The organism is Bacillus sp. CECT 9360 (assembly GCF_918741275.1).
GTDB lineage: Bacteria > Bacillota > Bacilli > Bacillales > DSM-1321 > Peribacillus.
This window is the reverse complement of record NZ_CAKKNA010000005.1, coordinates 230,686-288,356: the sequence shown is the minus strand read 5'-3', so window position 1 is coordinate 288,356 and position 57,671 is coordinate 230,686. Positions and strand designations below refer to the sequence as shown.

53 protein-coding genes and 1 pseudogene (1 of these 54 running past the window's edge) are annotated in these 57,671 nt (G+C 42.2%); 38 read left to right on the top strand and 16 right to left on the bottom strand.

The features are described 5' to 3' along the window. The 10 genes from LQ216_RS08320 to LQ216_RS08275 all read left to right on the top strand — a co-directional run. On the top strand, positions 1 to 206 hold the 3' portion of the coding sequence (locus tag LQ216_RS08320; RefSeq protein ID WP_230128751.1) for a hypothetical protein. It extends 169 nt beyond the left edge of the window; 206 of the gene's 375 nt are visible here — the last part of the coding sequence; its start codon lies beyond the left edge, outside the window; it ends in the stop codon at positions 204 to 206. A gap of 45 nt (positions 207 to 251) precedes the next feature. Next, complete coding sequence (locus LQ216_RS08315) at positions 252 to 1,235, top strand: hypothetical protein (protein ID WP_230128749.1); 984 nt, start codon at positions 252 to 254, stop codon at positions 1,233 to 1,235. Between the two features lie 641 nt (positions 1,236 to 1,876). Next, entirely contained in the window at positions 1,877 to 3,832 is a 1,956-nt protein-coding gene (locus LQ216_RS08310; RefSeq protein WP_230128747.1) for an SEC-C metal-binding domain-containing protein, read from the top strand. Positions 3,833 to 4,098: 266 nt separating this feature from the next. Next, entirely contained in the window at positions 4,099 to 4,524 is a 426-nt protein-coding gene (locus tag LQ216_RS08305; protein ID WP_230128745.1) for an ASCH domain-containing protein, read from the top strand. Between the two features lie 164 nt (positions 4,525 to 4,688). Next, entirely contained in the window at positions 4,689 to 5,921 is a 1,233-nt protein-coding gene (locus LQ216_RS08300; protein WP_230128744.1) for an OFA family MFS transporter, read from the top strand. Between the two features lie 306 nt (positions 5,922 to 6,227). Further along, the gene (locus tag LQ216_RS08295) at positions 6,228 to 6,905 is read left to right on the top strand and encodes a DUF975 family protein (RefSeq protein WP_230128742.1); all 678 of its coding nucleotides are present in this window, start codon (positions 6,228 to 6,230) and stop codon (positions 6,903 to 6,905) included. Between the two features lie 234 nt (positions 6,906 to 7,139). Beyond that, positions 7,140 to 7,874 carry a YitT family protein gene (locus LQ216_RS08290; protein ID WP_230128740.1) on the top strand — a complete coding sequence of 245 codons (735 nt, stop codon included), beginning with the start codon at positions 7,140 to 7,142 and terminating at the stop codon, positions 7,872 to 7,874. Positions 7,875 to 8,246: 372 nt separating this feature from the next. Beyond that, positions 8,247 to 9,437: a hypothetical protein gene (locus tag LQ216_RS08285; RefSeq protein ID WP_230128738.1), complete on the top strand. Its 1,191-nt coding sequence runs from the start codon at positions 8,247 to 8,249 to the stop codon at positions 9,435 to 9,437. Between the two features lie 16 nt (positions 9,438 to 9,453). After that, entirely contained in the window at positions 9,454 to 10,683 is a 1,230-nt protein-coding gene (locus LQ216_RS08280) for a Zn-dependent hydrolase (protein ID WP_230128736.1), read from the top strand. A gap of 1 nt (position 10,684) precedes the next feature. After that, positions 10,685 to 11,860, top strand: coding sequence for a M20 family metallopeptidase (locus LQ216_RS08275; protein WP_230128734.1), 1,176 nt, complete (start codon positions 10,685 to 10,687; stop codon positions 11,858 to 11,860). A gap of 233 nt (positions 11,861 to 12,093) precedes the next feature. Here the strand turns inward: LQ216_RS08275 and LQ216_RS08270 are convergent. The 3 genes and pseudogenes from LQ216_RS08270 to LQ216_RS08260 all read right to left on the bottom strand — a co-directional run bounded on the left by LQ216_RS08270 (position 12,094) and on the right by LQ216_RS08260 (position 13,961). Beyond that, positions 12,094 to 12,491, bottom strand: a pseudogene (locus LQ216_RS08270) (VOC family protein). Next, entirely contained in the window at positions 12,448 to 13,269 is an 822-nt protein-coding gene (locus LQ216_RS08265; protein ID WP_230128732.1) for a phosphosulfolactate synthase, read from the bottom strand. Before LQ216_RS08265 ends, LQ216_RS08270 begins: the two are co-directional and overlap by 44 nt. Beyond that, positions 13,266 to 13,961: a 2-phosphosulfolactate phosphatase gene (locus LQ216_RS08260; RefSeq protein WP_230128730.1), complete on the bottom strand. Its 696-nt coding sequence runs from the start codon at positions 13,959 to 13,961 to the stop codon at positions 13,266 to 13,268. The genes LQ216_RS08265 and LQ216_RS08260 overlap by 4 nt, the downstream gene beginning before the upstream one ends. A 321-nt stretch (positions 13,962 to 14,282) precedes the next feature. On the opposite strand from LQ216_RS08260, the gene LQ216_RS08255 reads away from it, so the two are divergent. Then, entirely contained in the window at positions 14,283 to 15,260 is a 978-nt protein-coding gene (locus LQ216_RS08255) for a ring-cleaving dioxygenase (protein ID WP_230128728.1), read from the top strand. Positions 15,261 to 15,497: 237 nt separating this feature from the next. Here LQ216_RS08255 and LQ216_RS08250 read toward each other — a convergent pair whose 3' ends face one another. Both LQ216_RS08250 and LQ216_RS08245 read right to left on the bottom strand, forming a co-directional pair. Further along, positions 15,498 to 15,644 (bottom strand): hypothetical protein, encoded by a 147-nt coding sequence (locus LQ216_RS08250; RefSeq protein ID WP_230128726.1) that lies wholly within the window; start codon positions 15,642 to 15,644, stop codon positions 15,498 to 15,500. 36 nt (positions 15,645 to 15,680) lie between these two features. Then, positions 15,681 to 16,580: a TetR/AcrR family transcriptional regulator gene (locus LQ216_RS08245; RefSeq protein ID WP_230128725.1), complete on the bottom strand. Its 900-nt coding sequence runs from the start codon at positions 16,578 to 16,580 to the stop codon at positions 15,681 to 15,683. A gap of 186 nt (positions 16,581 to 16,766) precedes the next feature. Here LQ216_RS08245 and LQ216_RS08240 point away from each other — a divergent pair, with 186 nt between their 5' ends. Continuing rightward, complete coding sequence (locus tag LQ216_RS08240) at positions 16,767 to 18,275, top strand: DHA2 family efflux MFS transporter permease subunit (protein WP_230128723.1); 1,509 nt, start codon at positions 16,767 to 16,769, stop codon at positions 18,273 to 18,275. Between the two features lie 118 nt (positions 18,276 to 18,393). Continuing rightward, complete coding sequence (locus LQ216_RS08235) at positions 18,394 to 19,011, top strand: methyltransferase (protein ID WP_230128721.1); 618 nt, start codon at positions 18,394 to 18,396, stop codon at positions 19,009 to 19,011. A 425-nt stretch (positions 19,012 to 19,436) separates the two neighbouring features. On the opposite strand, the gene LQ216_RS08230 is transcribed toward LQ216_RS08235, so the two are convergent. The 4 genes from LQ216_RS08230 to LQ216_RS08215 all read right to left on the bottom strand — a co-directional run bounded on the left by LQ216_RS08230 (position 19,437) and on the right by LQ216_RS08215 (position 23,260). After that, the gene (locus LQ216_RS08230; RefSeq protein ID WP_290369249.1) at positions 19,437 to 20,153 is read right to left on the bottom strand and encodes a lactate utilization protein C; all 717 of its coding nucleotides are present in this window, start codon (positions 20,151 to 20,153) and stop codon (positions 19,437 to 19,439) included. After that, on the bottom strand, positions 20,153 to 21,577 hold the full coding sequence (locus LQ216_RS08225; protein ID WP_230128717.1) for a LutB/LldF family L-lactate oxidation iron-sulfur protein: 1,425 nt from the start codon (positions 21,575 to 21,577) through the stop codon (positions 20,153 to 20,155). The genes LQ216_RS08230 and LQ216_RS08225 overlap by 1 nt, the downstream gene beginning before the upstream one ends. Before the next feature lie 50 nt (positions 21,578 to 21,627). Continuing rightward, a complete protein-coding gene (locus LQ216_RS08220; RefSeq protein WP_230128715.1) occupies positions 21,628 to 22,344 on the bottom strand; it encodes a (Fe-S)-binding protein in 717 nt (238 codons plus the stop codon). Between the two features lie 187 nt (positions 22,345 to 22,531). Continuing rightward, positions 22,532 to 23,260 (bottom strand): FadR/GntR family transcriptional regulator, encoded by a 729-nt coding sequence (locus LQ216_RS08215; RefSeq protein WP_290369247.1) that lies wholly within the window; start codon positions 23,258 to 23,260, stop codon positions 22,532 to 22,534. 308 nt (positions 23,261 to 23,568) lie between these two features. Here LQ216_RS08215 and LQ216_RS08210 point away from each other — a divergent pair, with 308 nt between their 5' ends. The 4 genes from LQ216_RS08210 to LQ216_RS08195 all read left to right on the top strand — a co-directional run bounded on the left by LQ216_RS08210 (position 23,569) and on the right by LQ216_RS08195 (position 29,364). Then, positions 23,569 to 25,260, top strand: a complete 1,692-nt coding sequence (locus tag LQ216_RS08210; protein WP_230128713.1) for an L-lactate permease — start codon at positions 23,569 to 23,571, stop codon at positions 25,258 to 25,260. A 277-nt stretch (positions 25,261 to 25,537) separates the two neighbouring features. After that, positions 25,538 to 26,950 carry a glycolate oxidase subunit GlcD gene (glcD, locus tag LQ216_RS08205; protein WP_230128711.1) on the top strand — a complete coding sequence of 471 codons (1,413 nt, stop codon included), beginning with the start codon at positions 25,538 to 25,540 and terminating at the stop codon, positions 26,948 to 26,950. Beyond that, entirely contained in the window at positions 26,947 to 28,284 is a 1,338-nt protein-coding gene (locus LQ216_RS08200) for a (Fe-S)-binding protein (RefSeq protein WP_230128709.1), read from the top strand. The genes glcD and LQ216_RS08200 overlap by 4 nt, the downstream gene beginning before the upstream one ends. An 84-nt stretch (positions 28,285 to 28,368) precedes the next feature. Continuing rightward, positions 28,369 to 29,364, top strand: a complete 996-nt coding sequence (locus tag LQ216_RS08195; RefSeq protein WP_230128708.1) for a zinc-dependent alcohol dehydrogenase family protein — start codon at positions 28,369 to 28,371, stop codon at positions 29,362 to 29,364. An 81-nt stretch (positions 29,365 to 29,445) separates the two neighbouring features. On the opposite strand, the gene LQ216_RS08190 is transcribed toward LQ216_RS08195, so the two are convergent. Next, the gene (locus LQ216_RS08190; protein ID WP_230128706.1) at positions 29,446 to 29,904 is read right to left on the bottom strand and encodes a YndM family protein; all 459 of its coding nucleotides are present in this window, start codon (positions 29,902 to 29,904) and stop codon (positions 29,446 to 29,448) included. Between the two features lie 371 nt (positions 29,905 to 30,275). On the opposite strand from LQ216_RS08190, the gene LQ216_RS08185 reads away from it, so the two are divergent. Beyond that, a complete protein-coding gene (locus LQ216_RS08185) occupies positions 30,276 to 30,473 on the top strand; it encodes a hypothetical protein (protein WP_230128704.1) in 198 nt (65 codons plus the stop codon). 64 nt (positions 30,474 to 30,537) lie between these two features. Here the strand turns inward: LQ216_RS08185 and LQ216_RS08180 are convergent, their stop codons facing one another. Then, entirely contained in the window at positions 30,538 to 30,762 is a 225-nt protein-coding gene (locus LQ216_RS08180) for a hypothetical protein (protein ID WP_230128702.1), read from the bottom strand. Between the two features lie 233 nt (positions 30,763 to 30,995). Here LQ216_RS08180 and LQ216_RS08175 point away from each other — a divergent pair, with 233 nt between their 5' ends. Next, positions 30,996 to 31,562 carry a Uma2 family endonuclease gene (locus LQ216_RS08175; protein ID WP_230128700.1) on the top strand — a complete coding sequence of 189 codons (567 nt, stop codon included), beginning with the start codon at positions 30,996 to 30,998 and terminating at the stop codon, positions 31,560 to 31,562. A gap of 56 nt (positions 31,563 to 31,618) precedes the next feature. On the opposite strand, the gene LQ216_RS08170 is transcribed toward LQ216_RS08175, so the two are convergent. Beyond that, positions 31,619 to 32,107, bottom strand: coding sequence for an SRPBCC family protein (locus tag LQ216_RS08170; RefSeq protein WP_230128698.1), 489 nt, complete (start codon positions 32,105 to 32,107; stop codon positions 31,619 to 31,621). Between the two features lie 3 nt (positions 32,108 to 32,110). After that, entirely contained in the window at positions 32,111 to 32,422 is a 312-nt protein-coding gene (locus LQ216_RS08165) for a metalloregulator ArsR/SmtB family transcription factor (RefSeq protein WP_230128696.1), read from the bottom strand. A gap of 445 nt (positions 32,423 to 32,867) precedes the next feature. Here LQ216_RS08165 and LQ216_RS08160 point away from each other — a divergent pair, with 445 nt between their 5' ends. The 13 genes from LQ216_RS08160 (at position 32,868) to LQ216_RS08100 (ending at position 45,678) form a co-directional block, all read left to right on the top strand. Beyond that, a complete protein-coding gene (locus LQ216_RS08160; RefSeq protein WP_230128828.1) occupies positions 32,868 to 33,233 on the top strand; it encodes a sulfurtransferase in 366 nt (121 codons plus the stop codon). Next, positions 33,223 to 33,483, top strand: coding sequence for a metal-sensitive transcriptional regulator (locus LQ216_RS08155; RefSeq protein WP_230128695.1), 261 nt, complete (start codon positions 33,223 to 33,225; stop codon positions 33,481 to 33,483). Before LQ216_RS08160 ends, LQ216_RS08155 begins: the two co-directional genes overlap by 11 nt. A gap of 137 nt (positions 33,484 to 33,620) precedes the next feature. Beyond that, positions 33,621 to 34,103, top strand: coding sequence for a DsrE/DsrF/DrsH-like family protein (locus tag LQ216_RS08150; protein WP_230128693.1), 483 nt, complete (start codon positions 33,621 to 33,623; stop codon positions 34,101 to 34,103). Positions 34,104 to 34,125: 22 nt separating this feature from the next. Continuing rightward, positions 34,126 to 34,422, top strand: a complete 297-nt coding sequence (locus tag LQ216_RS08145; protein ID WP_230128691.1) for a rhodanese-like domain-containing protein — start codon at positions 34,126 to 34,128, stop codon at positions 34,420 to 34,422. Positions 34,423 to 34,473: 51 nt separating this feature from the next. Continuing rightward, a complete protein-coding gene (locus LQ216_RS08140; protein WP_230128689.1) occupies positions 34,474 to 35,043 on the top strand; it encodes a sulfurtransferase TusA family protein in 570 nt (189 codons plus the stop codon). A 53-nt stretch (positions 35,044 to 35,096) separates the two neighbouring features. Further along, on the top strand, positions 35,097 to 36,209 hold the full coding sequence (locus LQ216_RS08135) for an MBL fold metallo-hydrolase (protein WP_230128826.1): 1,113 nt from the start codon (positions 35,097 to 35,099) through the stop codon (positions 36,207 to 36,209). A 25-nt stretch (positions 36,210 to 36,234) separates the two neighbouring features. After that, the gene (locus LQ216_RS08130; protein WP_230128687.1) at positions 36,235 to 36,462 is read left to right on the top strand and encodes a sulfurtransferase TusA family protein; all 228 of its coding nucleotides are present in this window, start codon (positions 36,235 to 36,237) and stop codon (positions 36,460 to 36,462) included. A 59-nt stretch (positions 36,463 to 36,521) separates the two neighbouring features. Then, positions 36,522 to 37,298: a sulfite exporter TauE/SafE family protein gene (locus tag LQ216_RS08125; protein WP_230128685.1), complete on the top strand. Its 777-nt coding sequence runs from the start codon at positions 36,522 to 36,524 to the stop codon at positions 37,296 to 37,298. A 552-nt stretch (positions 37,299 to 37,850) separates the two neighbouring features. Beyond that, positions 37,851 to 38,237 carry a hypothetical protein gene (locus tag LQ216_RS08120; RefSeq protein WP_230128683.1) on the top strand — a complete coding sequence of 129 codons (387 nt, stop codon included), beginning with the start codon at positions 37,851 to 37,853 and terminating at the stop codon, positions 38,235 to 38,237. Between the two features lie 481 nt (positions 38,238 to 38,718). Then, positions 38,719 to 39,369: a 5-bromo-4-chloroindolyl phosphate hydrolysis family protein gene (locus tag LQ216_RS08115; RefSeq protein WP_230128681.1), complete on the top strand. Its 651-nt coding sequence runs from the start codon at positions 38,719 to 38,721 to the stop codon at positions 39,367 to 39,369. A 1-nt stretch (position 39,370) separates the two neighbouring features. Further along, on the top strand, positions 39,371 to 40,546 hold the full coding sequence (locus tag LQ216_RS08110) for a toxic anion resistance protein (protein ID WP_230128679.1): 1,176 nt from the start codon (positions 39,371 to 39,373) through the stop codon (positions 40,544 to 40,546). A gap of 237 nt (positions 40,547 to 40,783) precedes the next feature. Continuing rightward, positions 40,784 to 43,384 (top strand): calcium-translocating P-type ATPase, PMCA-type, encoded by a 2,601-nt coding sequence (locus LQ216_RS08105; RefSeq protein ID WP_230128677.1) that lies wholly within the window; start codon positions 40,784 to 40,786, stop codon positions 43,382 to 43,384. Between the two features lie 167 nt (positions 43,385 to 43,551). Next, positions 43,552 to 45,678, top strand: a complete 2,127-nt coding sequence (locus tag LQ216_RS08100) for a choice-of-anchor J domain-containing protein (protein WP_230128676.1) — start codon at positions 43,552 to 43,554, stop codon at positions 45,676 to 45,678. Positions 45,679 to 45,726: 48 nt separating this feature from the next. Here LQ216_RS08100 and mglC read toward each other — a convergent pair whose 3' ends face one another. From mglC to mglB, 3 genes are all read right to left on the bottom strand, one after another. Continuing rightward, positions 45,727 to 46,755, bottom strand: a complete 1,029-nt coding sequence (mglC, locus tag LQ216_RS08095) for a galactose/methyl galactoside ABC transporter permease MglC (protein WP_230128674.1) — start codon at positions 46,753 to 46,755, stop codon at positions 45,727 to 45,729. 12 nt (positions 46,756 to 46,767) lie between these two features. Further along, complete coding sequence (mglA, locus tag LQ216_RS08090; protein WP_230128672.1) at positions 46,768 to 48,273, bottom strand: galactose/methyl galactoside ABC transporter ATP-binding protein MglA; 1,506 nt, start codon at positions 48,271 to 48,273, stop codon at positions 46,768 to 46,770. A gap of 75 nt (positions 48,274 to 48,348) precedes the next feature. Beyond that, positions 48,349 to 49,416 (bottom strand): galactose/glucose ABC transporter substrate-binding protein MglB, encoded by a 1,068-nt coding sequence (mglB, locus tag LQ216_RS08085; RefSeq protein ID WP_230128670.1) that lies wholly within the window; start codon positions 49,414 to 49,416, stop codon positions 48,349 to 48,351. 303 nt (positions 49,417 to 49,719) lie between these two features. Here mglB and LQ216_RS08080 point away from each other — a divergent pair, with 303 nt between their 5' ends. The 6 genes from LQ216_RS08080 to LQ216_RS08055 all read left to right on the top strand — a co-directional run bounded on the left by LQ216_RS08080 (position 49,720) and on the right by LQ216_RS08055 (position 57,594). Beyond that, positions 49,720 to 50,727: a LacI family DNA-binding transcriptional regulator gene (locus LQ216_RS08080; protein ID WP_230128668.1), complete on the top strand. Its 1,008-nt coding sequence runs from the start codon at positions 49,720 to 49,722 to the stop codon at positions 50,725 to 50,727. A gap of 12 nt (positions 50,728 to 50,739) precedes the next feature. Further along, on the top strand, positions 50,740 to 52,677 hold the full coding sequence (locus LQ216_RS08075) for a beta-galactosidase (RefSeq protein WP_230128666.1): 1,938 nt from the start codon (positions 50,740 to 50,742) through the stop codon (positions 52,675 to 52,677). Between the two features lie 83 nt (positions 52,678 to 52,760). Beyond that, positions 52,761 to 54,281, top strand: coding sequence for a UDP-glucose--hexose-1-phosphate uridylyltransferase (gene galT, locus LQ216_RS08070; RefSeq protein ID WP_230128663.1), 1,521 nt, complete (start codon positions 52,761 to 52,763; stop codon positions 54,279 to 54,281). A 30-nt stretch (positions 54,282 to 54,311) separates the two neighbouring features. Further along, entirely contained in the window at positions 54,312 to 55,481 is a 1,170-nt protein-coding gene (locus tag LQ216_RS08065; protein ID WP_230128661.1) for a galactokinase, read from the top strand. Positions 55,482 to 55,496: 15 nt separating this feature from the next. After that, a complete protein-coding gene (gene galE, locus LQ216_RS08060) occupies positions 55,497 to 56,489 on the top strand; it encodes a UDP-glucose 4-epimerase GalE (protein ID WP_230128659.1) in 993 nt (330 codons plus the stop codon). A gap of 4 nt (positions 56,490 to 56,493) precedes the next feature. Then, on the top strand, positions 56,494 to 57,594 hold the full coding sequence (locus LQ216_RS08055; RefSeq protein ID WP_230128657.1) for an aminopeptidase P family protein: 1,101 nt from the start codon (positions 56,494 to 56,496) through the stop codon (positions 57,592 to 57,594). Positions 57,595 to 57,671 lie beyond the last annotated feature (77 nt).

Sequence of the window (57,671 nt, the reverse complement as noted above, 5' to 3'; positions counted from 1 at the left end):
GTCTTTACGAAACGAATGTTCATGAAGAGAGAAGCGGTTTTGTCCATTATTTTATTAAATATGTTGCTATTTTTACATCAGGTATCAATTATTATGTACAGAAAGTCTTAAACCGTCTCCCGCTTTTAGTCAACAAATTACTTGCTGTATGCTTTTTCCTTTCACTTGTTTGGATTGGTTTTGGCATTATCGGCATTTTTAATTAGAAAAAGGTTTTCAACAATACATATCGTTCATTGGGGAGTAAATATATGATAACGAAAGAAACGGCAGTCCTTTCCACCCGGGCACTTATTGGGGCTTTGTTCCAAGCTGGATTCAAGAATAAGGCTAAGCAACTGGGTAGAGAACATAAAATGAAGAAAAAAGAACTGAGTGAAGCAATAAATAAGGCTGAGTATTTTTTAAAAGCAGAATCATCCTCGACAGAACTGGCCTCTATCCTTGGCCATCTGGCTCAGGCTCAACGGAAAGTTCGTTTTGAAAAAGGGCAGGATTACTTGATCATTCATTCTATCGATGAAAAAAATGTCCTTATTGAATCAGTACATAATGCTCAACATACATTTTCCGTGCAATCCCTAGATTCCGGTTTCTACTCCATGCTATGCGAGTTTTATGGCTTCGATCCGTCAGCAAGGGAAGATCCCGTCAAAATGAATCTTGAAATAGATACAGAGACCTACGATTTGATTCATGCCATCGAGCGGGAAGAACTTGAGAAAATGATTCGGGATGAAAGCTATGAACATCAAATCCGCCGCTTTTTAGAAGACTTTAAAGCGAATGGACAGAGTGTGAATTCAATCGATTATACGAAGAACACTCACAATCAGGCTGATTCAACCGTTCTTTTTGTTCCAGGAAAAGAATACATTTGGTCGATTGATTATCAACAAGTGAAAAATAACCAGATTATTGCGACCAGTAGTACCGTTGAACAATATTTTCGGATTATCGAACGCAGTTTGGAGGAATTCCTAACCGTAACTGTGGCCAAAAAGAAAAATTCATCTGAAACAAAGCCGTTTTCCATTCAAAGAGGAATTTCTTTTTTTGTGAAGGGGAATGTCCTGTTAATCGTCATGCTGCTGCTATTCAATGTGAATAAAAATAGCTGGGTCGAGGAAGGCGGATCATACGTATGGTTGTTTGGTTTGCAAACTGAAGTTATCATCTTACTTTTATCCTTCATTGCTTGTTTACGCCCTAAGACAGTAAAGAAAGCATCCTAAAACGCCAAAACTGGATAGTAGTAGGGAAATCTATGAAAAGATTCCTAGTGTTTTTATCTGTTTTTGACTTATTATTCTAGTAATGATGAGTGTGTAACATCTAAATGAACAAAATGAATTTAAGGAAGCTCAAACAATCACAAAACAATATATTAAAAGTAATTATTACGATGTTGAATCCATTGTGATTACAAAAACTGAATACTCTCCGTTAGATACAATTTTTATATATGGCTATGTGAATGAAAAAATGTAACCTTTCATACTAATGTAAATCCAACCTTGAACAGGATTGATTCAATAGGTGAATCAGAGAATTTTCCAAAATTAAAAGAAGAGTGTAAAGACGTAGTATGTGAATAAATTTTAGAAGCCAGCAAAAACGCTGGCTAAAGATATTAGACTGGGCATCACAGACATTCCTGCGATTGAAAAAATAACGAGAATCTCGTCTCGTAACTCATTTTACAAAAAAGCAACTAACCCTTAAAAGGGAGTTGCTTTTTTGTTTTTATTTGGGTTTATTCATTCAATAAGCGATAATAATAGAGAATAGTGTTGTTGATTGAAACTATAGGCGAAGACAAAGAATCAATTTGCTATCATTAAATTAACGATCTGTTGAAAGGAGAGTTCGGCCAATGGCTACGGTTGGACGGAATGATTTATGCCCTTGTGGCAGCGGGAAAAAATATAAGAAGTGCTGTGGGAAGAATAATGTTTTTTCTATGGAGCAACTGATAGAAACTGAATTGCAGGAGATCCAGATCGATATTATTCATTATTTTATGGAAAACTACCAGGCAATAATGGATGATTATCTGAAAGAGCATGACAGGGAATTTGATATTCCTGAGGAAGCTATGGAGATGTTTCGCTTTTTTGCGAGTACGTGGTTTATAACTTCAGTCAAGATAGATGGAAAAACCATATTGGCCGAGTATATTGATAGACATATAGGGAAATTCAAAAGACAAAGAGTTCAGGATATTGTGCGTTCATGGAAGAATGCGAAACCTTCTGTTTCCATCATTCAACATCAAGACGATCATCAGTATCTAACCGTTCAAGATATTTTTACAGGAGAGGTGCAAAAGGTTAAAGAACTTGGAGAGGAACATGGCGTTGAGACCGGTGGATTGGTATTAGGAACCATTTTGCCTGCTGGTCCGGCATCTGTATTTTTTACAACATTTCTTAGCATGCCAGCCGATGTTTCAGGGGAACTGAAAGACGAAGTGCTACATTTATATGAGAGCAGTGGGGGAAATAACCCTATTGACTTTATGGTTACTTCTTTTCTTGAAGTGCTTGACCTCTTCATGTTTGGAAAAGCGGTTGTGTCCATTGACAATTTAGAGTGGAATTCGGCGAAACAAAAGGAAGTTGCTTTCAATTACGAAAAGTATATGAAGGAAAATAAGTATGACGAAACCGTTATTAATCTGGGCGTATTCCTTTGGAACAGGTACTCCCTGTTAAGGAATCCAACCATAAAAAAATCGAGCGTATACGAAGCAACTTTAGTCTATTTAGTTGATCAATTGCTCCCGTTCGGAGAGTATAGAACACAAAAAGAATTGGCGGAAGAATTCCGAGTCTCCAGTAGCAGTATTTCGTCAAAATTAAAAGAGTTTGAGAATGTCCTTTATGAAGAAATTGTGGATTTGCAAGAACAGATGGAAAATGCGGATTATGACTTTGAAGATATGGATAGGGAAAGTCCCATCATCAATTCAAGAATCACGATGGAACGGGATCTCCTTAAAATGGAGAGGGAAATAGGGGATAGAGACTTTGAGTCGATTGATGAATTGAATGAATTTATGAATGCACAATTAAACAATCAAAAACAGCCGCAAAAAAAGTTATCTAACAAAGAGACAGCCCAGGAACTGTTATTCGATGCGTTTGAAGCTTCAGGAAATGAGCGCAAACAGCTTGCAAAAAAAGCATTGAAATTATACCCGAATAGTCCAGACGCATACAATATTCTGGCAGAGTACGAAAAGGATCCCAAAGAGCGGCAGAAACTTTATTTGAAAGGTATGGAAGCAGGGGAAAAGGAATTAGGACAAGCATTCTTCAGCGAAAATAAAGGCCATTTTTGGGGAATTGTAAGCACACGTCCATATATGCGGTTAAAATTCAACTATGGCTTGCTTTTACACGATAATGGCAAGCTTGAAGAAGCCATTGTGCAATATGAGGAACTCCTTGAATTGAATCCAATGGATAATCAAGGAGTCCGGTATGAGCTATTCGTGGCTTACGTGGAAAAGGGCATGCTCCAAAAGGCTGAATCACTCTTAAAACAGTTTGATGAAGGTATAACTGCAAATGGGACATTCAACAAGCTTTTAATCGAGTATTTGAAAAAAGGACCATCGCAAAAAGCAAAAAAATTATTGAAGCAGGCAAAAGACAAGAATCCATATGTCATCGATTATTTAACAAGAAAAAAGAAACTTCCGCGATCTACTCCAGCCACCTACGGATTAGGAGACGAATCTGAGGCGATTATTTATGCAGAGCAGCATTTGCATATATGGACAGAAAATATGGAATTGGTTGAATGGTTGAAAAAAGCCCGATAAACCAAGCCTCTTAAAAAATAACACAGGCATTTTGTAATGCCCGTGTTATTTACTTTTCCTCTAATGTATGTGAGATTTGAATTCTGTTAGAAAGCCGTGGAGGATAGTGTATTATTAAAGTCCATTGCCACCCAAAATACCTTTTTAGTAATGTTTATCGCTTATATTTTCCATCCTTAATAAATCCATTCTGCCTAGTCTCATAATATTTTTCTAAAGGGACACTATATACCAAAAGTAAATTTTCATAGGTTGGAGACAGTAAAATGAAGGTTTTATCGATGATCCAGCCTTGGGCAAGCCTTTTTGTTTTAGGAGAGGCCAAATATGAAACAAGATCATGGAAAACAAATTATCGGGGACCCCTGGCAATTCACACAAGTAAAAAAATGGATAAGGCTGTCTGCAACCATGTCGCCATTCAATCGTTGCTTGGTAAGCATGGGTATACAACTGAGAATCTTCCAAATAGTTTGATCATTGCTGTAGGCAAGCTGGAACAATGTTTGAAGGTGACTGAAAACAACCAGACATGGGCAGTCCTGGAGGATGGTCGAATCGTATCTGACAATGACTACTTTTTAGGTGACTTTCCAGTGGGAGGGTATGCTTGGGAAGTTAAGGACATGCAAATGCTGGATGAATTTATTCCAGCCAAAGGAAAGCTTGGATTATGGGAGTATGCTTTATAACAATTCTATTATGATCGGTAGTTAAATAATACTCCATAGGATACCGCTGCATGGGGAAATTTTCGCAGAAGAACGAAAAAATGCTGGTAATTCATACTAACACTACTAATTATCCTCTTTTGAGACACCTTAGATAATAAACCGGGTGAAAAGAGGAGATCGCAATGAATCGATGGCTGATTGTGCTGGGAACCGTAGTTGTACAGATGGGATTAGGTACAATCTACACTTGGAGTTTATTCAACCAGCCGTTAGTGGAACGGTTTGGCTGGGAATTGAGCTCGGTTGCGATAACATTCTCCATAACAAGCTTTGCATTGGCATTTTCGACGCTGTTTGCCGGTAAGTTGCAGGATAAATGGGGACTTCCCCGTCTAATTCGTTTTGCTGGTATCTTGTTGGGAGCAGGGTTAATGCTCAGTTCTCAGATTTCGTCTTTATGGATGCTCTACCTGTTCGCAGGTGTTGTGGTAGGTTTTGCCGATGGTTCTGCGTATATTACTTCTTTATCCAATCTTTTAAAGTGGTTTCCTGAGAAAAAAGGGCTTATTTCCGGAATCTCGGTTGGCGCCTATGGTACCGGAAGCTTGGTATTTAAATATATTAACGGAGCGCTTATTGAATCCGTAGGTGTTTCCCAAGCGTTTTTCTATTGGGGATTGATTGTCATGATAATGATCGTGGGCGGATCGTTCCTTGTGCGGGAGGCTGAGATAAGCACAGAGGCTCAGACCCTGAATGGAGTGCAGAGCAAAGATTATACAGTTAAAGAAATGCTGAGAACAAAGGAAGCCTACCTATTGTTTATCATTTTATTCACTGCTTGCATGAGTGGCTTATACCTAATTAGTATCGTGAAAGATATTGGTGTTAGCTTGGCAGGTCTCGATGTGGCAGCTGCTGCAAATGCGGTGGCACTCGTGGCTATTTTCAATACAACGGGAAGAATCGTTCTCGGTGCCTTGTCTGATAGAGTCGGCCGTCTAAAAGTCGTAGCTGGTGCATTGTTAGTGACAGCTGTATCCGTGACTGTATTAGGATTTGCAGAACTGAATTACACCTTGTTCTTTGCTTGTGTGGCAGGCATCGCCTTCTGTTTCGGCGGCAATATTACCGTATTCCCTGCCATTGTCGCTGACTTTTTCGGATTGAAAAATCAGGGAAAAAATTATGGAGTGATTTACCAAGGTTTTGGGCTGGGGGCCTTGTCCGGATCTTTTATCGCTACCGCACTTGGTGGATTCAAGCCAACCTTTACATTGATTGCCGTATTATGCGTGATCTCATTATTAATCGCTATAAAAATAAAGGCACCAGATAATGAACCACCATCTGACAGAGACGGAAACAAGGACCGCCTAGTTCACAACATTAGACCGGGTACCAAGCTCGGTTGATATACAGTCATTATTTTATCTCAAATCAAATTCAATCATCGTTACCTGTAAACTCATCTCTCTTTTATATAACGTATTAGCGAAAGCTGAAATTTCTCCATCGAAGTCTTCGGAATTTAACTGCCTCCCCTAACATAATAATAGTTAGAGTTAGCATACATTACTTATCAACCTACGCCACAACATGTTCCCACTAAGCTAAAAACTTGTGATAATTACTTTCTCAGCAAACAAACGACAAAGTCTAACATAATATGACATTAGAAATACTTCATGGTACAATTTAACCAAACAAAGGAGGAAATTATGACTATTTCAGAAATTAAGAAACATGCTTTAACATCTTTAAAAGGACAATGGGGAAAAGCAGTTTTGCTTACCTTTTTAGTGTTCTTCATCACTACAGTTTTGACCTTGATCGTTGAAGTCAGCCTAAGCGGCGGTTTTACAAACTGGTTATATCAAGAAGAAACACCAATAGCAGCTGATTTAATTAATTTACTTATCTCGCTTGCCCTCATGCCATTATCAATCGCGAGTTATTGGTTTTATCTTAATCTATCAAGACAGGAAAACGCGCAGATTTCACAAGTGTTTGCCATCTTTAAAAAGGCAGGGACTTATTTTAAAGTAATTGGAACGTCTCTTTTAGTAGTTATTTTTGTAATCTTATGGTCTTTATTATTGATTGTTCCAGGTATTATAAAATCGATATCATATTCCCAAGCATTTTTCTTGATGAAAGACCATCCGGAATATTCCGCACTTGAAGCGATAACGGAGAGTAAGAAAAGAATGAAGGGCTACAAAGGGAAATACTTCCTAATGTACTTAAGCTTCATTGGATGGGGAATTCTTAGTATGATCACACTAGGAATCGGGCTATTGTGGCTCGTTCCTTATATGACAACTTCCATGGCTGCATTTTATGATAAATTGATCTATAAACAGAATAGTGTTGAAGAAGAAGAACCAGTCATTTAACATGTAGCGGTTCATGACTTTTTGAAACAAAAACAAAATTGCTTCAGGTTTGAAGTGATGATGCACGGCCAACCGGATTATTCTGGTTGGCCATTTTTTATGGTTTTTATGTAGTTTGCCAACATGATTTGAACCCTTCAGATATTATTATCTGAAAGAAATGGTTGGATAGATCATGTGAAAATCGAAGGAATGATTCGTTGGATATATATATGGTTTTCGGAGCAACATATTTTGCTTATCCCCATCATAAAATGGACAAGGAGTAAAAAAGCCCGCTGGGTGAATGGGGGCAATGATGCATTGTTAAGATTGAGACAAAAACGTAATCGTTCTTTAGGAGCAGTTTTATATTGGCAAATCATAACTTATGTTTATTTAACCATCGGGGCTATTATTCAAGGGGTCGGAATGGCCTTGTTTTTATTTCCGAATGCGATTCCTTCCGGAGGGGCTGCCGGGATTGCCATCATTTTAAATCACTTCCTGCCTATTTCCATCGGAGTTTGTTTATGGTTTGCAAATTTAACCTCCCTAACATTGGCGCTTACCTATTTTGGATATGAATGGATGATCAGGACCATATATTCAGTATCCGTTGCTTCCTTTACAGTAAATTGGGTCACCATGTTTTGGTATATACCCGAATGGAACATAGGATTCGATATTCTCTGCGGTTCGCTATTCTACGGGGTGGGGGTGGGAATCTTAATAAGGTATGGTTCATCCAGCGGAGGTATGGTTGTCTTTGCACTCGTGCTCGCCATGTACAAGAAATGGAGCGCTGGTAAAGCAATGTTTTGGATGAACATTTCTATATTCATTTTAACCGCCATCATCATCGATATGAGGATCGTTCTATATGCAGTGATCTGCCAATTTTTATCAACCAGGATCATCGACTTCGTGAATACCTATAAAATTGAATTTTCCTTATTTCAGGAACAATTGGGATGGCGGAAAAAATAGTTGCTCGTACATTAACGGCTTGGTTTTTTATTCGCATCGAGGGGGAAGAATTTTGTTCTTTTATATTTAACGGTCTAAGTAGGAAGGTGGCATAAATAGTAAACTGTAAAAAAATATCCTCTGAACAAGACTCAATCTTCTGACTGGGTCTTTTTTGTATAATTATTATTGGATATTCAACAATTATTGTAAATTCCGTTCGGTCGGGTTCCGTTTAATTAGATTAGAGTCAGATGATTTACTCTTTAAAACGCTTACATTTAGCGCTTTTTAAATAATTTTATCTGAATAAAGCAAATTATCTTTAAATTAATTCAATTCAGTGTTATTATTCTTGAATATTATATTTATTCAGGAAAGTGGAGGTTCATTATGTCACAAATGTTAGCTTTAGTTATTCTCGTTTTTATATTATTTATTGGAGATCTGGTGGCTGTACGGACAAAAGCCTGGGTCCCTTCCATTTTCGTATGCGCCATCCTGTTCCTCCTCGGCTACTGGACGTTCTTTCCGCAGGATATCGTAGCCTTGGCGGGTGTACCGCCGGTAGTTGCGACGATGTTGATGTACCTATTGATTACAAACATGGGTACGTTGCTGTCGATTGAGGAATTGAAGAATCAATGGAAAACGATCTTAATTGCGCTATCAGGTATTTTAGGGATTATTGCTATTCTTTTTGGAATTGGAACATTTATTTTCGGCTTTGAGACAATCGTCGTAGCCATTCCTCCATTAGTGGGCGGGATTGTATCTGCGTTGATCATGTCAGAAGGGGCAAAGGAAGCCGGACTCGCATCACTATCGGTATTTGCGATTGTGATCTATGTTATGCAAGGATTTGCCGGATATCCACTCACGTCAATCATGCTGAAAAAAGAAGGCAAGAGGCTTCTTACGCAATACCGCAATGGCGAGCTATCGGTGAAAGAATCTGAAACGGCTGCCACGTCAGAAAATGTAAAGGTAGAGCTTAAGCTATTTAAAAACATGCCGGAGAAATACAACACGGATTTCTTTAAATTTTTCAGGCTTGCCCTTGTCGCATACCTTGCATACCTTGTTTCTGCCTTATTGGCGCCGGTTGCGACAGTGAGCCCGTTTGTTCTCTGCCTATTGTTCGGTGTTATTGCCACAAGCATAGGTTTTCTGGAGAAGCAGGTATTACAGAAAGCGAACGGCTTCGGATTCGCGATTTTGGCGCTTATGTTGTTCATTTTTGACGGATTGAAGCAAGCGACTCCAAACATGATGCTCGAAATCCTTTATCCTCTCATCGGTGTTATTGTATTAGGTGTGATCGGGATGTATATCTTTTCTTTCATAGCAGGCAAGATTTTGAAGGTCAGCAAAGAAATGGCTTTCTCTATCTCCTTGACGGCGTTATACGGATTTCCGGCTGACTATATAATCACCAACGAAGTCATCAAGGCATTGACAGAGGATGAGCAGGAAAGGGAAATGCTGACGAGCCACATGCTGCCGCCTATGCTTGTCGGCGGTTTCATAACGGTTACGATTGTGTCGGTTATCTTGGCCGGTATGTTTGTAGGATTCTTATAAAAGACGGAGGGATATTGTGGAGAAGCTCATCGAAAGCATTGAAAGCCATATCGGCGCATTGAGTGAATTTACAGCGACACCTGGTAAAGGCACCACCCGGCTGACTTATAGCAACGAAGATTTACAGGCACGTCAATATATAAAAGAAAAGATGAAGGAAACCGGCCTCGAAGTCCAGGAAGATGGCTTTGGCAATATCTTTGGCAAACTTGAAGGCACGTTAAAGGATGCGCCAAGTGTACTTATCGGATCCCATTTTGACTCGGTTCCAAATGGAGGGGCATATGATGGCCCTGCCGGTGTAGTGGCTGGCTTGGAAGTGGCTGCCCTGTTCACTCAGAATAAATTAACGCCTAAATACCCGCTGGAAATCATCGCGCTTGTAGAAGAAGAGGGCTCGAGATTTGGCGGCGGGCTGATGGGATCAAGAGGAATCATCGGATCGCTTAGTGAGAAAGATTTTAAAAACCTAACAGATAAAGACGGCATCTCCACGATCGATGCGATGTCCAAAATCGGACTTGATCCGTCGCTTCCTAAAGTAAGAGATCCAAAAACCATGAAGGCTTTCCTTGAATTACATATTGAACAAGGCCCGATTCTCGAGGAGAAAAACATTCCAATCGGTGTGGTCGAAGCGATTGTCGGTTTGACGCAATTGGAAGTGACAGTGCAAGGCCAGGCAGGACATGCGGGTACAACCCCGATGGATCGCCGTTCAGATGCTTTAGTCGCCGCGGCCAAGATCATTGCTCAGCTGCCGGACCTCGCGATCGATGAAGGGGTAGGAACGGTTATAACGACCGGCCGCCTAAATGTTTTTCCAAATGGAGCAAATGTCATTCCAGATAAAATTATCTTCACCGTGGACATCCGTTCAGGGAAAGAAGCAAACGTTCTGAATGTCATCCGGAAAACGAAGGAATTGATAGATTCATATCGTGATAATGGAATCGATACTTCCGCCCGGCAGCTGTTATATATACAGCCCAAAGCATTGAATACAGAAGTCCGTTCGCTTTTGAAGCAAAAGAGCAGTGACTTGGGAATCCCGTACTGCCCCATCAACAGCGGTGCGGGCCATGACGCGATGATCTTTTCCGACGTGACAGATGTAGGCATGCTTTTTATTCCAAGCAAGGACGGACTAAGCCATTGTCCGGAAGAATGGTCGGATGCACGCCATTTGGCTAATGCGGTCCAAATATTCTACGAAGCAGCAAAGAAGTTAACGGAGGCAGAATAGAATGATCCATGAAAAAATAAAACAAGCAATCGAAACTTACAGTGAAGAGCTGACCGAATTACGTCGAAAGCTCCATAGCGAACCTGAACTGTCTTGGGAAGAGGAAAACACGACAGCGTTCGTCTGTGAATATCTCGAAAAACTCGGGATTCCATACCGAAGGACATTACCGACCGGTGTCATTGCGAATATTGAGGGAGCAAAGCCAGGGAAAACCGTAGCATTGAGGGGCGACATGGACGCGCTCTCTGTTGAACAGATCGACAAAGACCTGCCATACGCGTCAAAGGAAGATGGAAAAATGCATGCGTGCGGCCACGATGCCCATACGGCAATGCTACTTATTGCAGCCAAAGCCCTGAACGAAATCAAGGATGAGCTGCCGGGCACCGTTCGATTGTTGTTCCAGCCTGCTGAAGAAGTGGCAACTGGTGCAAAGGAAATGGTGAAACAGGGCGCTGTTGAAGGTGTTGATAATATCTTCGGCATCCATATCTGGTCACAGATGCCGACTCACAAAGTTTCATGTACACCAGGGCCTTCCTTCGCCTCAGCTGATTTATTCAAAGTTACCTTTAAAGGGAAAGGCGGACATGGCGCGATGCCCCATCATTGTATCGATACGGCAATCGTCGCCTCTTCCTTTGTGATGAATGTCCAATCTGTCGTATCAAGAACAATCGATGTCCAGCATCCAGCTGTTCTTACGGTAGGGAAAATGGTCGTCGGCACACGATTCAATGTGATTGCGGAAAACGCCGTTATCGAAGGTACGGTCCGTTGTTTCAATCCTGGAACGCGCGACCATATTGAAAAGCAGCTCCAGCATTACGCTGAGAGTGTTGCCAGCCTGTATGGCGCAAGTGCGGTGGTTGAATACACTCGCGGAACGCAGGCGGTCATCAATGATGAATACAGCGCCAAGCTCGTACAAAAAGTCGCTTCCGAAGCATTTGGTGCGGACGTCTTATTTAATGAAAAGCCGACAATGGGCGGGGAAGACTTCAGCTTCTTTTTGGATGAAGTGCCCGGCAGCTTCGCATTGGTCGGGAGTGGAAATCCCGACAAAGATACGGAATGGGCCCATCACCACGGCAGATTCAACATTGACGAGGATGCTCTAACAACTGGCGCCGAACTATATGCTCAGTATGCTTGGGCTTATTTGAATGAATAATGGAAAAGGTTGTCCCAAACTCGGGACAACCTTTTTGTGTGGAAGGAGCTTATAATAGTTCTGAATTAGAATAGAAGTTAGTAAGAGCCAACCCTGATAGACCAGTTTTTTCAATGAAGTAACCAAGAAAAGGACGAAGCAGGAATCTAAGTTGATTCCTGCTTCTACTCATTCTAAAGACTGGCATTCCTAGACTTGTTGAAGAACTAACAAAAGGTTCTTAAAACAGGTACTTAATAATCCATAGTTACATCATGATAATACTTTAATTCTAGCAAATTATTAGCCGGATCGATTAGAAAAAAAGTGATATGTTCTTCTCGTCTTCCTTCGAAGCGGACCATAACTTCTGGAAGAAAGACAGGTTCTGTTCCTCTGCTTTTTGCAGGAGGGTGTTGAATTCTTCTTTATCCAAAAAGGTGATCCCGTAATGGCGCGGATATATTTTCGGCTGTTCATCGATGCTTTTGGGATTTAGGTGGCATACGACCTGGTCGCCGTAAAAGTTGAATGTGACGCGGTCATCGTAGCGCCTGGCCATGGTGCATCCGAGTTTTTCATAGAACTCTTGGGTTTCATCTAAATCCTTACACAGAATCGCCAGATGAAACACTTTGTTTGTTTCTCTCATTTATTTCGTTACTATCAAATAACGAGAATGTATCTGAGCGTAAGCCGAGGCGCAACGTTTCCAGTGGAATAATATCAGTGAATGCAATATTGGCTAAGTTTACGTCAGAGCCAGCCAGTTGAATGAAGAAGGTTTGCAGCTTTTTATTAGGAGCTTCAAAAATCATATTGTTCAGGTCAATACCGGATGAAACGATTTGTTCGACCAGCTCGCTGCGAAGTTCTCCGTTACCCCGGCACATCCCGCTTGTTCCACTTTCCCTTGCTTCAGCGATGACTTTGATTGCGCCTGCTTCGAAGTCCTCATGGATGTATTCCACCCATTCTGCCGGTTCCTGTGTGATCGCTTTCTCGCTGTCTTTTTGGCCAACCTCGCTGAAGACGAGGAATTCGTCTGAGAAGTCGGAAATGAAGTGGGCTTTTTCTGTATTGGTCATCTCGATTGTGCCATTTGAGATCTCGATGTATTGGCAGCCGTATTTTTTGCAGTAGAGGTAAAAGTCGGTGATTTTCCCCTGGCTCACAAATTTTTCGAATAGCGTTCCGCCAAAGAAGAATGGAATGCCGTGGCTGTTTAGACATTCTATTTTTTCTTCCAGCGTTTTTGTAATAATGGACGTTCCCCAGCCGAACTTCACGTAATCGATGAAATCGGCAGCACCGGAAACGGTGTCTTTAAAAAAGCTTAACGGCACCCCGTTATCAATCAGAATCGTAATCCCTTGTTCTCTCGGTTTTTCTTGCCTAGATGGCAGGTGTATTCCACAAGATCTCCTCATGTTTGAATCCTCTCAATCGATGGAATTCGGCTTGCTTGGTTTACTTTCATGACAAAAGAGCTATTTAGCTCACGGGTACAAATTGAAATATCCCTGGGGTCGAATTCAGGCTTTGTTTCGTCAAAGAATTTCTCAGCGGCCCGGGATGCTTTAATTCTCGCTACAACGTCCTTTGGATGCAAAAAATTTCCCCCTAAAACAATCTCTTTCAAATATTCGGCACAGGCCAGGTCCTCTTCACTTGTCGGGTGTGAGGCGACGATGTTTATTTGTAAACTGCTGTTCGCTTGCTTGCATAAGCTCCGGATATAACGGGCTGTCGTTTTGGCATTGGAAAAACCGGTAACGAATACGTGCCTCGCGTCTAAGGCATGCAATGTGGCCTTCACTCCGTTTGTTGTCTTTTGAACGAGCGTCCGGTCGGTTAAATCGTGCATGGAAATTCGATAAGGAGAGTTATCTAGATCAAACCCATCTATCGGAAGGCCTTTTACCTCACCGGCAAGAAGATAGTGAGGATACATTTCTTTCAAATCAAATGCTTCGTCAATGGTGCCTGCCAACAATATTTCCTTCGCACCATTCAAGAAGGCATAATGGGCGACAGTGAAGGCCCTGATTACATCGATCACAATATTTATATCCGCAGAGGCCAGTCGGTGCTCGTTCCCCTGATAAATGTTTACATCCACTGCAATTCTCCTAACCCATGGGTTTTCACCCACAATTGAAGTTAGAAAAATTATATTCAATTGTTTTGTACATGGTTCCGGGATTTGTTAGTTCGATACATTCATTCCTTCTCTTGCTTCTTGTCCGGAAAAAGCTCTTCTGATATGGGAGAGCGTTTATCAATCATCACCTTTATGATTGTCTTTTTGTTCTTGAGGGAATAATTCTTACATATTGACAGCTAATTACGTCCATGATATATTTATTTTGAATTAAAGATATTTTAATTAAAGTTAAATACAACATAAAAGCACAAATCGAAAATCATTGGAGGAAATAACATGAACGGATTAAAAGGAATACACCACGTAACGGCGATTACAAGCAGTGCGGAAAAGAACTATGAATTTTTCACGTATGTGCTAGGGATGCGCTTAGTAAAGAAAACCGTTAACCAAGACGATATCCAAACGTACCACTTATTTTTTGCAGATGATAAAGGCAGTGCGGGGACAGATATGACCTTTTTTGACTTCCCAGGTATTCCTAAAGGCGTACATGGTACAGACGAGATTTCCAAAACATCCTTCCGTGTACCAAGTGATACAGCGTTGGATTATTGGGTAAAGCGTTTTGATCGTCTCGATGTGAAGCACTCGGGAATTAAAGAGCAATTCGGTAAAAAGACACTTTCGTTTGTCGATTTCGATGACCAGCAATACCAATTGATTTCAGATAAAAACAATGAGGGGGTCGCTGCCGGTACGCCATGGCAGAAAGGGCCGATTCCACTGGATTATGCAATTACTGGCTTAGGGCCTATCTTTGTTCGGATCGCCCAGTTTGATTATTTTAAAGAAGTGATGGAGAAGGTTCTATTGTTTAAAGAAATAGACCAAGATGGATCATTCCATTTATTTGAAGTGGGTGAAGGAGGCAATGGGGCGCAGGTAATCGTCGAATATAATGCGGTTCTTCCTCAAGGACGACAAGGCTTTGGTACGGTTCACCATGTCGCATTCCGCGTTGAAGACCGTTCCGTCCTGAATGAGTGGATCGATCGTTTGCCGAACTTCGGGTTCCAAACGTCCGGTTATGTTGATCGTCACTTCTTCGAATCTTTGTATGCAAGAGTTGCTCCACAAATTTTATTTGAGTTTGCCACGGATGGCCCGGGCTTTATGGGAGACGAGCCGTATGAAACGCTTGGAGAAAAACTATCCTTGCCTCCATTTCTGGAACCGAAACGTGATGAAATCGAAAAAATGGTTAGGCCGATTGATACGGTGAGAAGTACGAAAGAGTTCGTTAAAGAATAATCCAAGCTTTACTTTATCAAATGAGGGTCGAGAGACTGTTTGTAGAACAGGATGGGCTTACAGACACTTTAATCTTCACGCATATACTCTGGATAGTAAAAATAAGTAAGCTCATCTTCGTGTTTGAAGATGAGCTTTTTAATGGAGTGAAAGAACCATAATTTTAATATTTATAAGGAGTCGCCTTATCTAATTTCTCTGAAACCGGGTGATAATAAAATTATGGACTATTTTAGCTCACTCAGTTTTATCACTTCTCCACTTTTCTTCTCTATTACCAATTTTTAATAGCTCCTCGGCATTTTCACCAGCTTTGCGGGAAGCACCAAATGCTTCTTCATAAAATTTAATATCTTCTTCGATTTTATTTTGCTCAGGTGTCATTTTTTCGTCACCTTCCTTTTCTTCGCCAATAATAAATTAATCCCTTTCCTCATTCTGACTGAAAAAAACCCTCACCAGCTGTTCGAGATTTTGGATTTGTTTTTCTTCAAAAAATTCCCGCCCCCCTTTTAAAGATAAAAAGGCACTTTCCACGAGAAACTTCCGGGGATTCTTTGAGTTCAATAGTTCTCCTTGAACAAAGTCCAATAATTCAACGTATTTTGCGTGTTCTATGTTATCGCTTAGCGTTTTTCTTAATTCCAATAAAGTATGAAAAAGCTTCTGTTGGAAAGCCGGGTCGGTTTTCTGGTTGTCTGGGAGCCAGCTGTCCAATAGCTCGGGCTGGATTAATTGATCGCCCGCAACAGACACTTCGTCAACCATCTTGATGATTCGCTCTACGCTATAGCGGACTACCTGATGTATGCTGGGATTTGATTGGGTCGCTATCGCTTGAAATTTAAGGTTGTGGTGCAGAATTCCCATGAACATGATGGCGCAATCCAGCAAATAAGGTTTCTTGCTTTCGCTAAAGATGTCTATGAACCGATCGTATAACCAGCGAATCATTCTGAACTGGCCTTGCTTCAGGAATTCTTTAAAATCGGGATCATTTAAAACGAGTACTTCTTCAAATAGGGTAATGAGCTTATTCGCCCGATTTGTCTTCATTTGCAATTCGATTTGCTTAATAAAGATTTCAATATTGGAGGGATCCTGGCCGATGAGCAATTCATTGCGGTCCTTTTCCAACTTTTTATAGAGCGTTGTGAAAAGAGTGATTAATAACTCGTTTTTAGAGGAAAAGTAATTATAAAATGTTCCTTTTGAAATCCCGCTATAGTCCAATATGTCTTGAATGGATGTATTTTGAAAGCCTTTGTCAGTAAATAAGTGGTGCGCCGCTTTTATGACATGCTCTTTTCTCTCGTTCATAGAATCACCTTTATTCCAGTTATACTGCTTGTATAAAATTTATAGTACATGATTTATTTAGTTTTAACAAACATAGTAAACATCATGTTATCTTTGCTTTGCAATATTTGAACCGATGGTATAAGATATAATTTGTGTTGAAATTAGAGTACAAATAATGATCTGAAAGTATATAGGGGGAAAAACATGGACCATTCCATAAATAAGACTGATCGTCCACCGTACGGGCTTCTTGCTGTGCTGATGATTGGAGCTTTTATTGCCTTTTTAAATAATACCTTATTAAATATTGCACTGCCCTCGATTATGAACGACTTAGATGTTGAAGCGTCTACCGTGCAGTGGCTGACTACAGGCTTTATGCTAGTTAATGGAATTTTGATTCCAGCCACGGCTTTTTTAATTCAAAAATATTCTGTTCGCCGCTTATTTCTGGCGGCGATGATCTTATTTACTGTCGGCACCATTATTGCCGGCGTTGCCCATGCATTTCCTGTTTTATTAACAGGCCGGATGGTTCAAGCTTCTGGATCAGCGATCATGATGCCGCTGTTAATGAATGTTATGTTAGTCAGCTTCCCGATTGAAAAAAGGGGAGCGGCAATGGGAGTCTTTGGACTGATTTTAATGTTTGCACCAGCGATTGGCCCGACTCTATCAGGCTGGATCATTGAACACTATGACTGGAGGATGCTTTTCCACTTTGTCACGCCAATTGCAGTTGCGGTTCTATTGATTGGCTTTTTCATGCTTAAGGATAAAAAGGGGAAGGTGGATATCCGTCTGGATTTATTTTCGCTGCTACTATCAAGCGTGGGCTTTGGCGGTTTGCTGTATGGATTTAGTTCTGCCGGCAATAAAGGCTGGGATAGCCCTCAAGTCTATGGGACAATAATCATTGGGGTTATTTCATTAGTATGGTTTATTTTGCGTCAATTAAAGCAAGAAGAGCCGTTGCTTAATTTCAGGATTTTTAAATACCCGATGTTTTCCTTATCATCTGCCATTACGATGGTCGTGAATATGGCGTTATTTTCCGGTATGTTATTAATTCCGATTTATGTACAAACGATTCGGGGGATATCTCCGATGGATGCGGGGTTAATGATGTTGCCGGGGGCCCTTTTGATGGCTGTCATGTCACCGATTACGGGAAGATTATTTGATAAGTTTGGTGGACGTACATTAGCGGTTACTGGCTTAATCATTACAACGGTTACGACTTATTCTTTCAGCAATTTATCACTGGATACTACCTATACTCACTTAGTGATCTTAAACTCAGTTCGGATGCTGGGCATGTCGATGGTGATGATGCCGGTTTCGACTAATGGTTTAAACCAATTGCCGGCCCGCTACTATCCGCATGGTACGGCGATGAACAATACCTTAAACCAGGTATCCGGAGCCATTGGGACAGCCTTGTTGGTCACAGTCATGTCCAATCGGACGGAAACACATGCCACTGAAATGGCTGCAGATGCTATGAAGAATGCGGCAGGCGAGCCTACAAAAGCTGCGCTGGCTGAAATGCAACAGCAAATTGCCATGAAAGCCATGTTAGAAGGAATTAATGATGCTTTCTTAGTCGCTACATTTATTGCTGCTGTTTCACTAGTTCTTGCTTTCTTTATCAAACGGGCAAAACCAGCGGAAGATACAATCGCAAAACAATCAGCTGGCAGTAAAATGTAACGAAGTTGGTGGAGGATTAAACTCTGAGTAAGTTTGAATAAGTTATATGTAGAAGGGCGCTCGATTTATTGGGTGCCTTTTTTTCATATAAGAGTAGAGGGTCAAAAGGAGAAGATCGATGAAGCAGAAGGATTACGATAAATTACTGAACGTAAAAACAGAAGGAGACCAAAAGGGTTTTAGTAAGTCGCTGCATTATCACCGTTATGAGGCAACTCCATATCGAGCCCTGGAAGAATTATTTAATAACTATCAATTGAGAATCAGCGACCGCATTGTTGATTTTGGATGCGGGAAAGGGCGGTTAATCTTTTATATCAATCATTTTTTCAATGCAACCGTCACAGGGATCGAAATGAGCGAAAGACTCTATCAGGAAGCTGTTGAAAACAGAATTAATTACTTTAAAAAATATAACAAGCGTCACGATCAAATCCATCTCCATTGTTGCCTAGCGGAAGACTACAGAATCGATCCATCAGACAACCGGTTTTATTTTTTCAATCCGTTTTCGATTCAGGTATTCATGAATATTGTAAACAACATTCTGGTATCAGTAGAAGATTCAGAGCGGGAGGTAGACCTGGTTCTCTATTATCCATCAGAAGATTATATTTATTTCCTGGAAAACGACACCTCTTTTGAATTGAAGGAGGAAGTAATTCTACCGGGTTTATATGAGGATAATGCTAATGAAAGATTTTTAATTTATCGGTTGGCGTATTTAGGGGCTTAAGTATAAACGCAAATTTAACTAAAAAAGGGTGTCCCGCGTGATTCACGGGACACCCTTTGGTTATTTATTGCATCGGTTTTGATGGGGTGGAGATTTCCTCCAACGCTTCTTCCGTTTCGCCGTAAGTATAATTTTATTAAATGTCCTGATACGCCGGATTTATTATCCAAACTTAGGATTTACTTTCCAAACTCAAGATTTATTATCCAAACACCAGAATTACGTTTGCCATAGGACGTAATCGATTTTAGTTGAAGTTCCTTATTTACAGGGGCGCTTGCACTTTTCTTATCCGCTAAATCAGCTCAATGTTTTGCTCTATCACTGTAATCCGCGATACTGCTTTCTACTAGCACCTAATGTGATGCGGACTAAGGTCTTTTGTAAAATCTATTTTTATAGTAGTCGGCATCGCCAGTCCTGTCCTACAAATCATCAATTAGAATATAAGTCGCCTTAATCGGACCATGCACACCCACGACCAAATTCAGCTCGATATCGGCTGAGTTGCTTGGGCCGGTAATGAAGTTGACGCATGATGCCATCTCTCCCTGCAGATGTCTTTCGCGCATGATTTTTGCAGCCTGGGTCATGCGCGGGACTATGGTGCTTTTTGGAACTAAGCAGACAAAGCCTTTAGGGAGGAAGCTGACTGTCCTGCCTTTGTCCTTATCACTGAATAAGACAACGGTACCTGATTCAGCGAGTGTGATTTCACTGATTGTGATCCCGATATTCGCTTTTTCAACCTGCCGGATGTTTTCATGTCCTTTGGTATGGTCCCATTCATAAACGTCAATATTTTGCCGGGGCAAGGTATCTTTTAATAATGGCTCAAGGCCCCAATCAGAAAACCTTTGGTCTTTCCATGTCACAACCGATTCATTGCCATAGTCCGCAACCGTTTTTTCCAGGGTTTCGGGCAAACCTTTTAAATCGGTCATTACAAGACTTGTATGGATCTTTAAACAATGGGTTTTGAGAATTTCAACCAACTCGTCCGCCGTGGCGCCCTTAAGCACTTCTTCTTGGGGCTGGTATTTCCACACAGGTGGTGGAACTGGGGCAGATAAGCGTTCCCGGCCAAGACGGCTTGCAATCTGATTTAGAAATGTGTCTCGGTTTTGAATGGTGCCTTGCATCATTGTTGACCTCCTTTTTCTCTATTTTTAAACCAATCTCGGAATCTCTCTTTATTCGGTGCTGGAAACTCGCGGATTTCGGTCCAGGCTTTTAATGGCCCCGGCCCTTTTGAAATTCGATCCCCGTCTGTAAATGGATTCATCGCTGTCGGCGCAATCTTTGACCCCATCTTGTACAGCATCGGTGACGCGGCACCTAAACCAAATGCTTTCATCGCCAGTTTTTCGGAAATGGGCGCTTTGCCTTCCTTTTCGACAATGACTTGCCGGTGCTTATGAAGCAGCCCGTGCAACGGAATTTTCACCGGGCAGGCATCCGTACATGCCGCACACAGGGTAGATGCGTAAGGTAGTTCTTTATACTCTTCGTATCCTCCCAGCAATGGAGATAATACGGCTCCGATCGGCCCTGAATAGATGGATCCATACGAATGTCCGCCCACATGGCGGTAGACCGGGCAGGCATTTACACAGGCCGCACAACGGATGCATTGCAGGACAGACTGAAACTCACCGCCTAAAATGTTTGAACGCCCATTATCGACGATGACAAGATGGAATTCCTCCGGCCCGTCTACATCCAGTTCTTCACGTGGACCGGTCAGCACGGTAATATAACTCGTTAACTTTTGTCCAACCGCGCTTCTTGTCAGCAAACTGACAAGCACTTCCATTTCTTCAAAGGTTGGAACAATCCGTTCCATTCCCATCACGGTAATTTGCGTTTTCGGCAGGGAGGTAACAAGGTCAGCATTTCCTTCGTTTGTGACAAGACTGAATGAGCCGGTTTCAGCAACGGCAAAATTGCATCCGGTGATCCCGACATCGGCGGTCATGAATTCCTCGCGTAGTTTTTTCCGGGCATGTCCGGCAAGTTCCTCCGGTTTGGAAGTTAGTTGATAGCCCAGTTTCTCTGTGAAAACATCCCGGATTTGCTCTTTGTTTTTATGTAATGCGGGTACTACGATGTGAGAGGGGGGATCATGGTCATCGACCTGGAGGATATATTCCCCGAGATCCGTTTCAATGACTTCACAGCCGGCTTGTTCCAAAGCGGCATTTAACGAAATTTCTTCCGTTACCATTGATTTTGATTTCACAACTTTTTTTGCATCTTTTTTGGCAATGACCTGTCGGATATATTCGTTTGCTTCCTCGCCATTTTGCGCGAAGAATACATGGCCGCCGCGCTTTGCGACATTTTCACTAAGCTGCTCTAAATAATAATCCAAATTGTCTAGAACGTGCTGGCGAATTTCTTCTCCGTGTGAACGCCAGTCTTCCCAGTTCAGTTCAGAGATCACATCATTCCGGCGGGTGCCCATTCGTTCCTGTGCCCCGGCAACAGCTCCGCGCATAAAAGCATCATTGATTCCTTGTTCAACGCGTTCTTTGAAATCGCCTGTCCCGATTTTCATTGTCATAGAGATTTCCTCCATCCTTAAATATTTTTGTGTAATTTATATTCGTTGGTTCAACGGCTGTTTAACACTTCAGCAATATGCAACACTTTGATTGGTTTTCCTGTTCTTTCAATTCGTCCGCCGATGTTCATCATGCATCCGGCATCCGCCCCAATTAAATAATCCGCCCCTGTTTCTTCAACATGCAAGACCTTTTCGTCTACCATTTGCTCGGAAATTTGAGCCATTTTGACTGAGAAAGTCCCCCCGAAGCCGCAGCACTGTTCCTTTCCCGGCAGCATCGTAAATTCTAGGCCTTTTACGTTTTTCAAGAGAGTCATAGGTGCTGCTGTTACACGAAGCAATCTCGTCATATGGCAGGAGGTATGATAGGTAACCTTGCCTTCAAAGTGTGCGCCCACATCTTCAATTTTTAAAACATCGACGATGAATTGGGTAAGCTCGTACGTTTTCTCGGCAAGTTTCTTTGCTCTTGGCTCCCATTCGCTGTCTCCTTTAAAGAGATGCGGATATTCCTTGAACATCGCCGTGCATGATCCAGATGGAGATACAACGTATTCGGCGCTTTCGAATGTTTCAATCATTTTCTTCATGGCTTCCTTGGATTCTTTTACATAACCGCTATTATAAGCGGGCTGTCCACAACATACCTGGGATTCAGGAAAGTCTATTTCGCATCCTAGCCGCTCCAACAGCTCTACCGTTGCTTTTCCAACATCACTTTGGAACATATCTACTAAGCATGTTGCAAAAAGAGTTACTTTCATATCAACCTCTCCTTGATCAATTTCATTTTCATATGGATGTGATGAACTGGTCATCAGATGACTTGGTTAACATTTTAACAAATATTCTAAATAATATTACTATAATCGTAACAAATTTTGAAAGGGGTTACACTCTTTTCTAAAAAAAACACACCTTTTTAAAAAAAGAGGTGGTTTTTGGGTACATCTATTTTGGGGATTTCGCCTGTTTTAAGTATTTTGTAAGGACGCCTTCAACATTTTCAATATGTTCAAGCATGATGGTCCTTGCTTTTTCCGCATCCTGCCGTTTTATAGCATTATAGATGGCGAGATGCTCTTCATAAAGCCTGTCTGTCGTTGTTTGTTTCGAATACAGCCAAAGGCGGCGCGTTTCTTTCATTGTTTCACCCATTAATCCCGAAACATGATTCATCAGGTTGATCAGCAACGGATTTTGTGAACCCTTGGCAATGGCAAAATGAAATTGAAGATCCGCTTTTTCTCCGAGTTCTTCATTTCCGTTAATAAGGCGCATTTCTTCTAAGGCTTCTTCCATGGCCAAAAGCTGTTCGTCTGTTCTTTTTTTTGCTGCCGCGGATGCGGTTCCTGTTTCGAGAATTTTTCTGACCTCTAAAAGGTGGGCGATGTCTTCCTGATTCATTAGAATGGCAGTGGACAATGGGAATGCAATTTGTTCTGTTTCAAATTCGTTAATGTATGTGCCTTCGCCCTGCCTGATTTCAATAAGTCCCATCGCCTTTAAAGACGTTAAGGCTTCCCTTATCGCAGAGCGGCCAACCTGAAAATTTTCGGCGAGTTGCTGGACGGAATCAAGTTTTTGTCCTGGCTTTAATGCTCCAGTCCTGATCATGTCGTAAATGGTCTCAGCGACTTCCTCATATATTTTCTTTGGTTTAATTTTTTTATATTCCAAGCTCAAAGCCTCCACACCAACTTTTTCAAAAACTTACATCCTATTATACATCGTAACTAACAAATTAGTTGAATTATTCGTTTCAATGGAATTCTCATATGTAATAAAAACAGTTCCGACCTATCAAATAAAAAAATATTCAAAAAATTAAATAAATAGTTGTAAATTTTCTGAATCGTCTCTATAATTTTTCGTATACATAGTTAATCACCCAGTCATCAGATGACCTTATCTTTTATTGTAAGCGGTTACTATTTAAAGGGGAGATCCATGAAGGACTTATTCATTCATTTAAAGGGGGAAAATGTATGTCATTTCATCAAAATTTTACAGCGGTAGGGGACAATCTAGCTCTTTCCGCCATTGTCGCTTTGATTCCTATTTTGTATTTTTTCTGGGCGCTGGCCATCAAACGCATGAAAGGTCACATTGCCGGGATCACCACCCTAGGGGTCGCTTTGGTTACCGCCGTCGTGGCGTTTAAAATGCCAACAGGTATGGCAGTTATGTCGGCGACACAGGGTGCCGTTTACGGTATTTTACCGATTGGTTGGATTATTATCACTTCTGTTTTCTTATATAAGCTGACCGTGAAAACCGGGCAATTTGATATTATCCGCAACTCGGTGTTGTCGATCACTGAAGACCGCCGGATCCAGGCATTATTGATCGCGTTTTCGTTCGGGGCTTTTCTTGAAGGAGCAGCCGGATTTGGGGCTCCGGTTGCTATTTCCGCGGCGCTTTTGGTTGGTCTCGGTTTCAATCCGTTATATGCTGCGGGGTTGTGCCTAATCGCTAACACGGCACCTGTTGCTTTCGGAGCCATAGGTATTCCGATCATTGCTGTAGAGGGTCCTACCGGAATCCCGGCAATGGAAATATCGAAAATGGTTGGCCGTCAGCTTCCGTTTCTTTCCGTGTTTATCCCATTTTATTTAATTGTCATCATGGCGGGCTTTAAAAAAGCGTTGGAAGTCATGCCGGCTATTCTTGTTTCAGGCGTTTCATTTGCTGTGACACAGTATCTAGTTTCCAATTTCTTAGGTCCTGAGCTTCCGGATATTCTCTCTGCGCTTGTATCACTTTTCGCGATGGTTATCTTCCTTAAATTTTGGCAGCCGAAAACAATCTACCGTTTTCCGGCCGAACAGGAAATGGCCGCTGCTGTTACTGTGAAAGCTGCAACCGGCAAGGAGAATTATACGGGTGGACAAGTTTTTAAGGCCTGGTCCCCATTCCTTGTGCTTACAGGAGTCATTTCACTGTGGGGAATCCCAACCATTAAACTGGCTCTGACAGGTCATTATGAAGGCACAAACGGGATTCTAAAAGCAATCAACTCGGTCGGACATTCCCTGACATTCGTCCCGGAGGTTCCTTTCCTGAATAATAAAGTCTTTAATTCGGCGGGTGAATCTATTGCTGCTGTTTACAAGCTTGAAATTCTCGGCGCTGCCGGAACGGCTATCCTGATAGCGACCATTATCACCAAGTTCATTGTCGGGATCTCTTGGAAAAATTGGGTGGCCGCAATGGGAGAGACATTAAACGAATTAAAGTATCCAATCCTCACGATCGGATCTGTTGTTGGTTTTGCTTACGTTACCAATGCTTCAGGCATGAGTACCACCCTTGGAATGGGCCTGGCGAAAACTGGAGCTATCCTGTTCCCATTTTTTTCTCCATTCCTTGGCTGGCTTGGTGTTTTCATTACTGGATCAGATACGTCCTCAAATCTTTTGTTCGGGAATTTGCAGAAGATCACGGCAACATCGATCGGCATGGATCCAGTGCTTGCTGTTGCAGCCAACTCATCAGGAGGCGTAGCCGGAAAAATGATTTCCCCTCAATCCATTGCAGTTGCTTGTGCGGCAGTTGGACTAGCGGGCAAAGAATCAGATTTATTCCGTTTCACGATCAAGCACAGCCTTTTCCTTGTCACACTGATAGGAATTATCACGTTCTTGCAGAATACAGTTCTTAGCTGGATGATCCCTTAACGATATATATAAGTTGAACTAAAGATTACGCATTAATAAATTTTTGGCTCATTTAAGCTCCAACGGAATAGGCCGTGGAGAAAGCGAGCTTTCTCTCGGCCTATCCCGTTGGAGCAACCTTTCAGCTTTGCTGAAAGGCATGTGAAACTCTGGTTTCACATGAATGAGCCAAAATTAAATCATTAATTCAACTTATATAGTTGCTGCTATTAAACATGTCCTTGTAAGCACACAAGTCAGCCAGTGTAAATTTGTAAACAGAAATGAGTGAAGGATATTGCTAACAAATGAAGTTAAAGAAAAAATGATCGCTGTCGTGACCATGGAAAACTTCGATGATTCCAAAACAGGACGGCTCGTCTATTCATATGATTCTACACCGAATTACCAAGCTCTTCCGGATGCCGTTGTCAGCCCAAGAAATACGGCGGAGGTAGCGGAAATCGTCAAGATTTGCAATGAGCACCACGTCCCGATTGTGCCGCGGGGATCAGGTACCAACCTTTGCGGCGGTACTTGCCCGCTCGAGGGCGGGATCGTGATGCTGTTTAAGCATATGAACCGAATTCTTGAAATTGATGAAGAAAATTTAACCGCAACCGTCCAGCCCGGGGTCATCACATTTGATGTCATCACAGCTGCCGAAGCTAAAGGCTTATTTTACCCGCCAGATCCCGGTTCCATGAAAATCTCTACGATTGGCGGCAACATTAATGAAAACTCCGGCGGGCTTCGCGGTTTGAAATATGGTGTGACCCGAGACTATGTAATGGGCCTGGAGATTGTCCTTCCGAATGGGGAAATCATCCGTACTGGCGGCAAACTTGCGAAGGATGTAGCAGGCTATGACTTCACCCGTCTTTATGTTGGATCAGAGGGGACACTTGGAGTCATCACGGAGGCAACCTTAAAGCTCATTCCCATTCCCGAGACGAAAAAAACGATGCTTGCTTTATATCAAGATTTGGATTCGGCAGCGAAATCTGTTTCAAAAATCATTGCTAATAAAATAATCCCTGCTACCCTTGAATTTCTCGATCAGCCAACATTGAAGGTAGTGGAAGACTATGCACGCATTGGTTTGCCTACTGAAGCGAAAGCTGTTCTGTTAATCGAGCAGGATGGACCTCCTGAAGTCGTCGAACGCGATATCGCCTTAATCTCAGAAATCTGCAAGCAGGAAAATGCGGTCTCCGTCCAAATTGCCCAGTCTGAAACTGAGGCGGAGGCTTTAAGGACAGCCCGCCGGACCGCTTTGTCCGCCCTTGCCCGCTTAAAGCCGACGACGATTTTAGAGGATGCGACCGTGCCAAGGTCAGAAATCGCAAAAATGGTGAAAGCTATCAATGAAATTGCGGAGAAATATAATTTGGTTATTTGTACATTCGGCCATGCAGGGGATGGAAACCTCCATCCAACATGCCCAACCGATGCCCGGAACCATGAGGAAATGGAACGCGTTGAAAAGGCGTTTGCCGAAATATTCGAAAAAGCGATTGAACTGGGAGGGACGATTACCGGTGAGCACGGTGTGGGCGTCATGAAGGCCCCTTACCTTGAATGGAAGCTTGGGAAAGCAGGAGTAATGGCGATGAAAGCTGTAAAAAACGCCTTGGATCCGAACAATATCATGAACCCTGGTAAGGTATTCGCAGAAGAAAGCAGACAGCGGGTGGTGATCGCAAAATGACAACCTTACAAGAACAGCGAAAGATACAAACCGAATTCAATGCACGCATGGATCAGGATGAATTACTAAATTGTATGCGTTGCGGATTTTGCTTGCCATCCTGCCCAACCTACATTGAATCCGGCTATCAGGAAACACATTCACCGCGCGGCAGAATTGCGTTGATGAAGGCAGTGGTGGATGGCCTTGTCGAACCGGATGAAGATTTTGAAAGGTCTCTGGATCTTTGCCTCGGCTGCCGGGCGTGTGAACCTGTTTGCCCGTCAGGTGTTAATTATGGACATCTGCTCGAGGAAGCAAGGGATATCGTCAACCAGAACAAAAGGCATTCACTGCCGGTAAAAGTGGTAAGAAAGGCTGTATTTAATGGGTTATTTCCACATCAAAACCGGATGCAGAACCTGACAGGCATGCTTGGATTTTACCAGCGTTCAGGTCTGCAGACAGTCGCAAGAAGCACGGGAATGTTGAAACTTCTTCCTGATAATCTGTCTGCCGTGGAAAAAGTCCTACCGAAGGTTCCGACCAGAAAGGAAATGAAAAACCGTCCAGAGCATTTACCTTCTATCGGCAAACAAACAAGCAGGGTGGCTTTCTTCAGCGGTTGCCTGATGGATACCGTTTTCCTTGAAACAAATAATGCAACGATGAAACTCCTGCAGCTTGCGGGCTGTGAAATAGTGATACCAAAGGATCAGGCCTGCTGTGGAGCCCTTCACGGACATAGCGGAGAAAAAGAGAGTGCAAAAGAGCTCGCCAAAAGAAACATAAAAGCGTTCGAAGACTTGGATGTTGATTTCATCATCACGAATGCCGGAGGGTGCGGCGCATTTTTGATTGATTATGACCACTTGCTCAAGGATGACCCTGTATGGAAAGAACGGGCCATCGCTTTCAAAGAAAAAATCAAGGATATTTCGGAAGTGCTCGTGGCCGCTAAATTTCATAAAAAGGTCAACCTCGAACTTCCTCATCAGGTTGTTACCTACCAGGATTCCTGTCATCTAAAGAATGTAATGAAAACATCGTCTGCACCACGGCAACTGCTTCAAGCTATCAAGGGTGTGGAATTCAGGGAAATGGTAAATGCAGACCGCTGCTGTGGTTCTGCCGGAATTTACAATATTATCGAATCGGAAATGTCCATGAAATTACTTGATACCAAGATGGAACTGGCTAAGGCTACTCATGCTGCGGCAATCGCAACAGCGAATCCAGGATGCTTGCTGCAAATGAAGCTTGGCATTGAACGGGAAGGACTTTCATCTACCATGAGAGGGGTCCATATTGTCGACCTGCTATTGGAGGCTGTGAAAGAACCGGCAGTTGTCTAGGTTTTTTTGTCTGTCTGCAGGGATGCTTTAATGATTGTCTACTGTTCGAATTTTCTGTAAAGTAATAAGAAAGGAGTGACTGGAATGAAAGCACAAATTATTCAATCGTTTGGAGATCCTTCCGTGTTTAAGTTAAAAGAGATTTCAAAGCCTGAGGTAAAGCCGGGGCATGTCCTGATCGAAGTGAAGGCAACAAGCGTGAATCCCATTGATACGAAAGTTCGCAGTGGTGCAGTTCCTGCTGTTGCCCCAGAGTTTCCGGCAGTGATACAAGGGGACGTTGCCGGGATTGTTGCCGAATTAGGGGAAGGGGTTACTGGGTTTAAGCCTGGAGATGAAGTATTTGGCTGCGCGGGCGGATTCAAAGGAACCGGCGGTGCACTTGCGGAATTTATGCTGGCAGATGCCCAATTGCTTGCACACAAACCGAAAAATCTGACGATGGAAGAAGCCGCTGCCCTGCCGTTAGTCAGCATCACTGCTTGGGAAGCATTATTCGAAAGAGGAAACCTTAAAGCCGGGCAGGATATACTCGTGCACGCTGCTACCGGCGGAGTAGGGCATATAGCGATCCAACTGGCCAAATGGGCGGGAGCGAATGTGTATACCACTGCCTCTTCCCAGGAGAAGCTAGATATTGCGAAGCGTCTGGGAGCAGATGAGGCTATTAACTACCGGGAAGAAGCCGTTCAGGACTATGTCCAAACATATACGAACGGAAAAGGATTTGAAATCGTGTTTGACACGGTAGGAGGAGAAAACCTTGACCGTTCTTTTGAAGCCGCTGCGATGCATGGAACGGTTCTGGCAATTGCTGCCCGATCGACACATGACCTTTCGCCATTGCATGCAAAGGGACTTTCGCTGCATGTCACTTTTATGTTATTAAAGATTATCAATGCGGACGAGCGAAAAAACCATGGCGAGATTTTGAAGAAGGTTGCTCAGGTAGTTGAGGAAGGGAAGCTTCGCCCGGTTGTTGACTCCACCCATTTTACCTTTGATGAAGTTTCGAAAGCCCATGAATACCTGGAGTCCGGGAAAGCTATAGGTAAAGTTGTTTTAACAAATAATTGGTAGGGATCCAGTTGTGAAAAAGTATATAAATTGCGAAAAAAAGAGTGTTCCAACGCGTTTTGGGACACTCTTTTTTTCATAAATTTATAGCCTTGGCAAACGATCTTTTTTCTTCCCTTTAGTGCGCCTTGGCGGAGAAAACTCCTCAGATGCTTCTGTCTGGAATTGCATCCTCGTTTGATCTCCGGGCTTGTCTCCATTGTCGAGTACAGTGTTGGCGAAATATTTATGAAATACGTATTCAAAGACCGCAAATGTCGCGGATGCGATGAGAGCCGGCACAAACGGGTTGGCAGCATCGGTCAATCTCGCAATCATGACCCATATAACAAACAACGCTAAACCAAAATCAGCAGCTGTAGCAATAGTATTATTCGTCCTCGGCAATATCAACAAATCGCCAATGATATATTCCGCTACAGTGACCACCGTGGCAGTCAATAACACGTTCGTGAAGTTCATGTCGAAAATGATGCCCAGAATAACGTAAAGAATGGCCAAAGTAAATACGAATTTTATAACAATTGACCTCAAATGTTCCATATAACACCCTCCTTCATTACAGGTAGCTTTCCTAATGTGCAGGAGAATATACAGGTATTTTTTTCTGAGACAAAAGGGACACTAATAAAAAATAGCCAGACAGGAGTGCGGAATTGTGAACATTATGCATATGTACTATCTGACATCCATTATGGGAATCGTCACCTTTATCTCCAGCTGTGTCATGCTATATAAAACAGACCAGAAAAATGTGAAAGATAAAAGCAAAGATTAGCTATCGTTGTGATCGGAATGGGACTAATACGCAGTTACTTTTCCCGTAAAATAATAGATAAATTCCGTAAAACTATTGAAGAATTCCGTAATACGCAGGGGCGGTTTCGGGGACATTAAGCGGGGAGGTGATTTCAATGGCAGACAATCGACGAAGCCGGGATGCAGCATGCATTAATCAATCTCTCCAAAACTCGGATTATGCCCCTGGAGTGGACGCTGAGGCAACATGCCGTAACCAGGCTGAAGCCGCAGAGAATCAGGCAGGCTCTTCCGGGAGATTTGGAACCGAATTCGCAAGCGTGGATAACAAAACGAACAGAAAAATATTCTAAAAATATATAGGGCCCGAGATCCGGCAATCGGAGACTCGAGCCCTTTTTCTTCGTTATGCTTCATTCACCGGTACTCGTCACCATCATAATATTCACGATGAGTGTTTTCAAAAATCCCCCGATTCAGCATGGTTGCATCCGAGTCATTAATAATGATCGGACCACGTCCCCTGGACCCTATTTCCGGGTTCTGCTTTCGATTTGCAGAAGAGTTTTCCACATTAACAGCTGCTGTATCCTCGTTCTTTTTTGCATGATCCACGTTAGTGACCTTATCTTTATCTGCCATTAGCGATCCCTCCTTTAATTAACTCTCCTTATTAATTCCCTATGAATTGGGAGCGTTATTACAAGAAAAACTATCCTTATTATTTAAGCAGGTACTTAAAAACAATTCATGAGGTTGGACCTTTCTAACTTTTTTTTAAATATTGCCAAACCTAATCAAAGAAAAAAGTTGATTTTTATCAACACAATAAAAAATGATAAGATGGTAATAAAGTATTTCTAAGGAGTGAAACTATGGCACTTGCCAGTGATCGCTTTGTTTCTTTAGATGAGTATCTTGAAATGCGGGAAAGCAGTGAAGGCTTACTTGAATATATAGATGGAGCCGTATATATGACCCCATCACCTTCGACAAAGCATCAAAGGGTGTCAAACAAGCTTCAGTTCAGATTCGGTATGTTTCTTGAAGGGAAAGACTGTGAAGTATTTAGTGCGCCTTATGATATTGAATTAAAGAAAGATGGAGTGGAGGGCACTAAGATTGTCATACCGGATTTATGCGTGATCTGTGATAAAAGTGGTTTTACTGATGCGAGGTATGTTGGTGTTCCGACTTTAATTGTTGAAATTCTGAGCCCTTCCAATCAGTCCCATGATTTGGTTACGAAGCTGAATTTATATATGGATTATGGAGTGAAAGAGTATTGGATTGTAAACCCCATGCTTCATGCAATAACTGTTTATGCCCTCAACGAAGAGGAAATGTATGAACAACATGATATGAAAATTAACGCCGGGGTTCTTGCATCAAAGGTCTTAGAGGACTTTAGCATTGATTTAGAACATGTTTTTTCAAAATAAAGAAATCCTTTAAAGTAGAAAACCACTCCCTGATAGAGTGGTTTTCTGATTAAATCTTATTCATTTTGCATTTCTTTGACGGCGATTTTATACTTTTCATGCCATTGTTCCCATTCGCCTTTTGGGAATTCCATATAACGGCCCTCCAATAAAGCGGACAGGACATCCAAGCATACATGCCAACCTGATAGATCCTTTGATGTATGATCCGTTAATGTGCTGATAAACTCTTTCAATACAAGCAGGCAGCCATCCGTTTTTGGGTATAACTCAAAGCGGACACGGTCCTTGCCCCATTCATATTCCAACACGGAATACTCTTGGTAATCCAAAATCTTCATATCGATAAATGTCCCGGAACCGTCTTTCATATCAAACCTTATGGTTCCTCCTTTTCGAAGCTCATCTACTTGGAGATTTGACATCCATTTTGCCAGCTTATCATTTTCTGTCAAAGCAGCCCAAACTTTTTCTGCGGAATGTTTTAATGGACGATCATACCGGGCGACATAGCCACCCTCAACTTTCTCTATTACAGCTAACATTTGTTATTCCTCCTCATCTAAAAATTGTTCAAGTGCATCGAGCCTCTCCGACCAGTGCTGACGGTAAGGCTCCAGCCAATTATCAATTTCTTTTAACGGTTCTGCATGCAAATGGTAAATATGCTTTTGCGATTCCTTGCTAGCGGTGACCAACCCAGCTTCACGAAGTATGCGAAGATGCTTAGAAACGCCCGGTTGACTTAATTGAGAATGTTCGACCAGTTCCCCGACAGATCTTGGTCGGGTGCGCAGAAGGTCTATAATGTGTCTCCGGTTTGTTTCCGCTATGATCTCGAATAGGTTTTGATTTTGCATGATAATCACAGTCCTGTTCATTTAATGTATTACCATGCGGTTATATTATCCTCGAGTTATATAATAAGCAAGTTAATCGATTCGGAATGAATAAAGAAGAAAAGTATGAACAATACGCTACGAAAATAGATATTGGAGAACTTACATCAATAATTATAGAGGGACAAAGCATTGATTTAAAGGAGGTTTTCTAATTGAAATGCAGGATGAAAAAGATGAATATTTCACACAATTAAAACCATCCAATTTTAATTAACAATAGTTTCTCCAATTTTGTTAACAAGTATTTATCTACATTTCACTGATGGTCTAAACCATGCAAGGCATAGAGTAAATATCGTAAACTTCTACTCCTAATATCCGGAGTAGTTTTGCTGCAACTGACTTGACTATATACCCCTATAGGTATAATATTGGGGTGTGGAGAACAATAAAGGTGGTGTCTATAATTCTTTTACTTCTAATCCTTTCTTTCTTGCTATTAGCATCGTTTATTTATAAACGTTATTATCCTATAAAAAATATCCCTTGTATGGACAAAGATAATATGCTGAAAAATCATGGCATGACAATACTGGATATTAGGGATTATAACGAACCAACGTCAAACCGGCATTCACTGAATATTCCTTACGCATATTTGGCGCGTTTTTATAAAGAAATTCCACATGGTAAAATACATGTGTTGGCTTCTAATCGACTTGAGTTGAATTTAGGAGTACGTTTTCTAAAAAGAAAAGGCATTAATGTGGCCAGTTACGAGTTAATAGACTGTCCTTGTAAGAAAGAGGTGTTAGATTATGGAGTATGATAAAAATGTAATAAACCGTTTAAAACGGATTGAAGGGCAAGTTAAAGGTGTTATAAGTATGATGGAACAGGGCAAAGACTGTAGGGATATTGTTAATCAATTGTCAGCAGCACGCAATGCCATTGATCGTACAATGGGTGTGATTGTCAGTACCAACCTTGAACAATGTGTAAGGGAGAATGTCGAGAAAGGGGAAGGTACGGAGCATCTTGTTAAAGAAGCAGTTGAGCTGCTAATCAAAAGCAGATGAGAAAAGTTCATCAACTTTGAGGGTTGACGAGCTTTCTCTTTTAACATAATATATACCCATAGGGGTATTGTTATTTCTTCTTTTTTTGATTTATCACATACCCATAGGGGTAATAGTATAATAGGAGGGTCACACAAATGACTGAACAAAAGAAAAAAACAACGATCATCTTATTTAGCGGTGATTATGATAAGGCAATGGCTGCTTACATTATCGCAAATGGAGCGGCTGCTTATGATCACGAAGTTACCATCTTCCATACATTCTGGGGATTAAATGCTTTAAGAAAAGATGAGCATGTATCCTTAAACAAAGGGTTCATTGAGAAAATGTTTGCCAAAATAATGCCTAAAGGTGCCGACAAGATGGGATTATCCAAAATGAACTTTGCCGGAATGGGTCCTAAGATGATCAAGCAGGTGATTAAAAAGCATAATGCGATGACACTGCCCCAGTTAATTGAAATGGCGCAGGAACAGGATGTAAAACTGATAGCATGTACAATGACAATGGATTTACTTGGATTACAGCAAGAGGAATTATTAGATGAAATCGAATATGCCGGAGTGGCAGCTTATCTTGGTGATGCTGAAAAAGGCAACGTAAACTTATTTATTTAAAGATAATGGAGGAAGTTAAACTATGAATCAGATTACCCCAATCGAAGTAGAAGCATTGTTAGAAAATAAGAAACCAATTCATATTGTGGATGTCCGCGAAGTAAAAGAAGTAAAGGCCGGGAAAATTCCAACCGCGATTCACATCCCATTAGGATTGTTAGAATTCCGTATGGATGAACTGGATAAATCAAAGGAATATATTCTAGTATGCCGTTCAGGGGGCAGAAGCGCACAGGCAACAAAGCTTTTGGAAGACCGCGGATATCAAGTCATTAACATGACAGGCGGAATGCTTGCGTGGGAAGGTCCCACCGAATAATTTTTTTGAAAAATAATATACCCCATACGGTATAAAAAAGGGAGAAAAAACATGATTCAAACTAATTCCGTATTAGATGCAAAGGGCTTAGCATGTCCGATGCCAATTATAAAAGCGAAAAAGGCAATGAACGGCATAGAGCAGGGACATGTGTTGGAAGTGCAAGCCACAGACAAAGGCTCGACAGCCGATATGAAAGCATGGGCGGAAAGTATAGGCCATCAATACCTGGGAACAGTCGAAGAGGGTGAAGTGCTTAGGCATTATCTTCGTAAAGCAGGTGGAGAGGAGACTGAAGAAAAGAAGCACCCATCTGTAATTACGAATGAAGACTTACAGCAAAAAATAGTAGAAAAACAGAATATCCTTATTCTTGATGTGCGTGAGTCGGCTGAATTTGCTTTTAATCATATCCCGAACGCTAAGTCCTTCCCATTGGGTGAGTTAGAGAAGCGACAGGGAGAATTAGATAAAGAAACTGAGGTTTTTATCGTATGCCGTTCAGGAAGCCGCAGTGACCTGGCTGCACAAAAACTGACAGCAGCAGGCTTTAAAAAAGTGATTAATGTAGTGCCTGGTATGAGCGAATGGAACGGACCTACAGAAAAGTTAGTAAAATAAATTTTTTAAGTAAATAAATACTCTGGGGGGTATATAAAGTGTCTGTGAATGAAATGACAGCCAAAGAGGTTACAAAGAAGGTGTTGAATAAAGAACAATTATTTATTCTGGATGTTCGCAATGAAAGTGACTTTATTGATTGGAAGATTGAAGGAGCAAATTTTGAATACTTGAATGTACCCTATTTTGATCTCCTTGATGGCGTAGAGGGAATCCTGGATAAAATCCCATCCAATAAAGAAGTATTAGTAGTTTGTGCCAAAGAAGGCTCATCCATTATGGTTGCTGAGATGCTTTCTGATGCAGGACTTGCGGTTTCCTATTTTAAAGGCGGAATGAAAGCGTGGAGTGAATATTTGGAGCCGGTAAAAGTAGGGGACTTAACAAATGGTGGTCATGTGTATCAATTTGTACGGATTGGCAAGGGATGTTTGTCTTATATGATTGTATCGAACGGTGAGGCTGCCATTATCGATGCGACACGCATGACGGATATCTATCTCGATTTCGCAAATCGCATGGGAGTAAAGATTACCCACGTATTTGATACCCATCTCCATGCTGACCACATTTCGGGTGGAAGAAACATTTCTCAAGCAACTAACGCAACTTACTGGCTGCCACCAAAGGATGCAACAGAAGTGACTTTTAAGTACCAGCCATTAGAGCAAGGTACTGTTGTAAATATCGGCCATACAACGATTGAGATTCAAGCAATCTATTCTCCCGGCCATACAATAGGTTCCACTTCTTTTGAAATCGATGGAAAGTACTTGCTTACCGGAGATATCTTGTTTATTGACTCGATTGGAAGACCAGATCTGGCGGGCTTGGCAGAGGACTGGGTCGTGGACTTGAGAGAAACTCTTTATGAAAGGTACAGAGAGCTATCAGACGATTTAATTGTACTTCCGGCTCACTTTATGAATATTGCTGAATTAAATGAGGATGGAACTGTATCAGAGAAACTAGCAAAGTTATTCATTGAAAATCATGGACTCAATATTACGGATGAAGCAGAGTTCAGAAGGGCTGTCACAGGCAACCTGCCCCCACAGCCTAATTCATACCGGGAAATTCGTGAAACAAATATGGGGAAAACTTATCCGGACGAAGAGACGCAACGAGAAATGGAGATCGGTCCAAACCGTTGTGCGGTTCGATAAATAAACTAAAAGGAGATCGTCAATAATGGAAGTTTCGAAAGTATTGGATGTAAAAGGAGTGGCATGCCCTATGCCAATAGTCAAAACAAAGAAAGCTATTACAGAGTTGGAGACAGGCCAAGTTCTAGAAATACATGCGACGGACAAAGGAGCAAGGAGTGATCTTGCTGCATGGGCAAAATCAGGCGGACACGAATTATTGGATTATGCCGAGGAAGGCGAAGTACTGAAATTCTGGATTAAAAAAGGATAATAAACGGAGGAATGGGTATCCGTGATGGATACCTTTTCTCCTTATAAGGAGGAGAAAGTGTGGATGTAGGACTCATCATAACGATTTTCTTAATCGGCTTTATCGGTTCATTTATATCAGGAATGGTAGGTATCGGTGGATCGATTATTAAATATCCAATGCTTTTATACATTCCGCCGTTATTGGGATTTGTGGCTTTTACCCCGCATGAAGTCTCAGGGATAAGCGCCATTCAAGTGTTTTTTGCCGCAATTGCAGGTGTATGGGTATATCGTAAAGATGGGTATTTGAATAAGTCACTCATTCTCTATATGGGCTTAAGTATATTGATTGGAAGCTTTGTCGGCGGTTATGGATCTAGCATTCTGTCAGAAGGTGAAGTAAATCTCGTATATGGAATACTGGCAGCCATTGCATCAGTCATGATGCTTCTCCCGAAAAAAGGAATAGATGAGATACCGCTTGAAGAAGTGAAGTTTAATGGATCGTTAGCAGCCATCCTCGCATTCATTGTCGGTATAGGAGCAGGTATTGTAGGGGCGGCCGGGGCGTTCATTCTTGTCCCAATCATGCTTGTAGTACTAAAGATACCAACAAGAATGACGATAGCCACATCGCTTGCGATTACGCTTATTTCCTCTATCGGGACATCCGTCGGGAAAATTAGTACAGGCCAAGTTCTTTATGTCCCTGCTATCATCATGATTATCGCTAGCTTGTTAGCCTCTCCATTAGGAGCAAAGTTTGGCCAAAAGATCAATACGAAAGCTTTGCAAGGGATTTTGGGTGTTTTAATTTTATCCTCAGCTATTAAAATTTGGTTGGATATGTTTTGATAATCCAAAATCAAAAAACCTCCACTGTCTATATAAAGTGTACCCTTTGTAAAGGACAGTTAAGAAAAGACTAGGCAGTACTAAAAAGATGATCTCTATAGAACTCACTGATTTAACGTAAGAATTATTGGAAAGTATTTCAATCTCTTTTTCTTTAAAAATCTTTTTACTCATTCGATGTCTTCCCAATCCGTTTTTTTCATAATTATACAAAAAGTACCCTATTGTTAGACTTTTTTAAAGTGTCTACTCTATAGGGTACATTTTACAACAGGAGTTGTCTTTTTTAAAAGAACGATTCAGCCTCTCGCTTAAAATACAAAAGCATTTTTGTTTTCTCTGTTTACAATAGACTGCTGGATAGTATTTTGTTGCTCCCCAAATTCCAAAAGCCGTTTTTCCCGCATCATGCTGGTTTCCCTTTGATTCTCACCATTCTTTAAAAATTTCTTCTTCTAAAATAATAAATACTATCCCTATATAGGGATGATAATTTTACTGATGCTTTAAACCGTGCTAATCTAAGAGTAAAAATGGAAATGGATTGATCATATGATGAAAGATAAGAATGCCAAAATCTCGATTAAAGAGCTAAGAGAGCATCTTAAGGGGCACTCAAAGCAAGAACTAACGGACCTTCTGGTTGAAAGCTTCAAGATGAGCAAGGAATTCCAATCATATCTTTCCACTAAAATGAAAGAAGATGATGGAGCACAAGAGCATGCAGATATCATATCATTTGGTGCAGCCAGCAAATGGATGAAAATCCCTCAAGCGGACCGTGATATGTTACTTAATAATGTCTTCTGCGGACATTGCAGCGATGTTGTAACGATTGTGGACTATACGATAGAACCGGATAAATTTGGGATTGTATTGAAGGGTAAATGCAAAAACTGTGGGCATGAGGTTGCGAGACTAGTTGAAATGGAAAGCTAATTTTAACAAAGGGGGACATGCTTCTGAGATTAACCTCACTTATTTTCATAATTATCGGTATTTTAGCTATAAATTTTGTAGATATAATCAAAGAGAACTTTTCAATTGTGTTGCCCTATGACTTTATTTCAACAGCTGTTCTAGTTGGTCTCCTAGTCTATTTTATAACATGGTCTATCGAAAAAATGTTCCCTCAAATTTCTGAGAAAGAAATGTCGTTATCGTCGGGTGTAATGGTTATTGCGCTTGTATTTCACTTCCTCCTTTTCTTATATATATTTTGTAACTCCTCGGTAAGCGGATTTAAAAACTACGCCTCAAGCCCTAGTTCATCTTACATTCACAGTCCCTGGCAGGATTAACAACTATTGTGTATGGTTAAACTTGAAGGGGAAATTATACTTTTTCTTCATTAAATGAAACTCTATTTCCATCCATTCGTATGTGTAGGTATAGAGCTTATGTCAGGAGTCGATATACGATGAAACAGTTTTTTTCATTCCTTGTTACCATATTTTTTTCCATTCCAGCAACCGTCACTTTTTGGCTGGTGACTTATTTTGCTTTTAACCAAACCTTTTTGGTCGCGACAGCGGTTTCCTTAGGTGGCGGAATCGTCATATATATTGGTGTTTCAGCTTATTTGAAGCACCGTTCATTAAAAAAGTTCGGACTGACCAGGAAAGAGTATCGATATATTAAAGGAAATTTAGATGAAGCTAAGCAAAAAATTACCCGGCTGAATAAGGCGCTTGTTTCCATGCGGGATATTTCTTCTATAAAAGATAGAATTGAGTTCGCCCGGATTACGAGAAAAATATACGGTTTGACTAAAAAGGAGCCGAAGCGTTTTTACAAGGCGGAACGTTTTTATTTTACCCATTTGGATTCGGCAGTCGAGCTGGCGGAGAAATATGTTTTTTTATCGGCCCAGCCTAAAAAGGATAAAGAGCTTAAGAAATCTCTTGCCGATACGCGCCGGATGTTGGATAAGATCAAAGATTCGATCGAAGAAGATTTATATCATATCCTTTCTGATGATATTGATCAGCTTCATTTCGAGATGGATGTCGCCAAGCATTCGATCAAAACAGTAAAAGAATCGCAATTACTTAAAGAAGGCAGGAGATAATATGAGCGAAACCAACCCATCCCTGTTAAATAAAACGGGCAGCGCGGATTTAATGGATGATTTATTGTCCAATCCATTCGGAGACAGCGGACAAGCTGCCAACCTACAAATTAAAAAAGAAAAAACGGCTAAACTCATTGATGTCATCCCGGAAGAAAACAGGGCCAAGGCCTACGAGCTTGCGAAACAGATTGACCCGAAAAACCACCAGGCGATGATTTCATATGGCACGCCTGCGCAATCCAAGCTATTGTCTTTCTCGGAAACGATGCTTGAGCATGTCCAAAAGAAGGATATTGGCGAGGTAGGGACAATCATAAGCGAATTAATGAAGAAACTGAACGATGTGAACCCGGACGAGCTGAAGCCGGAGAAGCGGACGTTGATTGGCCGCATGTTTGGCAAGGTAACGGGCTCCGTTCAGGAGGTACTGTCCAAATATCAAAAGACAGGAGCACAGATTGATCGGATCAGCGTAAAGCTCGACGGCAGCAAAAATGTCCTCCTGTCGGATATCGTCATGCTCGATAATCTTTATGAACATAATAAAGAGTATTTTCAGGCGTTGAATGTGTACATTGCAGCTGGCGAAATCAAGCTGGAGGAGCTGCATGGAAAAACGATTCCAGAGCTTCGGAAAGCAGCTGAAGCGACAAATGACCAAATGAAGTTCCAGGAAGTAAACGATATGGTCCAATTCGCCGACCGTTTGGATAAACGCCTGTATGATCTGAAATTAAGTCGGGAGATAACGATCCAAAGCGCTCCGCAAATCCGTCTGATTCAAAATACAAACCAGGCGCTTGTAGAAAAAATTCAATCGTCGATTATGACGGCGATTCCCTTATGGAAGAACCAGGTCGCAATCGCTCTGACACTGATCAGGCAGCGCAATGCAGTCGAAGCGCAAAAGCAAGTATCAAAGACAACAAATGAACTATTGTTGAAAAATGCGGAAATGCTAAAGAGTAATACAATTGAAACGGCGAAAGAAAATGAACGTGGCCTGATCGATATCGAAACGCTCAAGAAAACCCAGGAAAACTTACTTTCCACTCTAGAAGAAACCTTGCGCATCCAGGAAGAAGGCCGGAATAAACGGCGTCAGGCTGAGCTGGAGCTTGGTTCGATGGAAAACGATCTAAGGCAAAAGCTGTTGGAAGTAAAAGGTGGATGACTTTCATGATGATAAACCCCGGGATTTCCACTTTCGCGTAAACATCATTATTTTTGCGCTTAAATCAAGTTAACCTGTATTTTTAAGTTTTAATTTTCTCAGAAAGGCTACTATCCTAATAAAGGGTTAGTGGCCTTTTTCATTTAAAGTTAAAGTTAAGTTCATAAAATTCATGTTAAGTTGCGATAATAAGGCATAATAACGGAATTTTTTCTTAATCGGGAAGGGAGATACAGAATGAGTGAATTTTACAGGCAATCATCAGATGAAGTGATGAGAACCTTGGATGTGTCTAAACAGGGTTTAAGCTCTGATGATGTCCAGAAAAGGCGAGAGCAATACGGTTTCAATGAATTAGAAGAAGCGAAACGCAGAAGTGCGGTACAAGTGTTTTTTGATCAGTTTCGGGACTTCCTGGTTATCATCTTACTTGCTGCAGCGCTGATTTCCGCCTTCTTAGGGAAGTTTGAAAGCACGATTGTTATCCTCATTGTGGTCATGATTAATGCTATTCTCGGTACGGTCCAACATATTAAGGCGGAGCAATCTTTAAACAGCCTGAAGGCCCTTTCTTCACCGACAGCCAAGGTATTACGGAACGGGCAAAGAGCGGAAATCCCTTCAAGGGAAGTTATGGTAGGGGATATTCTCTATCTGGACGCCGGCGATTACGTCAGTGCGGACGGCAGAATTATTGAAAGCCATAGTCTGCAGGTCAATGAAAGCTCCCTGACTGGTGAATCGGTAAGCTCTAACAAGTCCGTTGAACCAATTGACAAAGATGACGTACCGATTGGCGACAGAGTAAATATGGTGTTTTCCGGAAGCTTCGTCACTTACGGAAGAGCAGTTGTTTTAATAACTGGAATTGGCATGAAGACGGAAATCGGGAAAATCGCCAATCTGTTGGAGTCGGCGAAGGAAAAGAAAACGCCTCTGCAGGCAAGTCTGGATGATTTCGGGAAAAAGCTGGCCATCGTCATCATTGTCATCGCTTTGGTTATTTTTGGGCTTGATCTATTTAGAGGACGCGAAATTGTCGACTCCTTTATGTTCGCGGTATCGCTTGCCGTAGCGGCGATCCCGGAAGCACTAAGCTCGATCGTAACGATTGTACTTGCCTTTGGCACGCAGAGAATGGCCAAGCAAAATGCGATTATTCGAAGGCTCCATGCGGTAGAAAGTCTCGGAAGCATTTCCGTCATATGCTCAGATAAAACAGGAACGCTAACACAGAATAAAATGACCGTGCAAAAGGTATTTGTTGATAATAAAGTAGTGGAGCATAATCAGCTGAACCAAGACAGGGAGCTGGAAAAGAATTTTATTTTAATGTCCCTGCTGTGCAATGACTCGATCACCGAAGAAAAGAAGGAAATGGGGGATCCTACGGAAATTGCACTCGTTAATTTCGGGGAAACCTATAAGCTGGATGAGCAGACAGTCAGGGGAGAATATCCAAGAATCGGGGAAATCCCGTTTGATTCTGACAGAAAGCTGATGAGCACGGTTCACAAAATCGACCAAAGGACAGTGATGATCACGAAGGGGGCACTCGATGTCCTCCTCACAAGAATGGTGAAAATCGAAACTTCAGAGGGGGTAATCGACCTTACGGAAGAACATAAAAAAGACATCGAAAAAGCAAATAGGGAATTTTCAAGAAATGGATTGCGGGTTCTCGGGTTCGCCTATAAAGAGGTCGATGATCCTACTATCAGTTTTGAAGATGAAAAGGACTTCATCTTTGTGGGCCTTACGGCGATGATGGACCCTCCAAGAGCAGAGTCGGCAGCGGCCGTAAAGGATTGTATCGAGGCAGGCATCAAGCCGGTCATGATTACAGGTGACCACCGAATTACCGCCAGTGCTATCGCCAAGCAAATCGGGATTCTGAAACATGAATCGGAAGCTGTTGAAGGGATTGAACTGGAAAAGCTCAGCGATGAAGAGCTCCAGAACAAGGTTGAAGATATTTCCGTGTATGCGAGGGTGTCCCCGGAGCATAAGATCAGGATTGTAAGGGCATGGCAGGAAAAAGGAAATGTCGTGGCGATGACGGGGGATGGCGTAAATGACGCCCCGGCCTTAAAACAGGCGGATATCGGAATCGCTATGGGGATAACCGGTACAGAGGTGGCGAAAGACGCTTCATCGATGGTGCTGACCGATGACAATTTCTCCACGATCGTCAAAGCGATTTCCAATGGAAGAAGCATCTACGAGAACATTAAGAACGCAATCAGGTTTCTGTTATCAGGGAACACCGGGGCAATCATCGCGGTACTATACGCGTCATTAGGAGCCTTGCCCGTACCGTTCGCACCTGTGCATTTGTTATTCATCAATTTGCTTACAGACAGTCTACCGGCTATCGCAATCGGCTTGGAGCCGCACAACGAAAACATCATGAAAGAAAAGCCAAGGGATATTAGAACACCGTTGTTAAATGGGCAATTCGCGAGAAGGGTTATTGCAGAAGGTTTATTGATCGCGATTGTCACCCTGGTTGCCTTCCATATCGGATTATCAACTGGAGACGCCGCAATCGCAAGCACAATGGCATTCGCTACTCTTTGTCTCTCAAGATTGCTGCACGGATTCAATGCAAGAGCGAAACATTCCATTTTCAAAATCGGAGTATTCTCCAATAAATATATCTGGTTTGCGGTGATTCTGGGGATTTTGCTATTGCACCTGGTACTCATGTTCGAACCGCTGAAAGGCGTATTTGAAGTGGCAGATCTGAATAGCGCACAATTCTATATGATCTATGGATTGTCGCTCGTGCCGCTTGTGCTGATTCAGATTTATAAATTATTGTTTGTTAGAAGTTAAATAATGTAAAAACTAAAAAGGCTGAAGAGGAAGATATACTGTTCCTCTTCAGCCTTTTTGTTCTTTCATTTTAATTAGGATGTAGTCCTATCGACCCTTTATTCAGAAAATTCGGCATGTTAGAATAATTTATGCATTAATACAATTATTGTAAGGGGGTCACTTAGTTGAAGAAAAAATTATTTTCAGTTCTATCAACCGGTGCTTTAGCGCTATCTCTACTAGCGCCTGTTGGATCAGCAGCGCCCACGGCAGAAGCGGCAACGCAAAATTGGGATACAGAACGCTATGGCGACAGGGTTGATATTGATGGTTATTTAAACAGCTTGTCCAAGGATGAAGCGTTCCAAAAGAAGGCGGAAGACAGCATTAAGAAGCAGGCGGAAACGATTAATTTTGATGAACAATCAGGCAGTGAATCTACTCCAGCAGGAAGTCCATTTACATACGACGGCGGAACGAAGAAGTTTTTGAATCGAAATTTAGCTTTCAAAGATTTCACCTTAAGGAGCGTCGGTGATAATGTGGAAATCTGGGTAGCTAACGATCTTTCCTTCCCTAAAGGAGATAGCCGTCCGACCCATGTGGTGACACAGGAGCAGGTTGATAAATTAAAGAATGAGTTCGACGCAAACATCTATCCGAAAGCGACTGAATTCTTCGGAACACCGGACGTCCATGATGGATCCAAATCACCAATTGCCAATGACAAATTATTGCCAAAAGGCTACTACGAAGGTAGCGATAAAGTCATTATGCTCGTAGATAATATTATCGATGATAATTACAATGATCCTACTTATCCATTCTTTGTTGCGGGCTTTTTCTGGGGAACGCTAGAAAACTATATTGATAGAAACATCATTACCATTGATTCAAGAGATTGGGACACCCGTCTTGAGAATACTTTCTATGGTACAACGATCCACGAGCTTCAGCATTTGATCCATAGCGACAATGATAGTGATGAAGAAACATGGTTAAATGAAGGAATGTCTACTTTCTCCGAGTATCTTGGCGGGTATGGCCATGATGACAGATCAATCAATTTCTATCTCGATCATCCAGAAAACTCTTTAGTTAGCTGGGATGAGCATCAAGCGGCCAAAACAGGTCCGGAAACGATCGCTGATTATGGACAAGTGTATTTATTTACGCTTTATATGAATGATAAGTTCGGCAGGGAGTTCATTCGGGATCTTGCATTGAATGACACGAACGGCATTGACAGCGTGAACCAAACGCTGCCTGCGCACGGGCAAAAGCTTGATTTCGAAGATGTGTATAATCGTTTTATCACAGCACTCGCCATTGATAGCGATAAACCAGGTAAAGGAATTTATAATTTTGACAGTATTGATTTAAGAGATTTGAAGGTTGATGACAAAGGCACGAAACGCGGTTCTACCGTGAACTATGAGGCTGCAAAGGCGATTGAAAAAGAAGGGGTGCCTGCGTGGGGTGGAGACTTCAAGGAAATTGAAAACTCCGGCAAGATCCGTAACATCTCCTTTGACGGAGTGGATTTCCTGCCATCCCCTTGGAAATCCGTAGCTGATCCAGTTGATGCCAATAATAAGGTGTTATGGGGCAATGCGGGCGATGAAGCGGATAATTCCTTAATCCTTGAAGCGGATTTAACCAATGTCAATAAAGCTACTTTGAATTTTGACCATCATTATAAAATTGAAGAACAATGGGATTTCGCAGCGGTCCAGGTTTCGACAGACGGTGGAAAGACATGGAAGAGTCTGGCCAATGAAAATACCCGTTCTGACGTTGTAGAAGAAGGCTATCCAACAATTAAAGCGAATCTGCCAGGTTTCACAGGCCATAGCGACGGCTGGGAGAATGAGTCCTTTGATTTATCTGCATATGCCGGCCAGAAAGTTTTGGTTTCATTCCGTTATATGACTGATTGGGGAACTACAGAGGAAGGCTGGTTTGTTGATAACATCGAAATTCCGGAAATCGGTTTTTCCAGTGATGGTTCATCAACGGACAATTTCAAGTCAATCGATGAAGTTTTAGGACAGTATGTTGAATATACCGTGACCTTTATTAATGAACAAACGAAAGGTAAAGGGAAGAACGCGAAAACAGAGTATAAAGTGGTCCATGTTGAGCCGTTTAATGTAACCGAAGAAAAATCGCTCCAGCTTCGCCAGTTATTCAAAGACGGCAAGAATTATATGATCACGTCATACGCAGCACCGGCTGACAAGAAAAATCCAGTAGCTTTCACGTATGAAATTGAGTACAAAAAAGATAAGAAGAAGCATAAGAAAGATTAAGAGTAATGAGAAAGCCCTCGGCCAGGCCGAGGGCTTTTCACGTTGTTATTATTTTCGCTTCGCATGCTTTCTCATATCAAAGGCTACCGCGAGGATGATGATGGCACCCTTCACGATGAATTGGATATACGGGCTTACTCCCAGGAAAGCAAGACCATAGTTAATGATTTGGAAAATCAATACCCCTGTAATGACACCAGGGACAGTTCCGATTCCCCCTGCGAGTGATACACCACCCACCACGCAGGCAGCGATGGCATCAAGCTCATACATATTACCTGTGTTGTTTGTAGCGCTGCCGACACGGCCGGCTTCCAGTGTACCAGCAAAACCGTATAACAGGCCGGCAATCAGATAGACAATGATCAGGTTTCTGGCCACGTTCACACCGGAAACCTTTGCTGCTTCAGGGTTGCCTCCAATAGCATACATATTTTTACCCAGCTGTGTTTTATTCCAAATGACCCAAATGATTGCAGATGCGATAATCGCATAAATAACCAGGTATGGAAGCTCATATGGGCCGAGCGGAATTCCGCGCTGCGCAAATGTGGTAAAGCTTTGGCTCAAACCGCCGATTGGCTGGGCGCCATATGGCGGGCGGTCAAAGTAGATGGAAGTAATCCCGTAGACTCCAATCATCGATCCTAATGTTGCAATGAAAGGAGGTACGTGAAATTTCGCTACGATGACACCGTTCAATGCCCCTAAAATCCCGGTTGCTGCCATTGCAATTAAAATAGGCACAAATAGCGGCATATCAGGCAAATTCGGATACATCCGATAGGCATAATCCGATGCTTGCAAAAGAGAAGCCGAAATAACGGCAGCGAGTCCGACCATCCGTCCTGCTGATAAATCCGTACCCGCTGTGATTAGGATTCCGGCTACCCCAAGCGCAATGATGATCCTGGACGATGACTGGCTTAAAATATTGATGAGGTTGGTGACTGACAGAAAGTCAGGTGAAGCGATAACAATCCCGATGACGAGCAGGATAAGAACTACATATATAACATTATCTAACAGCCACTTGGGATTAAAAATATTTGTTTTTTGTGATGCCTCTTTATTCATTTTCATCTCCTCCTAATACAATGCTGCCAATCGCATGATTTCTTCTTGGGATGTAGTTGCTGTATCAACGATTCCAGCTGCTTTTCCATTGCTCATTACTAAAATTCGGTCAGTGACCCCAAGCAGTTCAGGCATTTCGGAGGAAATCATAATGATTCCTTTTCCATCGGCTGCCAAGGTATTGATGAGCTGGTAAATCTCGAATTTTGCCCCTACATCAATTCCCCTTGTCGGTTCATCAAGCAGTAATATTTCCGGCTTCGTCAGCAGCCAGCGTCCAATGATGACCTTCTGCTGATTTCCGCCCGACAAACTGCCGATTGACGTCTTTTGGGAAGGGGTTCTTACTCTCATTGAATCAATCACCCATTTTGTATCGTCGTGCACTTTACGGTCAGATAAGAATCCGCCTTTTATTTTGTATTGCTTTAAGTTAGAAATAATAGAGTTAAAGCTAACGCTCAGTTCCGGATAGATTCCGGTAGACCTTCTTTCTTCCGTAACAAGAGCAAAGCCATTCTTAATCGCTTGCTGCGGAGAAAGATTTTTGATCTCTTTGCCGTGCAATTCAATGCTTCCTGCCCTTAAAGATCTTAAGCCAAATAATGCTTCAACGAGTTCTGTTCGTTTGGAGCCCACCAATCCGGCAATCCCAAGGATCTCACCTTTCCTTAACTCAAAGCTTATATCGGAAAAGGAAGGCTGTGTCTCCGCAGTTAGATCTGAAACTCTCAAAGTCACTTCTCCGGGATGATTTATTTTACTTGGAAAGCGCTGTGATAAGTCCCGGCCAACCATCAGCTTAATGATTTCATCCGTTGTCAGGTCTTCTGAGTTTTTCGTCGCAATGCTCTTGCCGTCACGCATAATGGTGACTTCATCGGAAATTTTTAAGATTTCTTCCATCTTGTGAGAAATATAAATAATCGCTATGTTATCACTCTGAAGCTTTTTGATAATTTTAAATAGATGATCGACTTCTTTTTCTGTTAGGGATGAAGTCGGTTCATCCATAACAATAATCTTTGAATGATAAGAGACAGCTTTGGCGATCTCGACCATTTGCATTTCCGAAACAGATAAGGTGCTGACCTTTCTGCGCGGATCGATGTTAATATCAAGGTCTTTAAAAATAGCAACCGTATCCTCGTACATTTTCTTTTCGTCGATGAAGATGGCTTTTTTCGGATATCGGCCAAGCCAAATATTATCCATGACGTTCCGCTGGCGAACCTGGTTCAACTCCTGGTGGACCATGGAAACCCCATTTTCAAGCGCTTGCTTTGAATTGACAAAGGAAACCTCTTGTCCATTGAAAACAATTCTGCCTTCGTCCATCGAGTAGATTCCGAATAAGCATTTCATCAGGGTGGACTTTCCTGCGCCATTTTCGCCCATCAAGGCATGTACCGTCCCTGGCTTCACACGGAGTGTAACGTCTTGCAGAGCGATTACTCCGGGAAATCTTTTCGTTAAATTTTGCATCTCCAGTAAATAAGCAGTACTGGTTACTGACATGAGCGATCCTCCTCTCGCCATTTAAAAAATATGAGAGGCACTAAAAGTGCTTCTCATATTTTAGTGATCCGTTGTTTATTTATAAGCGTCTCTTCCTACTTGAATATTAGCCTTTGTTACTTCCACATAAGGAACACGGACTGACTTTGTATCATCCAGTTTCCATTCTGTACCTTCCAATACGTCCTTGCCCTTAGCAGCATTAGCTGCAAGATCAACGGCCGCTTTACCTTGGTTTCTTGCGTCATTCAGTACAGTACCAACCAATTTATCATTCTCGATCATTTCAAGTGCTTCAGGAATCGCATCCACACCAACTACAGGCATGAATTTGTCACCTGAGAGATAACCAGCTTTTTCAAGAGCGGCAATAGCACCTAATGCCATTCCATCGTTGTTAGCAATAACAAATTCAATCTCTTCGTTATATTTGGCTAGCCATGCATCCATCTTTTCAGTCGCTTTCGTCGCATCCCACATGGCTGTATCCATCGCTAACTCTTCTACTTCAATGCCTTTTTCCTTGATTGTGTCTACGGAGAATTTAGTCCGGGCTTCGGCGTCAGGATGGCCAGGTTCACCTTTTAGTAGAACGTACTGGATTTTGCCATCTTTGTTTTTATCCCATTTTTCCTTATTTTCTTCCCATGCTTTGGCGATCATTTGTCCTTGAAGGACACCTGATTCGGATGAAGTTGTTCCGACATACCATGCTTTATCATAGCTTTGCATAACTTGAGCATCTGGCTCCTTATTAAAGAAAACTACAGGAAGATCCTTTGCTTTTGCTTTATCAATAACAGTCGTGGCCGCTTTTGGATCAACTAGGTTAATAGCCAGTGATTTAGCTCCCTTTGCGATCAGCGTATCGACTTGTTCAATTTGTTTTGCTTGGTCGTTTTGAGAATCGTTCAGCATGAGGTTTACATTTCCTTTTGCTGAATCTTCCATCGCACGGCGTACGTAAGACATAAAGTTATCATCAAACTTGTAAATCGTTGCTCCTACAGCCGGCAGATCCTTATCGCCTCCTGCGCCCCCGCTGTCGCCTGAACCGCCAGTGGAGTCACTGCAGCCTGTCGCTAACAAGAGAGTGGAAGCCATTGTTAAAGATAGGACTAAACCTTTTTTCTTTTTAAACATTACATCAATCCCCTTTTTCTATTTAATGACAAAACTTTATGTAAGCGTTTTTTGAAAGCGCTTTACATGAATAATTTTACAAGTTTACTAAAAATAAAACAATACAATTCTACAAAAATTTTACTATTTATTGATAAAAATCTCTTAAAAAGGCAGTGTTTACTAGATTGTATAAAAATTTATGAAAGCGTTATCTTTTTTATGTGGATTATTTGGAGTAAAAATAGTAAAATTTTTAGTAAAAAGGAATCCGTCTTACAACGTAATTTTTTTTGGAAAGTTAAAGGGAGCAGGTGAGTGGGAATGACGACTTTGAAAAGCATTGCAGAAAAAGCGGGTGTATCAATTTCTACTGTTTCCAGAGTATTGAATCATGATGATAGCCTGTCCGTTACGGAAGAGACAAAGGAACGGGTTATAGCTGTAGCTAAAGAAATGAACTATCACAGAATTAAGTCTCATCAAAAACCACAAGCAAAAACGACGGTGAATGTGGGGCTCTTTTATTGGTACTCTGAGGATCAGGAACTGGCAGACCCATATTATTTATCGATCCGGCTGGGCATTGAGAAAGCATGCTTTGAACGGGGCATCAATTTAGTGAAGCTATACAGGAATGAAGATACCTACAAGACAAATTTCAAGGGCTCTTTGCAGGGTGTGATTGCTGCAGGAAAATACAGCAACCAGGATTTGGAGTTATTTAAGCAGTTATCGCCTCATTTCGTTCTTGTTGATTACTCCTTCTCCGATGAGATTGATTGTGTGGTTCCCGACTTTCGGAAGGCCATCATTGAGGTGCTGGATTATCTGCTAAACCAGGGCCACGAAAGGATCGGATATATCGGCGGGAAGGAATATGTGCAGGATGACGAGCCTATCAGGGATGAGCGCGAAGCTACTTTTTATGAGTATTTAAAACTGAGAGACATGTATCGTAAAGAATACGTTTGGACCGGACGTTTTACAGCGGAGGATGGATTTGAGCTTATGAATAAAGCATTAGGCTCCGGGGATCTTCCCACTGCCTTTTTCATTGCGAGTGATTCCATGGCGATTGGTGCCTTAAGGGCCCTCCATGAGAATGGCATACGGGTGCCTGAGGATATATCGATTGTAAGCTTCAATGATATCGAGATGGCACAATACGTCCACCCGCCTTTAACGACGGTAAAAGTACAGACCGAGTTTATGGGGGATACGGCAGTCGATCTATTGTTAGAACAAATTCAATCGAAGCGGACACTGGCAAAAAAAATCGTTACACCGTGTAAGCTGATGATAAGAGAGAGTTCAGGCGTGAAAAGTTAGGAGGAGTAGAACATGTTTCTTGGAGTTGATTACTATCCAGAGCATTGGCCAGTCGAAATGATGGATGATGATCTTCGTAGGATGAAAGAATTAGGCGCCAATATGATCCGGATTGGGGAGTTTGCCTGGCATCTGATTGAGAGAGAAGAGGGGGAATATGATTTTTCTTTCTTTGATCAGGTAATCGAAAAGGCAAAACAATATGGCATGAAAGTAATGTTTGGTACGCCTACCGCGACATTTCCTGCCTGGCTCGCTAAGAAGCACCCTTCTATTCTTAGTGAAAATGAGGATGGTACGGTGCGGGTTTTCGGGGGCAGAAGACAATACTGCTATAATTCGGATATTTATCGAAAATACGCGCGAATCATTACAGAAAAGGTCGTGACACATTATCAAACTGAAGAGGGAATTATTGTCTGGCAAATCGACAATGAATTCGGTCATGAAGGCAGTGATATGTGTCATTGTGGCCAATGCCATGAGAAGTTCCAGCAATACCTGTCCCGCAAGTACAAGAGTATTGAAGAGTTAAATGTAATCTACGGAACGATTTTCTGGGGTCAAACGTATAACGATTTCAGCGAAATACCGGTGCCGAAGAAGACAATTACCCAGCATAATCCCAGCCTGCTGCTTGACTGGGCAAGATTCCGTTCCCATTCCCTGAATGTTTTCGCAAATGAAATGACGGCAACGGCAAGGGAGCATAAAGGGGACCATCAGAAAGTCACGACGAATGTATCCGGCGGATTCTTTAGTAAATGGTTCGACCATGCCGAAAATGTGGAGGACATGGATTTCGTTTCGTATGATAATTATCCGGTTTGGGGCGGGCTGGAAAAGCCAGTTCATCCGGCGGAAACGGCGATGAGCCTCGATTTTAACCGCGGCTTGAAAAATCAGCATTTTTGGATTGTCGAAGAGATCATGGGAATGCAGGGACACAATCTGATCGGGTATTTGCCAAGGCCAGGCGAAGCAAAGATGTGGAGTTACCAAGCGTTTGCCCATGGCTGCAATAACATGCTTTATTTCCGCTGGAGAGGGATGACCAGGGGAGCCGAGCAATTCTGCTACGGGATTATCGACCATGATAATTCAACCGGAAGAAAGTATCGGGAAGTGCAAGAGGTTTTCAGCGATATACGCCAATATGAGGAAGTTATTAATGCTTCCATTCAGCCGAGGGTGGCTGTTTTGTATGATTACGATAATATTTGGTCGTGGCGGTATCAGCCGCAAAATAAAGGGTTCGACTTTAAAGAAGAGCTTCTTAGGCTGTATAAGCCATTTTTCGCTCACAATGTACAAATGGACGTGATTCCGGTGACAAGAGACTTTTTATCTTACGACATCGTGTTAGTCCCTTGCCTGCAGATCATCGAAAAGGACTTGGCGGAACGGCTTGAGGCCTATGCTGCCAGAGGCGGCACGTTAGTTTTCTCTTATCGTACCGGGATTAAAGATAAACATAATAACATTCATTTTGAAATGACTCTCCCTGGTTATGTAAAAGACTTGGCCGGCGTTGAAATACATGACAGTGAATCATTATTCACGCCATTATCGATTAGGTCCGTAGATGGAAAGGTAAAAGGGGAAACCAATATCTGGAGGGACATTGTTGAGCCCGTCTCAGCTGAGGTAATGTACCGCTACGAAGACGAGTTATTCGGAAACGCTGCCGCGATCACGAGAAATACGTTCGGTAAAGGGTCTGTATTTTATATTGGATGCGGTGCGGATGAAGACATCTTGAAAAGCCTTGCAAAAGAAATTTTGAAAAACAGTAGAATCTGGCATCTCGAGACGGAAGAAGGGCTGGAAGTATACAAGCGTACTCATCTAGAAAACTATTACTTTATTATGAATCATACAAGTGAAACGAAACATTTAAATGGAAAAGCTTTTAAACCTTTTGAAAGCAAGATCGTAAGGGAGATTTGATTTTCAATCAAATAAATGAACAGCGGAATTGAATTAATTATGCTACTTACAGGCTTCCCAATCCAACTTTTGGAGGTGTACATATGTCAGCCACTATATATACTCATATCCAGTCTCTTTTGGAATATGGACTCGAACAGAAATTGCTGAAAAAAGAGGATATGATCTATTCGCGCAACCGTATTTTATCCGTGCTGGGATTGGACGATTGGCAGGATAGTCAAGTTGAACGGGATTCGCGTGAGCTCTCAGAAATACTCGATAATATACTCGAATGGGCTTATGGAAATGGTGTCATCTCATCCAATACATTTACAGAGAGAGATATACTTGATACAGAAATTATGGATTGCCTGATGCCCCGTCCCGGAGAGGTCATCCGTGATTTTCAAGGGCTTTATGAACAAGCCCCGCAGGCCGCCACCGATTATTTCTACCATCTTTCCAATGCCTCGAATTATATTCGTACAGACCGCATTGCGAAGAATAAGGAGTGGAAATCGGCAACCCCGTATGGCGAAATAGATATCACGATTAATCTGTCAAAGCCTGAAAAAGATCCGAAAGAAATTGCCTTGTTACAGCAGGCGCCGGCTATTTCATACCCGACCTGTCTTCTATGTGTCGAAAACGAGGGGTACAAAGGAAACCTGCGCCACCCGGGCAGGGCCACCCACCGTATTGTACCGATCCAGCTGGGTAAAGAGGATTGGTGTTTTCAGTATTCTCCTTATGTGTATTACAACGAACATTGCATTATTTTTTCAAAACGGCATGTGCCTATGAAAATATCTGATAAAACATTTGACCGTCTTCTTGACTTTATAGAGAAGTTTCCAGATTATTTCCTGGGTTCCAATGCAGACCTTCCTATTGTTGGGGGTTCGATTCTTTCTCATGATCATTTTCAAGGGGGACGCTATGAGTTTGCCCTTGAGAGGGCTGATATGGAAGAAACCCTAAGTCTGGATTCTTTTCCTTCCGTAACGATTGGCATTGTGAAGTGGCCGATGTCTGTATTGAGAGTAAGAGGCAAGAAGGAAGAGGTCAAGGCTGCGACTGAGTTCGTCTGGAGAAAATGGCTCGATTACAGCAATCAAGCGGTCGATGTGGTTGCATACAGTGGAAACACACCGCACAATACGGTCACTCCGATTGCCCGGAGACGGGGCGAACTTTACGAGATGGATATTGTATTGAGAAATAACCGGACATCAGAAGAGTTCCCGGATGGGATTTTTCACCCACACAAAGAATTGCATCATGTCAAAAAGGAAAACATCGGCTTAATTGAAGTGATGGGACTCGCTGTTTTACCGGGCAGATTGGCAACCGAGTTGGAGAAGCTCGCTCACTACCTGATTGATTCGCTGGAAAAAGAGAAGTGGGATGAATCGGTCTTAAAGCATTGGGAATGGTACGAGGCTATCCTGAAAGCACATCCAAGCATCCATGCGGACAACGTCATGGACATCCTGCAAAAAGAAATAGGGAATATTTTTTTAAAAGTGCTTGAGCATGCCGGAGTGTTCAAAAGAGACAGGGAAGGGAAGCAAGCATTTCTGCGCTTTCTTGGAATGTTGAAAGAATCGCAGGCTTTATAAAAAGTATATGGAGGAAAGAAGGTTAATAAAATGACCCCTCAACAATTATTCGATTTTTTCTTGAAGGAATATGGGCATCAGGAAGGTGTAAGGAGTTTCTTCGCTCCCGGCCGGGTGAATCTAATCGGGGAGCATACTGATTATAATGGGGGCTATGTATTCCCGGCGGCACTGACCTTTGGTACATGGGCGCTGGTAAGTCTGAGAAAAGATGGAATCTATCGTTTTGCTTCCACCAATTTTGAAACAAAAGCAGAATGTAGGGTTACTGAGACTCTGCAATATCGAGAAGAATATGATTGGGTGAACTATCCGATTGGTATATTGAACGAACTGCTAAAATTGGCGGGGCCAGAACACTTCACAGGGGCAGACGTCCTGTTTCATGGGAACATCCCGAACGGGGCCGGGCTTTCTTCTTCAGCTTCCATCGAACTTGTTACAGGACTTGCATTAAGCAAACTGGCAGGCCTTGAAATATCGATGATAGAGCTTGCCCTGTTAGGCCAGCGCGCAGAAAATCATTTCGTCGGAGTCAATTGCGGAATTATGGATCAATTTGCCGTGGCAATGGGAAAGGCAAGCCACGCTATCATGTTAAAATGTGATACATTGGAATTTAAGTATGTACCCGTTAAGATTGACGGATATAAACTCGTGATCACTAATACTAATAAAAGACGCGGTCTTACCGATTCAAAATACAATGAACGGCGCGGCGAATGTGAAAAAGGGCTACAGGCGATCCAGGCTCATCTGCCTGAAGTTCGTTCCCTTGGGGATGTGAATTATGAAATGTGGCAGGAAGTAAAAGAGCACATTAAGGATGAAGTCATACGCCGGCGTGTGGAACATGTGATAACTGAAAATGAAAGAGTCTTAACCGCGATGGAAAAGCTAAAGAAGAACGATCTCATGGGATTTGGCGAGATGATGAAAGAGTCGCACGAATCTTTAAGGGATTTATATGAAGTCACAGGTATTGAATTAGATTCATTGTATGAGGTCGCCTCACAGGTTGACGGATGTATCGGAACGCGAATGACAGGAGCAGGGTTCGGCGGCTGCAATGTGAGCCTTGTCAAAAGTGAGGCGGTAGAGGAGTTCATAGGCAAGGTGACGAAAGGTTATCAATCGAAGGTAGGTTACGAGCCGACATTTTATATATGTGAAATTGGCGACGGAGCAAAGGAAATATAAAGGAGGAAAATGCGAATGGCCATTTTGGTAACAGGTGGTGCCGGCTATATAGGCAGTCATACAGTTGTTGAATTACTGAATAGAGGAGAAGAAGTGGTAGTTGTCGATAGCCTCAGGACAGGGCATCGGCAAGCAGTAAAGAGCGGAGCATACTATGAAGGGGATATAGCCGATCGCAGCTTTCTTAACTCCATATTCAGCAAGCATGAAATTGAGGCGGTCATTCATTTTTCGGCCAGCTCCCTGGTGGGCGAAAGTGTAAACCAACCGCTTCCTTACTATGAAAATAATTTAATCGCGTCCCATACCCTTGTATCTGTGATGCTTGATCATCAAGTAAAAAAAATCGTCTTCTCCTCGACAGCGGCTACATATGGCGAGCCTAAGCAGATTCCCATTCTGGAGACGGATCCGACCAATCCAACAAGCCCATATGGAGAAACAAAATTAGCCATGGAAAAAATGTTTCGCTGGTGTGACCAGGCCTATGGCTTAAAATCCGTCTCACTTCGTTATTTTAATGCCGCAGGAGCACATCCGGAAGGCTTGATTGGAGAAGACCACAACCCTGAAAGCCATTTGATCCCGATCATCCTTCAGGTAGCCCTTGGCCAAAGAGAGTCGATCGGTATTTTCGGGGATGATTATCCAACCGAAGATGGCACCTGCATACGCGATTATATCCACGTCTCGGACCTTGCCAATGCCCACTTTCTTGCACTGGAGCATTTGCGCAAAAACAATACAAGTGACGTTTTTAATCTCGGGAACGGAACCGGCTTCTCGGTAAAAGAAGTGATCGAAACGGTCCGGAACGTAACGGCCCACCCAATTCCGGAAAAAATTAGCCAGAGAAGGGCCGGCGATCCAGCCGTACTAATCGCATCCTCCGAAAAGGCCCGCAATATTTTGGGGTGGAAACCGCAATTCGACGATTTAAAAACGATTATAGAAACGGCATGGAAATGGCATAAAACAAATCCCAAGGGGTATGTAGGTAAGGAATAGTTTGATGAAGAAAGGTTGGTCGGACATGGATACACCTCTAGAGAAAGTGACCGGATTTATAAGAGAAAAAAAGGTAGACGGGGTCTTTTTCCGTAAACGAAACAATTTCTCATGGATGACTGGCGGGAAAGTCAATCATATTGTAAATACAACGGAAATAGGGGTAGCCGACCTGGTCATCTTTGAAGATCGAAAGTATTGCATTACCTCGAAAATGGAGTTGGCCCGGATCAAGGATGAAGAGCTTGATGGGCTTGGCTATGAATTTATTTCCATGGAATGGTATGAGGACCAAGATGAAGCCATCCGTAATCTGTGTAAAGGGAAAACGATGGCAACTGACGTCCCTTTTGAAGGATTTCTTGATTTCGGCCTGGAATTAGCGAGCCTGCGTTTCACTCTTAATGAAGAGGAAATCACCCGCTATCGCTTACTTTCTGAAAAAGCGGCTAAAGCAGTAGAGGCAGCATGTCATGAAGTAGAGCCTGGGTGGACTGAATATGAGATTGCTGCCCACTTAGCCGGCAAGGTCATGAAGGATGGTATTAATCCTCAAGTAATTCTTGTTTCAACGGATGAGCGTGTCTTTAAATACCGACACCCCATTCCAACAGCCAAGAAATTGGAGAAATATGCGATGGTTGTCCTTTGCGCAGAAAAGGGAGGCTTGGTCGCAAATGTGACAAGGTTTGTCCATTTTGGGAAGCTTCCGGAAAAATTAGTTGAAAACAAACAGAAGCTGGTTCAAATCGAGGTAGCCATGGTTGCGGCAACCCGCCCAGGGACAGCGATAAAAGACGTCTTGCAGCTGGGCTTGGATCAATATAAGGAAGTGGGGCATCCCGAAGATTGGCGCTTTCTCCATCAGGGCGGACCAACGGGCTATGCCAGCCGTGAATTCATTGCCACACCTGAAAGTAAAGGCGTGGTCCATCTGAATCAGGCCTTTGCCTGGAATCCAGCAATCGAAGGGATTAAGCTCGAAGACACCATCCTGGTAGGAGAACACGAAAATGAAATCATGACCTATACCGGCGATTGGGTTTATATGGAGATTGAACATGAAGGGAAGAAATACCTTCGTCCGGATATACTGGTTCGTTAAATTCATAGAGAAGGCATATAAACCGCCTTCTCTTTGCTTATGCATTTTTTTGTTAAACGATGGCCCTGTAAGCCCAA

Excerpts from the sequence above, each read along its gene's own strand:
- LQ216_RS08190 (WP_230128706.1), bottom strand. The coding sequence starts at position 29,904 with ATGGAACATTTGAGGTCAATTGTTATAAAATTCGTATTTACTTTGGCC.
- LQ216_RS08245 (WP_230128725.1), bottom strand. The coding sequence starts at position 16,580 with ATGAACGAGAGAAAAGAGCATGTCATAAAAGCGGCGCACCACTTATTT.
- mglA (WP_230128672.1), bottom strand. The coding sequence starts at position 48,273 with ATGTCAGTAACCAGTACTGCTTATTTACTGGAGATGCAAAATTTAACG.
- LQ216_RS08165 (WP_230128696.1), bottom strand. The coding sequence starts at position 32,422 with ATGCAAAATCAAAACCTATTCGAGATCATAGCGGAAACAAACCGGAGA.
- LQ216_RS08155 (WP_230128695.1), top strand. The coding sequence starts at position 33,223 with ATGGAGTATGATAAAAATGTAATAAACCGTTTAAAACGGATTGAAGGG.
- LQ216_RS08200 (WP_230128709.1), top strand. The coding sequence starts at position 26,947 with ATGACAACCTTACAAGAACAGCGAAAGATACAAACCGAATTCAATGCA.
- LQ216_RS08175 (WP_230128700.1), top strand. The coding sequence starts at position 30,996 with ATGGCACTTGCCAGTGATCGCTTTGTTTCTTTAGATGAGTATCTTGAA.
- LQ216_RS08220 (WP_230128715.1), bottom strand. The coding sequence starts at position 22,344 with ATGAAAGTAACTCTTTTTGCAACATGCTTAGTAGATATGTTCCAAAGT.
- LQ216_RS08305 (WP_230128745.1), top strand. The coding sequence starts at position 4,099 with ATGAAGGTTTTATCGATGATCCAGCCTTGGGCAAGCCTTTTTGTTTTA.
- LQ216_RS08185 (WP_230128704.1), top strand. The coding sequence starts at position 30,276 with ATGGCAGACAATCGACGAAGCCGGGATGCAGCATGCATTAATCAATCT.
- LQ216_RS08140 (WP_230128689.1), top strand. The coding sequence starts at position 34,474 with ATGATTCAAACTAATTCCGTATTAGATGCAAAGGGCTTAGCATGTCCG.
- LQ216_RS08180 (WP_230128702.1), bottom strand. The coding sequence starts at position 30,762 with ATGGCAGATAAAGATAAGGTCACTAACGTGGATCATGCAAAAAAGAAC.
- LQ216_RS08110 (WP_230128679.1), top strand. The coding sequence starts at position 39,371 with ATGAGCGAAACCAACCCATCCCTGTTAAATAAAACGGGCAGCGCGGAT.
- mglB (WP_230128670.1), bottom strand. The coding sequence starts at position 49,416 with ATGTTTAAAAAGAAAAAAGGTTTAGTCCTATCTTTAACAATGGCTTCC.
- LQ216_RS08285 (WP_230128738.1), top strand. The coding sequence starts at position 8,247 with ATGTCACAAATGTTAGCTTTAGTTATTCTCGTTTTTATATTATTTATT.
- LQ216_RS08255 (WP_230128728.1), top strand. The coding sequence starts at position 14,283 with ATGAACGGATTAAAAGGAATACACCACGTAACGGCGATTACAAGCAGT.
- mglC (WP_230128674.1), bottom strand. The coding sequence starts at position 46,755 with ATGAATAAAGAGGCATCACAAAAAACAAATATTTTTAATCCCAAGTGG.
- LQ216_RS08080 (WP_230128668.1), top strand. The coding sequence starts at position 49,720 with ATGACGACTTTGAAAAGCATTGCAGAAAAAGCGGGTGTATCAATTTCT.
- galT (WP_230128663.1), top strand. The coding sequence starts at position 52,761 with ATGTCAGCCACTATATATACTCATATCCAGTCTCTTTTGGAATATGGA.
- galE (WP_230128659.1), top strand. The coding sequence starts at position 55,497 with ATGGCCATTTTGGTAACAGGTGGTGCCGGCTATATAGGCAGTCATACA.
- LQ216_RS08250 (WP_230128726.1), bottom strand. The coding sequence starts at position 15,644 with ATGACACCTGAGCAAAATAAAATCGAAGAAGATATTAAATTTTATGAA.
- LQ216_RS08235 (WP_230128721.1), top strand. The coding sequence starts at position 18,394 with ATGAAGCAGAAGGATTACGATAAATTACTGAACGTAAAAACAGAAGGA.
- LQ216_RS08210 (WP_230128713.1), top strand. The coding sequence starts at position 23,569 with ATGTCATTTCATCAAAATTTTACAGCGGTAGGGGACAATCTAGCTCTT.
- LQ216_RS08135 (WP_230128826.1), top strand. The coding sequence starts at position 35,097 with ATGACAGCCAAAGAGGTTACAAAGAAGGTGTTGAATAAAGAACAATTA.
- LQ216_RS08240 (WP_230128723.1), top strand. The coding sequence starts at position 16,767 with ATGGACCATTCCATAAATAAGACTGATCGTCCACCGTACGGGCTTCTT.
- LQ216_RS08230 (WP_290369249.1), bottom strand. The coding sequence starts at position 20,153 with ATGCAAGGCACCATTCAAAACCGAGACACATTTCTAAATCAGATTGCA.
- LQ216_RS08075 (WP_230128666.1), top strand. The coding sequence starts at position 50,740 with ATGTTTCTTGGAGTTGATTACTATCCAGAGCATTGGCCAGTCGAAATG.
- LQ216_RS08265 (WP_230128732.1), bottom strand. The coding sequence starts at position 13,269 with ATGAGGAGATCTTGTGGAATACACCTGCCATCTAGGCAAGAAAAACCG.
- LQ216_RS08195 (WP_230128708.1), top strand. The coding sequence starts at position 28,369 with ATGAAAGCACAAATTATTCAATCGTTTGGAGATCCTTCCGTGTTTAAG.
- LQ216_RS08295 (WP_230128742.1), top strand. The coding sequence starts at position 6,228 with ATGACTATTTCAGAAATTAAGAAACATGCTTTAACATCTTTAAAAGGA.
- LQ216_RS08065 (WP_230128661.1), top strand. The coding sequence starts at position 54,312 with ATGACCCCTCAACAATTATTCGATTTTTTCTTGAAGGAATATGGGCAT.
- LQ216_RS08315 (WP_230128749.1), top strand. The coding sequence starts at position 252 with ATGATAACGAAAGAAACGGCAGTCCTTTCCACCCGGGCACTTATTGGG.
- LQ216_RS08150 (WP_230128693.1), top strand. The coding sequence starts at position 33,621 with ATGACTGAACAAAAGAAAAAAACAACGATCATCTTATTTAGCGGTGAT.
- LQ216_RS08275 (WP_230128734.1), top strand. The coding sequence starts at position 10,685 with ATGATCCATGAAAAAATAAAACAAGCAATCGAAACTTACAGTGAAGAG.
- LQ216_RS08170 (WP_230128698.1), bottom strand. The coding sequence starts at position 32,107 with ATGTTAGCTGTAATAGAGAAAGTTGAGGGTGGCTATGTCGCCCGGTAT.
- LQ216_RS08310 (WP_230128747.1), top strand. The coding sequence starts at position 1,877 with ATGGCTACGGTTGGACGGAATGATTTATGCCCTTGTGGCAGCGGGAAA.
- LQ216_RS08130 (WP_230128687.1), top strand. The coding sequence starts at position 36,235 with ATGGAAGTTTCGAAAGTATTGGATGTAAAAGGAGTGGCATGCCCTATG.
- LQ216_RS08225 (WP_230128717.1), bottom strand. The coding sequence starts at position 21,577 with ATGACAATGAAAATCGGGACAGGCGATTTCAAAGAACGCGTTGAACAA.
- LQ216_RS08120 (WP_230128683.1), top strand. The coding sequence starts at position 37,851 with ATGATGAAAGATAAGAATGCCAAAATCTCGATTAAAGAGCTAAGAGAG.
- LQ216_RS08300 (WP_230128744.1), top strand. The coding sequence starts at position 4,689 with ATGAATCGATGGCTGATTGTGCTGGGAACCGTAGTTGTACAGATGGGA.
- LQ216_RS08145 (WP_230128691.1), top strand. The coding sequence starts at position 34,126 with ATGAATCAGATTACCCCAATCGAAGTAGAAGCATTGTTAGAAAATAAG.
- LQ216_RS08115 (WP_230128681.1), top strand. The coding sequence starts at position 38,719 with ATGAAACAGTTTTTTTCATTCCTTGTTACCATATTTTTTTCCATTCCA.
- LQ216_RS08055 (WP_230128657.1), top strand. The coding sequence starts at position 56,494 with ATGAAGAAAGGTTGGTCGGACATGGATACACCTCTAGAGAAAGTGACC.
- LQ216_RS08105 (WP_230128677.1), top strand. The coding sequence starts at position 40,784 with ATGAGTGAATTTTACAGGCAATCATCAGATGAAGTGATGAGAACCTTG.